This window comes from Halopseudomonas pertucinogena (assembly GCF_014646575.1).
Lineage (GTDB): Bacteria > Pseudomonadota > Gammaproteobacteria > Pseudomonadales > Pseudomonadaceae > Halopseudomonas > Halopseudomonas pertucinogena.
In genome coordinates, this window is record NZ_BMNN01000002.1 from 348,958 (window position 1) to 406,334 (window position 57,377).

Below are 57,377 nucleotides of genomic sequence, written 5' to 3' on the forward strand. Positions count from 1 at the left end.
CTCGCAACTCAGGTCCTGCTCGCCGAGGAACCGGTGCTGCAGGCGATCGTCCGGGCCGAATACTACTGCGGGCGCACGCCGCAAAGCCACCCGGTCCACCCCTTCTGCAAAATACCGTTCGATGAACGCCGGACTGGCCACCGCCAGGTAACGCATGGCACCCAGCGGCAGCGAGCGGGCCCCGGCCACCGGTCGCTCGGTGGCGCACACGCAGCCCACCACTTCTCCCGCACGCATGCGGCGCAGGCCAACGTCCTGATCATCCACCAGCAGCTCCAGCAGCAACGGCTGGCGCTGGCACAGCTCGGCCACTGCGCCGGCCCACCAGGTCGCCAGGCTGTCTGCATTCAGCGCCACCCGCAGGCGGGCCGGGGCCCCATCCTCATCCTGCATCGGTATGTCCTGTCGCAGGTCCTGCTCCAGCAGACGCACCTGCTGTACATGATTGAGCAGCCGCTGGCCGGCCTCCGTGGGTGCCGGAGGCGTCGCCCGCAACAGCACCGGAGCGCCGACCCGCGCTTCCAGCAATTTTATGCGCTGCGACACCGCCGACTGGGACAACCCCAGCACCCGCGCGGCCCGCTCGAAGCCGCCCTGCTCCACCACACTGGCCAGGGCATGCAGCAGCTTGTAGTCCATCATCAGAATATTTCATGTCCCATAAGCCATATCTGTTTCCCTTATACAGTCAGCCCGCTCACACTGCCAGCTTCCGACAGGAGAGAGTCCGTGACCTACTATTCAAGCTACCTCAACGGCCTGCTGGTTTCGCTGGGCCTGATCATGGCGATCGGCGCGCAGAATGCCTTTGTGCTCGCGCAGAGTCTGCGACGTGAACACCACCTTGCCGTCGCGGCACTGTGCATGAGCTGCGATGCCATCCTGATCACCGCCGGGGTATTCGGGCTGGCGACACTGCTTGCCCGGTATCCGCTGGCGATGGAAATCACCCGCTGGGGCGGCGTGCTGTTTCTGGTCGGCTACGCGCTGCTCGCCCTGCGCCGGGCGATTGCCCCGCACGCTCTGGCAGTGGCCGAGACCGAACGTCCACTGCGAGCCCGCGGTACCGTGCTGCTGGCTACGCTGGCGATCACCCTGCTCAATCCCCATGTATATCTCGATACCATGGTGCTGATCGGCTCCGTGGGTGCGCAGCAGACCTGGCCGGCCTGGTTTGTCGCAGGTGCGGCCAGCGCCTCGATGCTGTGGTTCCTCGGGCTGGCCGTCGGCGCCGCGCGACTGGCGCCGCTGCTCAACCGGCCACTGACCTGGCGGCTGATCGATGTGCTGGTGGCCGGCATGATGCTGAGGGTGGCGTGGAGCCTGGCTGCACCGCTGTGGTCGGCCGGCTGAATCCCTCGACGGGCCGCTCAACATGGCCAGTGCCGCGGTAAAATGCTATGATCTTGCGGCTATAGAACAAGGGGCGGCATCGGTATCATAGATCCCCTCGCGGGCTGTTCACGCCCGTCTGTCGAAACGCCCCATAACCTGAAATGGAGAGAGACCATGCCTTTCGAACTACCCCCGCTTCCCTATGCCAAAGACGCTCTTGAGCCGCACATCTCCGCCGAGACCCTGGACTATCACCACGGCAAGCACCACAACACCTATGTGGTCAACCTGAACAACCTGATCGCCGGCACAGACCACGAGAGCAAGAGCCTGGAAGAGATCATCAAGACCTCCAGCGGCGGACTGTTCAACAACGCTGCCCAGGTCTGGAACCACACCTTCTACTGGAACTGCCTGAGCCCCAATGGCGGCGGCGAGCCCACCGGTGAACTGGCAGAAGCGATCAACAAGGCATTCGGCTCCTTCGACGCATTCAAGGAAGAGTTCAGCAAGATTTCCATCGGCACCTTCGGTTCCGGCTGGGGCTGGCTGGTGAAGAAGGCTGACGGCTCGCTGGGCCTGGTAAGCACCATCGGCGCCGGCAATCCGATCACCTCCGGTGACACTCCGCTGCTGACCTGTGACGTGTGGGAGCATGCCTACTACATCGACTACCGCAACGCCCGTCCGAAGTATGTCGAGGCGTTCTGGAACCTGGTGAACTGGGACTTCGTGGCGAAGAACTTCGCTGCCTGAACCGCGCCAGCGTTCTGATAAGACACCCCGCTTCGGCGGGGTGTTTTCGTTTGGGGCGGGTGGTCCGGGTGACATCATTGGCCGCGAGCGGGTTGCCGGGCGCGCGGTGCGCGCCTATCGCCCCGGGGTCGGGGCTCCTACCGTGGGGGGATCGGATTACGGCACGGGGGGGCTGGGGGGATGTTGTGGGAGCGCCGACCCCGGCGCGATGGGCGCTCCGACGCGAGGTGATGACCGCCCGGCACCGCCTGACCGCGGCAGTTGTTGCACGGCGCGGGTTCCGAATGCATGATGGTCGAAACGGAAAAAAGGACAGTCCGAATTGATAGTCGACACCCGGCACAGTCTGTCAGTAAAGCTTCTCCGATTGGTGTTGCTGTGGGCCCTGCTGGCAGGGATGCTGTTGAGCCTGGCCCAGATCATCTTCGACCTGAGGTCGGTACGCGAATCCATCGAACGTGACGCCACCGAGATCCTGGCGATGTTCCATGATCCTGCCACCCAGGCCATCTTCAGCCTTGATCGGGACATGGCGACCCAGGTCATCGAAGGGCTGTTTGCCAACCCCGCCGTCAGCCAGGCGTTGATCGGTCACCCCGCCGAGCCGCCTCTGGCGAGCCGGCAGCGGCCTCTGCTCGACACCTGCTGCCGTATGCTCACCGACCTGCTGTTCGACCCCCGACAGGACTTCAGCATTCAACTGCATGGCCGGGCGCCCTATGACGAATACTACGGCGACCTGCGCCTGTCCCTCGACACGGCGCTCTATGGCAAGCGCTTTCTCAACAATTCCCTGGTCATCCTGCTTACCGGTCTGCTGCGCGCGCTGGCGATGGCCGGTGCCGTCTATCTGGTGTTCCACGTGCTGCTGACCCGTCCGCTGGGCCGCATCATGGAGCATATCGGCTTCATCAACCCCGATCATCCCGGCAGAATGATGATGCCCATGCTGCCCGGACAGGAGAAAAACGAGCTGGGGCTGCTGATCAACCGCATCAATCAGCTGCTCGATGCCATCGAGCGCAACCGCAGTGGCCGTCGCGAAGCCGAGGCCAGCCTGCTGCATCTGTCGCGCCACGATCAGCTGACCGGCCTGCCCAACCGCAGCCTGCTGCTCGAGCAGCTCGGCCGGGTGCTGACCGACGCCCAGCGCCGTCAGCGCAATGTGGCGGTCCTCTGCTGCGGGCTGGATGACTTCAAGGAAATCAACGAACGATTCAGCTACCAGGCTGGCGACCGCCTGCTGATCAGCGTGGCGGAGCGCCTGCAGTCCCACAGCGGGCGGCTGACCAGCGTCGCACGGCTGGGCGGCGACCAGTTCGCGCTCATCGTCGCCGATGTCCAGGAGCCCTACGAGGTGGCCGAGCTGGCCCAGCAGATTCTCAATGACCTGGCGGTGCCGCTGGAGCTGGATCAGGCGTGCGTCACCCTGCAGGCCACCATCGGCATAACCCTGTTCCCCGACGACGGCATGGACCCGAGCAAGCTGCTGCAGAAGGCCGAGCAGACGATGATGCTGGCCAAGACCCGCTCGCGCAACCGCTATCAGTTCTACATCGCCAGTGTCGACAGCGAGATGCGCATGCGCCGTGAGCTGGCATCGAGTCTGCGCGATGCGCTGCTGAACAACGAGCTGCATCTGGTCTACCAGCCACAGATAGCCCTGGACAGCCACAGGGTGGTGGGCGTCGAGGCGCTGCTGCGCTGGAATCACCCGGAGCGGGGGCTGGTACCACCGGACCTGTTCATCCCGCTGGCCGAGCAGAGCGGCATCATCATCGCCATAGGCGAATGGGTGCTGGATCAGGCCTGCCGCCAGTTGCGGGACTGGCAACGTGACGGGCTGCCGGACCTGCGCATGTCCGTGAACCTCTCCACCGTGCAGCTGCACCACCCTGACCTGTGCCAGATGGTCACCCGCACCCTGGACCGTTACGGGCTGGATCGGGGCACACTGGATCTGGAGGTCACCGAAACCGGCCTCATGGAGGATATCGAGGCCGCTGCCCGACACCTCAAGGAGCTCAAGGCCACCGGGGTGCGTATCGCGCTGGATGACTTCGGCACCGGCTATTCCTCGCTGAGCTACCTGCGCGGCCTGCCGCTGGACAAGATCAAGATCGACAAGAGCTTCACCGGCGATCTGCTGGAGGATGCGGATGACCGCAACATCGTGCGCATCATCATTCAGCTCGGACGCAACCTGAACATGCAGGTGATCGCCGAAGGCGTCGAGTGCGCCGAACAGGAAGCCTACCTGCGCACCGAAGGCTGCGATATCGTCCAGGGCTATTTCTACAGCCGCCCGCTGACCGCGCCCGCGCTGAGGGTATGGATGCACAACTACGAGCAGCAGCTGGGATCAGGCGGTCAGTAGTCCCAGCCACAGCCACCCGGCCAGGGTGCCTGCCACCAGCATGCCGAACAGACTCCAGCCGGACTGGCGACGCAGGTGGCGACTCAGATGCTCTTCGTGGTGGTCAGACAGCAGAAACGGCAGGCCACGGTAAGGCGGCTTGCCCAGACTGTGCACTACCGGAGCGCTGGCGGCGGTGCGGACCTGCCGCCGGGCTTCGTTAGCTGCGGCAACACGCACCTGCTGCCACTCCTGCGTATCCAGCTGACCATCCCGGTTGCGATCAAAGCGCGCCAGCAGATCGGGGTAATCCGCCTTCCAGTTGCTTATGATCTGCCTGGCCACGCGCCGGGCATCCACCGGCTCGCCACCCCCGCCGCGGCTTTGGAACCAGCCAAGCGCGTACAGCAGGTCATCCTGCCGCAGGCATTCCTCGGTGTAGCGGTAACGCCGGCCGAACACGGTGGCGAGCATACCGGTCCCGCCAGTTCGGCTCAGCGGCCAGCGGTGGGGGCCTTCCCAGCGCCGGCGCAGGCGCGGATGGATATCCGCCCCCTCGGGCAGGACCCAGCACTCCCCGGTCTCGTCCCGCAACACGAAGGGCCTGTCTGACTGGCCCTGCTCCACGGTTCGCCACTGGCGGTTGCGCCCGCTGCGCTGGTATTCCTCGACCCGGAAGCGATACCACAGACAGGGCTCGCCCCCCAGCGGCGAGATCAACGGTTCATGCCCGCCGGCATCCGCCTCACCGCACAGCTCGACCAGCCCCTGGGCCGCCGAGCGTATGCGCGAGGTCGGCGTATCTTCCACCCAGCGGGCACGGCGCAACCGGCTGAAGGTCCGGTACATCAACCACAGGGCGGCCGCCGAGCTCAGCGCAAGGGCGAGATAGAAGAAGTGGCTGGGGACCACCAGCCCGCCGGGCAACGGAATCATGAAAACAGCTGGCGAAGATCCACGTCAGCCTTTTCCGCTTCGGAGAAGCGCAGCAGCTCCGCCGGCGGAAAGTGGAACAGGCGGGCGATCAGCACATCGGGAAACTGCTCGATCCGCACGTTGTTGATGTTCACCGCCGCGTTGTACAGCTCGCGCCGATCGGCAATGCCGTTTTCCAGCCCGGATATACGCTGCTGCAGATGCTGGAAGGAGCTGTTGGCCTGCAGCTGCGGATAGTTCTCCGCCAGTGCAAACAGTTGGCCAAGGCCGCTGCGCAGCGCCGTCTCGGCCCGCCCCAGCTGCTTCATGTCGGAACTGTCCCGGGCCTGACTCACCGCGTTGCGGGCGCTGATCACCCGCTCCAGTGTGGCCTGTTCGTACTGCATGTACTGACGGCAGGTTTCCACCAGCTTGGGCAACTCCTCGTGTCGCTGGCGCAGCAGCACGTCGATGTTCGACCAGGCCTGGGTGACGCCATGCTTCACCGCGACCAGTTGGTTGTACAGCGTGATGGCGTAGACCACTGCCACCACCAGCCCCGCTCCCACCACCAGCATCACCACGTTGCTCCAGTCCATTGCCAGGCTCCCTGTGATCAAGAATCGCTACATTTCTGCTCTATGTTTACGTCCCGCGACCCGGTAATCTTCGCACATAATTTCAATAGCTGTCGGCAGCCGGATGCTGCCGCAGGCACTGCATCAGGATTGCAATCATGCTGCGTAGACTCGTTCTGCTGATACTCATCTTCTTCGTCGTTGTCGCCGGACTCGGGGCGTGGAAATTCTGGTCGATCCGGCAGCAGATTGCCATTTTTACCGCTCCCAAACCACCGATTCAGATCAGCGCCAGTGAAGCGCAGCAGATCGAGTGGCAGAGCCGGCTGCCAGCCATCGGCACGCTGACGGCACGCCAGGGAGTGGAGCTCACCGCCGAGATCTCCGGCACCGTTGATCAGCTGTCCGCCGTATCCGGACAAGTGGTCGATGCCGGTCAGACCCTGTTGCGCATGCATGATGAAGTGGAGCGCGCCAGTCTGGCCACCGCCGAGGCCCAGGTGGAACTGGCGGAGCTGGATTTCAATCGCCAGCGCAATCTGCTGCAGCGCCAGAGCATTTCCCAGGCGCAGTTCGACCAGGCCAGCTCCACCCTCCGCCAGAGCCGGGCGCGTGCCGCGGAGCTGCAGGCCATCCTGCAGAAGAAGACCATCAAGGCACCCTTCGCCGGTCGGCTGGGCATCATTCATGTCGACCCCGGTGATTATCTGTCGCCGGGAACGCCTATCGCCACCCTGCAGGATCTGTCCAGCCTGCATGTGGATTTCAGCCTGGCAGAACAGCATTATCCTCGGCTGAGCGTCGGCCAGCAGGTCGAACTGACCGTCTCCGCCTTCCCTGGGCAACGCTTTGGCGGGGAGATAACCGCGATCAACCCGCGGGTGGATGCCGCCTCCCGCACCCTTCTGGTACGGGCCAGCATAGATAACCCGGAAGAGCAGCTGCTGCCCGGCATGTTCGCCGAGCTGGATGTGCTGCTGCCCGATACCCAGCCGCGGGTAGTGGTCCCGGAAACGGCAGTCAACTTCAGCCTCTACGGCAACTCGGTGTATGTGGTGGTGCCTGCCGATGACAACCAGGCCGAGGGCGATGGCGGGCAGCTGGAGGCGAAACGCCGCTTTGTCCGCCTCGGTGAGCGCCGCGACGGCCTGGTGGTGATCATCGACGGACTGCAGGCCGGCGAGCAGGTGGTCAGTACCGGTCAGCTGAAACTGGACGATGGCACCGCCGTGGTCATCAACAACAGCAACCCGCTGTAAGGCTGCGGACATGGCATTCACCGATATCTTCATCCGTCGCCCGGTGCTGGCGACGGTCGTCAGCCTGCTGATCATCCTGCTCGGCATGCAGGCACTCAACAGCCTGACCGTACGCCAATATCCGGCGATGGAAAACGCCCTGATTACCGTCACCACGGCCTATCCCGGTGCCAACGCGGAAGTCATCCAGGGCTACATCACCCAGCCGATCCAGCAGAGCCTGGCCAGCGCCGAAGGTGTCGATTACATCAGCTCGGTGAGCCGGCAGAACTTCTCGGTCATCCAGGTCCGGGCCCGGCTCGGGGTCGACACCGACCGGCTGTTCACCGACGTCATGGCCAAGGCCGCCGAAGTGCGCAACCAGCTGCCGGCCGAGGCGGAGGATCCAGTGATCAGCCGCGAGGCGGCCGATGCCACCGCGCTGATGTACATCAGTTTCCACAGCCAGACCCTGAGCAATCCGCAGATCACCGACTACCTGTCGCGCATCGTGCAACCGCGCCTGGCTACCCTGCCCGGCATCGCCGATGCAGCCATACTCGGCCGGCAGAACTTCGCGATGCGCCTGTGGCTCGATCCGGTGCGCATGGCCGCGCTCGGCGTGACTGCCAGCGACGTGAACCAGGCGGTGCGGCAGTACAACTTCCTCGCCGCTGCCGGGGAGACCAAGGGCGAGTACGTGGTCACCAGCGTCAACGCCGATACCGATCTGCAGCGCCCGGAGCAGTTCGCCGCCATCCCGGTACGTACCGAAGGCGATACCCGGGTGCTGATCAGCGACATTGCCCGGGTCGAGATGGGCGCCGAAAGCCTGGACACCATCAGCTTCTTCGATGGCATCCCTGCGGTGTATATCGGCATCGAGGGCACCACCACCGCCAACCCGCTGGATGTTATCGCCGAAGTGCGCAATGTATTGCCGCTGATCGAGGCGCAGCTGCCACCCGAGCTGGAAATGACGGTCGCCTATGACGCGACCCTGTTCATCCAGGAGTCCATCGACGAGGTGATCAAGACCCTGATCGAGGCGGTGATCATCGTCATCGTGGTGGTGGTCCTGTTCCTCGGCTCGCTCCGTTCGGTGATCGTGCCGGTGGTGACCATCCCGCTGTCGATGATCGGCGTGCTGTTCTTCATGCAGCTGATGGGCTATTCCATCAACCTGCTCACCCTGCTGGCGATGGTACTGGCGATCGGCCTGGTGGTGGACGACGCCATCGTGGTGGTGGAGAACATCCACCGCCATATCGAAGCCGGCAAGCGGCCCTACGAAGCGGCACTGGACGGCGCCCGGGAAATTGCCATGCCGGTGGTGGCCATGACCATCACCCTGGCGGCGGTCTATGCGCCGATCGGCTTCCTGCAGGGCATCACCGGCGCACTGTTCAAGGAATTCGCCTTTACCCTGGCCGGAGCGGTCATCATTTCGGGGATCGTCGCCCTGACCCTGTCGCCGATGATGTGCTCCCGGTTGCTCAAGCCGACCGACAACACCCGCGGGCTGGCAGCCCGGCTGGATCGGATATTCCATGCTCTGCAGCTGCGCTATCAGCGGGCGCTGCACAGCAGCATGGACACCCGCGGCGTCACGCTCACCTTTGGCGTGCTGGTACTGTTGCTGATCCCGGTACTGCTGATGTTCACCCGCAGCGAGCTGGCGCCGGAGGAAGACCAGAGCTTCATCTTCATGCTCACCAATGCGCCGCAGACCGCCAATCTGGACTATCTGACCCACTACACCAATGAGGTCAACCGGCGGCTGCAGACGCTGGACGAGTACGAGGCGCACTTCCACATCAACGGCGTGGATGGCGTGCACAGCGGCATGGGCGGGTTGATCCTCAAGCCCTGGGACCAGCGCGAACGCAGCCAGCAGGAGCTGCAGCCGGTAGTGCAGGACATCCTCAACGAAGTGGCCGGCCTGCAGATCTTCGCCGTCAGCGTGCCGGCACTGCCCGGCGCCAGCGAGGGGCTTCCGCTGCAGTTCATCATCTCCAGCCCCGGCGACTATGAAACGCTGCTGCAGGTAACCGAACGGATCGCCGCCCGGGCGCGGGAAACCGGCAAGTTTCCGCTGCTGCGGGTGGATCTGGCCTTCGACAAGCCGGAGCTGGCGGTGGAAATTTCCCGCGAGAAGGCAGCACAGATGAACGTGTCGATGGAGACGATCGGTGTCACCCTGGCATCGCTGCTGGGCGAAGGGGAGATCAACCGCTTTACCATCGAGGGGCGCAGCTACAAGGTCATCGCCCAGGTCGAGCGTGAATACCGGGACAATGCAGGCTGGCTGGAGCAATATCATGTGCGCAACCGCGACGGCGACATGATCCCCCTGGGCTCGCTGATAAGCACCAGCGAGCAGACCCGCCCGCGCCAGCTGAACCAGTTCCAGCAACTCAACTCGGCGCGCATTCAGGGTGTAGCCATAGTCAGCATGGGTGAGGCGCTGTCGCTGCTGGAAGAAATCGCCCGGGAAGAGCTGCCCCAGGGTTTCAGCGTCGACTATGCCGGCGAATCACGCCAGTTCAAGCAGGAGGGCGCGGAGCTGTACATGACCTTCCTCCTGGCCATGGCGGTGATCTATCTGGTCCTGGCGGCGCAGTTCGAGAGCTTCCGTGATCCGCTGGTGATCCTGGTGACCGTACCGCTGTCCATCTGCGGCGCACTGATACCCATGTTTCTGGGCATCTCCAGCATGAACATCTACACCCAGGTGGGCCTTGTGACCCTGATCGGCATCATCAGCAAACACGGCATCCTGATCGTGGAATTCGCCAACCAGCTCCGCCGCCAGCAGGGCATGGACATGCGCGAGGCGGTGGAACAGGCGGCGGCGATCCGCCTGCGCCCGGTGCTGATGACCACCGCAGCCATGGTGTTTGCCATGTTGCCGCTGCTGATCGCCACCGGCGCCGGCGCGGTGAGTCGGTTCGATATGGGCATGGTCATCGCCAGCGGGCTGACAGTAGGCACGCTGTTCACCCTTTTCGTCCTGCCGGCGGTTTACGTGGCGCTTGGCAGCCGGGACAGGCCCGCGCGCTGACGTGCCGCTGACCAGCGAATCCCTAGCTGAAGAGGGATTCGCTGCTCAGACCGTGCTGCTCGAAGATATCGCGCAGCCGCTTCAGCGCTTCCACCTGGATCTGTCTCACCCGCTCGCGGGTTAGGCCGATCTCGCGACCGACTTCTTCCTGCGTGCTGCTCTCATGGCCCCGCAGACCAAAACGACGGGTCACCACCTCGCGCTGCTTCTCGCTGAGTTCGGACAGCCAGCTGTCTATCGTCGCGTTCAGGTTCTCTTCCTGCAACACCTCGACAGGATCGCTGGAGCCCTCGTCGGGCAGGGTGTCCAGCAGGGTCTTGTCGGAGTCGGCGCCCAGCGGCACGTCCACCGAAGCGACCCGCTCGTTGAGCCCGAGCATCCGCTTGACGTCCTCGACGGGCCGATCAAGCAACTGGGCGATTTCTTCAGGGGAGGGTTCGTGATCGAGCTTCTGAGTCAGCTCGCGTGCCGCGCGAAGGTAGATGTTGAGTTCCTTCACCACGTGGATCGGCAGGCGAATGGTGCGGGTCTGGTTCATGATCGCCCGCTCGATGGTCTGGCGGATCCACCAGGTGGCATAGGTGGAAAAGCGGAAGCCCCGCTCCGGGTCGAATTTCTCCACCGCCCGGATCAGGCCCAGATTGCCCTCTTCGATCAGGTCCAGCAGAGCCAGCCCCCGATTCACGTAGCGCCGCGCAATCTTCACCACCAGCCGCAGGTTGCTCTCGATCATCCGCTTGCGACCGGCCGGATCGCCCTTCTGTGCCAGACGCGCGAAATGAACTTCCTCCTCCGGGGTCAGCAGAGGCGAGAAACCGATTTCGTTGAGATACATCTGGGTTGGATCAAGCTGGCGGGTAAACTCGAACGAGTCTTCCCGCTGATGATTGCGAGGTGTAGATACCCGTGACCTGCCGGTGCCTTCGGCACGTTCGGCTGGATCGGGTCTGACCTGGTCCAGAAGCTCTGTTTCTTCGCTGCTGTGCCGATCAGGTGCATTATTATTATTGGTCATGAGCATGCCCCCACCTTCAGTCGTAACACTGGTCGGATCGCGTTGGGCGATCCGCGCTGCGCGTCAGTCTCCGCTGACTACGGGAACACTAACCCCATGCCACATCCCGGTGCCTCCCTGCAGTGTGCCTGCCAACTATGACAATGCTGATACAGTTTTGTTTTGATCAGTTTCACAGTTTTGGCAAATAGCCAAGGGGATCAACAGGCTGGCCCCGCCGACGAATCTCGAAATGCAGCTTCACCCTGTCGCTGCCGGTGCTGCCCATTTCGGCTATCGTCTGGCCGGCCTTTACCTGATCGCCCTCCTTGACCAGCAGCCGGCTGTTGTGGGCATAGGCACTGAGATAGGTCTCGTTGTGCTTGATGATGATCATGTCACCATAACCCAGCAAACCGCGGCCCGCGTAGACTACCGAGCCGTTTGCCGCTGCTTTGACAGGCTGACCCAATTGACCGGCAATATCAATCCCTTTATTCAAACTGCCGTTCGATTGAAACCGTGATATGAGAGGCCCCTGAGCCGGCCACTGCCACCCGGAAACGGCTGCGGTTCCGCTGGTTGCCGGGGTAGTCGAAGGGGCGGTTGCCGGCCGGGTGGCTGGTGCCGGAGTGGCGGCCGGCGCAGTGGAAGCCGGTGCCGTCGCGGCGGGAGATGGAGTGGTTGCCGGCCGGGAGGCGGCAGCCGGGCGAGCAGGCGCCGGCGAGCTGGTAACACGGGTCGGGCTGCGGTCGGCCGGCGCAGCCGCTGCCCTGCCGCCGCTGGCTCTGTTGCCGGTAGCCAGACTCAGCCGCTGTCCGGGATAGATGGTATAAGGCGCGCGCAGGTTGTTATTGGCCGCCAGCGCCTTCCAGTCCCAACCGTAGCGGAAGGCGATGGAGTACAGGGTGTCCCCGCGCTGGACCACATGACTGCCGCTGGTTACCTGCTGGGCGCGATAACCGCCACGGCTGCGGTCGTCCACCGGCGCGGTCCCCGAGGGGCCGGCGCAGCCGACCAGGAGCAGGGTCAGAAGCATCACCCCGGGCAAGCCAGCGCTGCAGATACTCCTTTGCCTCACAGTCTTCCCCCAGTTCAATGAATTCGGTTCCTGCTGCGTATCACTTGTGGCTGACGCGCCGGCCAATCCGTTCCAGCGCAATGACCAGCACGATGGCTGCAATCATCAGCCCCAGCCCGGCCAGCCACCAGGAAGGCTCGCCAGTCAGCGACTCGTAGGTCGCCGGCAGCACATTGTCCTGCAGCAGCGGCTCCAGTTCGCCCTTGCTGTTCTCGCGCCAGCTGACGGTCTGCTTCCACGGCCAGACCTTGTTGAGCGAGCCGATCAGCAGTCCGGTAGCTACCGCCATGGTGGCATTGCGGGCATGGTCCAGCAACCAGGACACCAGCCGCGCGAAGCTCAGCATGCCGACGCCACAGCCGGCGGCGAAGATCAACAGCATGGCAAGATCAAAACTGCGCACGGCGCCGAGGATCGTCGCGTACAGTCCCAGCAGCACCAGCACGAAGCTGCCGGAGATGCCCGGCAGGATCATCGCGCAGATGGCAATGGCACCGGCCAGGAAGATGAACAGCGGAGCCGACGACCACTGGATCGGCGCGGCCACGGTGATCATGTAGGCAAAGGCCGTGCCCAGCGCCACCAGCAGCAGCGTCCAGATGTTCCAGCGGTGGACTTCACGCCCGACGATGTATACCGAGACCAGGATCAGCCCGAAGAAGAACGACCAGGTCAGCTCGCCATGTTCCTCAAGAAGATAGCCCAGCAGATTGGCAAAGGCAGCGATACTGGTGAGCACCCCCGCGATCAGGCAGATCAGGAAGGTACCGTCTATAGCCCGCCAGGTACTGCGCAGCTCCCCCCGCAACAGCCACAGCAGCTTCTCCGGCGTACAGGCACCCAACGCCTTGAGCAGGCGCTCGTACACCCCGACTATCAGTGCGATGGTGCCACCGGAGACCCCCGGTACCACATCGGCGGCACCCATGGCCATGCCCTTGAAATAGATCAGCACATAGTCGAGGAAACGGTGATTCAAGTGTGTATTGCTCCGGACAAGAGGGGGACAAACCGTACCGGTTCGACCTGCTGACGGATGAATTGATCCCCATCACGTGTCACAAGGGTAAGAAATTGCTCCCTGGCGCCTACCGGAATGACCATCCGCCCGCGCTCGGAGAGCTGGGCAAGCAGCTCGGCGGGAATCTCCGCCGGGGCAGCGGTGACCAGGATCGCATCGTAGGGCCCGTACTGGGGCCAGCCCCAGTTGCCGTCGGCGTGACGGTAGACCACATTGCGGATATCGATGTCCCGCAGTACCGCCTTGGCCCGTTCCTGAAGCGGCAGGATGCGCTCAACGGTGAACACGCGCTCCACCACCTGCGCGAGGATCGCCGTCTGATAGCCCGAGCCGGTCCCGACTTCCAGCACCTTGTCCAGCGGCCCGCCACCCAGCAGCAGCTCGGTCATGCGCGCCACTATGTAGGGCTGGGACAGCGTCTGGTTATGGCCGATGGGCAGCGCCGTATCCTCATAGGCACGGTGTGCCAGCGCCTCGTCCACAAACAGGTGGCGGGGAGTACGACGGATCGCCTCCAGCACATTGAGGTCGCGGATGCCCTCCTCGAACAGGCGCTCCAGCAACCTTTCGCGGGTCCGCTGTGAGGTCATGCCTATGCCGCTTTTCATCAGATCTTCACGCACCTTGCGCCACCCTCAAGTCACCCAGCCAGTCATTCAGGTGGTCGAACACCTCGTAGTGGGTCTTGTCGACCCGCAGCGGTGTCACCGAGACGTAGCCTTGCATCACCGCATTGAAATCGGTCCCGTCGCCGCCGTCCTCGGCATCGCCGGCCACCGAAATCCAGTAACCCTCCTTGCCGCGGGGGTCGGTCCATTTCACCGGCCGCGCTGCCCGCTGACGGTGGCCCAGACGGGTAAGCACTGCGCCCTTGATCCGGTCAAGGGGCAGATTGGGTATATTCACATTGAGCACGGTGCGCGGCGGCAGTTCCAGCTCGGCGTGGGCCTGCACCAGGCTGCGGGCAATGGACGCCGCTGCCACCAGGTTGTCGGTCTGGCGACCGACCAGCGAAAATGCCATGGCCGGACGGGACAGGAAGCGCCCCTCCAGCGCAGCGGCCACGGTCCCGGAATAGAGCACGTCATCGCCCAGGTTCGCGCCCAGGTTGATGCCGGATACCACCATATCGACGCTGTCCGGGAACAGCGCGTTGAGACCCAGATGCACACAGTCGGTCGGTGTGCCGTTGAGGCCGACGAAGCCGTTCTCCAGGTAGAAGGGGCGCAGCGGCTTGTCCAGAGTCAGGGCGCTGCTGGCGCCGCTGCGGTCCTCGTGGGGGGCAACCACCACACAATCGGCATAGTCGTCCAGTGCGCCGTGCAGGGCCTTGAGGCCCGGCGCCAGCACACCATCATCATTGGCAATGAGAATACGCATCAGGTTTCGCTTTCCAGTCCGCCGCCCGGCTCGTCGTCGAGCCATACCAGCTCGTGCAGTACTGCAGTGGCAAAACAGCCGGTCGGCAGGGTGAATTCAATTTCAAGGCTGTCCATTGCGGGATAATGCCACGTCAGGCCGGCAATGGGGAGTCGAAGAATCCGCCGCTGCTGCTCCAGACCGGCACTTTCCAGCCATTGGCACAGCTGGGGTTCGGTCTCGGCCAGGCGCCTTTCCAGCGCCAGCACCTCGCCGGAAACCGGCGCGGCGCCGCCGCCCCAGAGCGGACCGGTGACGTGGATATCCAGCTCGTCGAAACGCCGGTCGTCAGCCGCCAGCCGGTCGGCGGCGAAATGGCTGCGGCTGTCGGTGAATGCCAGACAGTCCCCGGGCTGAATGCGGTTCCAGCTGCCTTCGGCCACCCGCTGTGCCAGCAGCCTGTTGAACAGCAGGCTGCGCGCGGTCGACAGCAGCCGGGAACGGGTGCCCCGGGCCGGCGGCAGGCCACCACGCTCGGCCCACTGCCTGGCCTGTGGTACGTTGCCGCCGTCCCGGCCGAAGCGCTGGGGACCGAAATAGTTGGGTACGCCCTGCTCGGCAATGCGTTGCAGACGCTCATCGAGCCGGGCGTGTTCGGCCTGCAATGCGGTCAGGCGGATGACAAAGCGGTTGGCGCGGTGTGCGCCCCGCTGCAGTTTACGACTGTGCCGGCTGCTGGCCAGGCAGCGCAGCTGCTCGGTCCACAGCGGGGTGAAGTCCGGGTCTTCACGGCCCGGCAGTTGCAGGCTGAACCACTGGCTGGTGACTGCCCGACGGTCCTTGATTCCGGAATAGCTGACATCGCGCAACTTCAGGCCGGCGCAGCGGGCCAGTTGTCTGGCGACATCTTCGGTATTCAGGTCACGCTTCTCGATCAGCAGCCAGAGATGCTCCCCTGCTCCGCTGAGTTCGATGTCCAGGATCTCGGTGACCCTGAAATGCTCCGGCTCGGCCTTGAGCACCGCCCGGCCACAGGGTTCGCCATGGGCCCGGGGGCCCAGCCAGTCCTCCCGGTCGGCGCTCACAGGGACAGCAGCAAGGCGACGGCGTGAACCTCTATGCCTTCCTTGCGGCCGACAAAGCCGAGGGATTCGGTAGTGGTCGCCTTGATGTTGACCTGATCGAGTCCAACCTGCAGATCACTGGCCACCCGCTCCCGCATGGCCTCGATATGCGGCGCCAGCTTCGGCGCCTGGGCGGCGATGGTGATATCGGTATTGCCGACCTTCCAGCCCCTGGCATGTACCAGCTGCAGCGCATGGCGCAGCAGTACCCGGCTGTCGGCGCCCTTGAACTGCGGATCGGTGTCGGGGAAGTGCCGGCCGATGTCACCCAGCGCGGCGGCACCCAGAATCGCGTCGGTCAGCGCGTGCAGCACCACGTCACCGTCGGAATGGGCCACCAGGCCGCGGTCATGGGGGATCTGGACCCCGCCCAGAGTGATGTAATCGCCCTCACCAAACCGGTGAACGTCGTAACCGTGACCAATACGCATGGAATACCTGCCGAGCTGAAAAACGAAGGGGGGATATTACCGTGTCCGGGTTACCGGAAGAAGTGGCTGATGGTCCCCGAAAGGCCGGGTTCCACCCCGGCCACGCGGGTTGCAGCCAGTTCGCTGCGTCGAGATGGAACTCGACGCTCCCAAAGACACCCCGCCCGGGAGGGCCGGGTTCCATCCCGGCCACGCGGTTGCAGCCAGCTCGCTGCGTCGAGATGGAACGCGACGCTCCCAAAGACACACCGCCCGGGAGGGCCGGGCTCCAGCCCGGCCATGCGGGTTGCAGCCAGTTCGCTGCGTCGAGATGGAACTCGACGATCCCCAGGGCACACCGCCCGGGAGGGCCGGGCTCCAGCCCGGCCACGCGGGTTGCAGCCAGCTCGCTGCGTCGAGATGGAACGCGACGCTCCCAAAGGCACGCCGCCCGGGAGGGCCGGGTTCCATCCCGGCCACGGGGGCTGCAGTTACCTCCGATCGTCGAGATGGAACTCGACCATCCAGGTTGCGCAGCTCAGCAGTCAGATACAGCCCAGCGCCTGCGCATGATGCCGCAGGTGGTCATCAATGAAGGTGGAGATGAAGAAGTAACTGTGGTCATAGCCCGGCTGACGGCGCAGCGTCAACGGGTGCCCGGCCGCCGCGGCCGCCGCTTCCAGCGCCTCCGGCTTGAGCTGCTCGGCGAGGAAGTTGTCCGCATCACCCTGATCCACCAGCAGCGGCAGACGCTCCTCGGCGTTGGCGATCAGCTCGCAGGTATCCCACTGCTTCCACTGTTCCCGATCGTCACCCAGGTAATTGCCGAAGGCCTTGTGGCCCCAGGGGCAGTTGATCGGGTTGGTGATCGGCGCAAAGGCCGATACCGACTGGTAGCGCCCCGGGTTCTTCAACGCGCAGATCAGCGCCCCATGGCCACCCATGGAGTGACCGCTGATGGCGCGCCTGTCCGAAACCGGGAAGTTGCCTTCGATCAGGCCCGGCAGCTCCTGCACCACGTAGTCGTACATCTGGTAGTGCCGCGCCCAGGGCTGCTGGGTGGCGTTGACGTAGAAGCCCGCCCCCAGACCGAAGTCCCAGGCGCCCTCCGGGTCATCGGCCACGCCCTCGCCCCGCGGGCTGGTATCCGGCGCGACAACGACCATGCCCAGCTCCGCCGCCATGCGCTGGGCGCCGGCCTTCTGCACGAAGTTCTCGTCGTTGCAGGTCAGCCCGGACAGCCAGTACAGCACCGGCAGCGGTTTGCCCTGATCCGCCTGCGGCGGCAGGTAGATGGCGAAGATCATGTCGCAGCCCAGCACCTGGGAGCGGTGCCGGTAACGCTTCTGCCAGCCACCAAAACACTTGTTGGCTGACACCAGTTCAATAGCAGAGTCCATTACAGATTCTCCTGTTCGTGATCCCAGGGGTGATCAGAAGTGGATGACCGAACGAATGCTCTTGCCCTCGTGCATCAGATCGAAGGCCTTGTTGATGTCTTCCAGTCCCATGGTATGGGTGATGAAGGTATCCAGCGGGATCTCGCCCTTCTGCGCCTTCTCCACGTAGCCGGGCAGCTCGGTACGGCCCTTCACGCCGCCGAAGGCACTGCCGCGCCATACCCGGCCGGTCACCAGCTGGAACGGACGGGTACTGATCTCCTGACCGGCACCGGCCACACCGATGATGGTCGACTCGCCCCAGCCCTTGTGGCAGCACTCCAGCGCAGCGCGCATCAGCTCCACGTTACCCACACACTCGAAGGAGTAGTCCACGCCGCCATCGGTCATGTCGACGATCACCTGCTGGATCGGCTGGTCATGGTCCTTCGGGTTGACGAAGTCGGTGGCACCCAGCTCCCGGGCCTTGTCGAACTTGTCCGGGTTGATGTCGATTGCAATGATGCGGCTGGCACCGGCCATTTTCGCGCCGATGATCGCCGCCAGACCGATACCGCCCAGACCGAAGATGGCCACCGTGGAGTCGGCCTCGACCTTGGCGGTGTTCAGCACAGCGCCGATGCCGGTGGTCACACCGCAGCCCAGCAGGCAGACCTCCTCCAGCGGGGCATCCTTCTGGATCTTGGCCAGGGATACTTCCGGCAGCACCGTGTACTCGGAGAAGGTCGAGCAGCCCATGTAGTGGTAGATCGGCTGGCCCTTGTAGGAGAAGCGGGTGGTGCCGTCAGGCATCAGCCCCTTGCCCTGGGTCTCGCGCACGGAGCTGCACAGGTTGGTCTTGCCGGATTTGCAGAACTTGCACTCGCGGCATTCGGCAGTGTAAAGCGGGATCACATGGTCACCCACCGCCAGCGAGGTAACGCCCTCGCCCACCGCTTCCACGATCCCGCCGCCCTCGTGACCGAGAATGGCCGGGAACACACCTTCCGGGTCATCACCGGAGAGGGTGAAGGCGTCGGTATGACAGACACCGGTGGCAACAATGCGCACCAGCACCTCGCCGGCCTTCGGTGGCGCCACATCCACCTCGACGATTTCCAGCGGCTTGCCTGCCTCGAATGCCACAGCGGCGCGGGACTTGATCATGGACTACCTCCATCCTGATGAATACTTGGGGACCCATAGTGTAGTAAACCGTCTCCTCATGGATAATAGCCCCGCAAACAAAACATTATTGCCACATGGGGACAATAGGATGAGTGACTGGAGCGGACTGGATGAGTTTGTCGGCGTGGCTGAGCTGGGCAGCTTCAGCGGAGCGGCGCGACGGCTCGGCGTATCCTCCTCCCATGTCAGCCGCCAGATCGCCCGACTTGAGGAACGCCTGCAGACGCGACTGTTCTACCGTAGCACTCGCAAGGTCACGCTTACCGAGGCCGGGCAGACGTTCCTGCAGCACTGTCAGCGACTGCAGGACGCCCGGGACGAGGCCATGCAGGCGGTCACCGACCTGTCCAGCGAACCGAAGGGTCCGCTGCGCATGACCTGCTCGGTAGCCTACGGCGAGGAGTTCATCATGCCGCTGGTCAACGACTTCCTGGAAAGATACCCCCGGCTGCGCATCGAGATGACCCTCACCAACCAGACGCTGGACCTGCTGCATGGCCAGTTCGACCTGGCCATCCGCCTCGGGCGGCTGCAGGACTCCCGGCTGGTCGCTACCCGTCTGGCACCGCGGCGCATGTATCTGTGCGCCGCTCCAGCTTATCTGGACCACCACGGCGCGCCGCACAGCCTGTCCGAGCTGCCCCGGCACAACTGCCTGATCGGCAGCAGCGACACATGGAGCTTCGCCGAAGCCGGGCGCGAGATAGAAGTACGGGTACAGGGCAACTGGCGCTGCAACAGTGGCCGGACGGTGCTGGACGCGGCACTGCGCGGCATCGGACTCTGTCAGCTGCCCGACTACTACGTGGGAGAGCATCTGCGCAGCGGTGCCCTGCGCTCCCTGCTGAGCCAGCACCAGCCGCCGCACACCGCCGTCTGGGCGCTCTATCCGCAACAGCGCCATCTGTCACCCAAGGTACGCAAGCTGGTGGACCACCTCAGGCGTGAACTGATGCAGCGCCCGGAATATCAGGAAAGCTACTGAGATTGAGTGCAGGCCGTGCTGGGGCGCAGCACCTGGGAGTCTCCGTCGTTGCGCTGGTGCGCCCCTGATACGACCGTTTGATGCCATGGATGGCATCAACGAGCCTACATGGATGTATTCACGGCGCGTCGTAGCAGGGGCGTACCAGCGCAACGGCCTGCACACGCCAAGCAATAGAAGTCACCACTCAGGCACAAAAAAGGGAGCCCTCAGGCTCCCCTTCTCACCGCACCGCGATCAGCGATGGCTTTCGGCACGCTGCTGCAGCTCGGGGTCGGTCTGCATGCGGGTAGCAATCTCGTTATAGGTGGCCACGTCCAGGTCCGCGTCCTGAACCGCTTCGACCATTTTCTCCTGGGCTTCCAGCTGGAGCTTCTGCGCTTCTTCCTGATCTTCGGCCTTGCTCAGCTTCTCGGAGAACTCGTCACGCAGCTCGGCCACTTCCTTGTCCGCCTCGACAAACTTCTTCAGGTTGTCATCGCTGATCGGGGCGGCGGCCGGCTGACCCTGCTGGTACTGCTGCGGAGCACCCTCAGCCTGGGCCATGACAGCGGGAGCACCCAGGCCGAAGGTGGCAAAGGCGATGGCAGCGGTCAGTGTCTTGAGGTTATTCATGGGTCGATCTCCTTCTGTTGAAAGTAACCCAACCCTTCCACGAAGCGTGCCAGTCTGACGAAAACACGAGTAACTCATTGATAACAAACAGTTAGTAAATTATATGCGTACCGCTGGGGAATCCCGCAGCCCGGCCAGGGTCCGAGGATCATGTATACAAAATACACATGAGAAAAAAAGACCCGGTCAAAATGAATACAACTGCCCCTCCCTCCTACCGCTTTGGCATCAGCGGCCTGCAGCGCTCCCTGCTCCTGTTCGTGGTACTGCCCATTGTCCTGCTCACCGCCCTGGGCATCCGCTTCGGACTGGGCCAGGCCAATCAGTTCCAGGAGAAGCGCCTGAAGAATGACCTGGAGCTGATCGGCCGCGCGATCAGCCTGCCGGTGGGCAATGCGCTGAACAAGGGCGACATGCACGCCGTCGAGCTGGCGCTGGGCTCGGTGTTCGTCCTTGGTGAAGTCTATGGCGCCTCGGTATTTGACGCCGCCGGCAATCGCATCGCCTCCGCGGGGATCACCGAGAGCGATCTGACCGGCACCACCATTCCCGACCGCATCCGCAGCACCGGCGAGGGGCAGGAAGCCTTCAGCCGGGTCGGTGGCCGCCATCTGTTCTCGCACTTCCTGCCGCTGTTCGATACCGCCGGGCAGATCCAGGGGCTGATCCAGATTACCCGCCGCGCCAGTGATTTCGGTCATGCGCTGCAGCAGCTGACCATCATCGCCTGGCTGGTATGGGGAGTGTTCAGTCTGGTGATCCTCGCTGGCGTGCTGCTCGGACACTATGGCGGCGTCGGCCGTCACGTCGACAAGCTGCTGGAGCACATGCAGCGGGTAGCGGCCGGTGATCTGTCCCACCGTGCCGCCCTCGACGGGCCCAGCGAGGTAGCCAGCCTGGCACTGGGCCTGAACCGGATGCTGGACAGCATCGAGCAGGCCAACCGGCAGCTGGAGGCCCACCAGGCAGCCGAAACCCAGCTGCTGGCCCAGCTGAAGGACAACGAGAAGATGGCCGCCATCGGCAGCATGGCCAGCGGCATCGCCCATGAGCTGGGCGCACCACTGAGCGTGATTGACGGTCGTGCCCGACGCCTGGAGCGCTCGGCCAATCTGGACGAGCAGCAGCTGCACAACCTGGCCGGCATCCGCAGCCAGGTCAGCCGGCTGACCCGCACCGTCAACCAGTTGCTGGACTATTGCCGTCCCACCGCCATCCGCCTGCGCGACCTCACGCCCGCGGTACTCATCGAGACCGCCGTGGAAGCCATCCGCCCGGAGCTCGAGGCCGCCGGGCGGGCGCTGCACAGCCACATCGAGGCCGACCTGCCGACCTTCCGCGGCGATGGCGGACGGCTGGAGCTGGCCTTGCTGAACCTGCTGCGCAACGCTCTCCAGGCGTCCCGCTCCGCCATCACCATCCATGCCGTCGAGGAACGGCAGCAGCTGTGCATACGCATTACCGACGACGGGCCGGGCCTGCCGGACCACGCGCTGGAGACCCTGCTCGAACCCTTCTTCACCACCAAGTCACCTGGTGAGGGTACCGGCCTGGGGCTGGCCATCGTCCAGGCGGTGGCCGAGGAACACGGCGGAAGCCTGCAGCTGCGCAACCGACCGACCGGGGGATGCGAAGCGTCACTGTGCCTGCCACTGACCAGGGAGGAACCGAACCATGGGTAACAACGAACATATATTGCTGGTGGAAGACGATCGGGGGCTGCGCGAGCTGCTGCAGGAGGAGCTGGAAGCAGAAGGTTATCGGGTCACCCCCTGCGCCGATGCCGAGCATGCCGGCGAGGTACTCGCCAGCGATCTGCCCCAGCTGCTGATCAGCGACCTGCGGCTGCCCGGCGCCGACGGGCTGAGCCTGCTGCCGCTGCTGCGTGACTGCGCGTCGCCTCCCGCAGTGCTGATCATCACTGCCTTCGGTTCGGTCCAGCAGGCGGTCAAGGCCCTGCAGAAAGGCGCCGATGACTTCCTGACCAAGCCGCTGGAGATGGACCATCTGCTGCTCACGGTCAGGCGCCTGCTGGAAAACCGCCGGCTGCGCAGCGAGGTGCAGCATTACCGCAGCCTGCTGGCGGTGGAGCAGTTCAGCGGCATCATCGGCCAGAGCCCGGCAATGCAGCAGCTGTTCCACCAGATCCGCCAGATCGCCACGGCCGACGGCCCGGTGCTCATCCAGGGAGAAAGCGGCACCGGTAAGGAGCTGGTCGCCCGCGCCCTGCATGACCGCAGCAGTCGCAAGGGCCAGCCCTACCTCACGGTCAACTGTGGTGGCATACCCAGCGAGCTGATGGAAAGCGAGTTCTTCGGCCATGCCGCTGGTGCCTTCACCGGTGCTCGCACCCAGCGCGCCGGCCTGTTCCAGCAGGCCGACGGCGGCAGCCTGATGCTCGACGAGCTCGGCGAAATGCCCCTGGCGCTGCAGGCCAAACTGCTCAGGGTACTGCAGGACGGCCGCATGCGGCCGGTGGGCAGTGATCACGAAATCCAGGTGGATGTGCGCATCATCGCCGCGACCAACCGCAATCTGACCGAGGCGGTGGCCGATGGCAGCTTTCGTGAGGACCTGTTCTACCGGCTGGAGACCTTCTCGCTCCAGGTACCACCACTGCGCGCCCGGGGCGATGACGTGCAACGGCTCGCCGAGTTCTTCCTGACCCGTTTCAACAGCCGCCGGCAGCGACAGATCAAGGGGTTCAGCGACGACGCCCTGGCGGTGCTGGCCAGCTACCCCTTCCCCGGCAACGTGCGCGAATTGCAGAACGCGGTGGAGCGGGCCGCCACCTTCTGCGACACGCCGCTGATTGAGGTCCGTCACCTGCCCCAGCGCATCTGCGAGCAACCGGCGGAGCAGGTTGCCCATGCTCAGCATGATGTCGTGCACATGCTGCCGCTCAATGGCGAGCCAGACGGCATGCCTTCGCTGGAAACCGTACAACGCAATTACATTCATCAGGTGCTGCATGCCACCGGCGGCAACAAGCGGCGGGCGGCGGAGATCCTCGGCATCACCCGGCGAACCCTTTACCGCTGGCTGGAATAACCCTTTACAGTTTCTTTACCCGGCAGGTCCCCCGCTTGACAGTCCGGCCCAGTAGACTTGGGCCACTGTATCCCTGGTATCGGAAGGAAACTGCGCATGAGAGTAAACCGGCGCCTGTTATGGACATCCGCCGCCCTGGCGGTCGCCGCCGCGCTGATCTGGCATTTCTGGCTGAACACCGAGCGCAATGGGCCGGAACTGGTCACCACCCCGGTGGAGCGGGCGGACATCGAGGACAGCGTCACCGCACTGGGTACGCTGGAGCCGCTCAATTACGTGGACGTGGGCACCCAGGTTTCGGGGCAGCTCAAGGTGCTGCACGTGGCGGAGGGAGACCAGGTGGAGGAAGGCCAGCTGCTGGCGGAAATCGACCCCACCATTTACCTCGCCAAGGTCGAAGCCACCGAGGCGCAGCTGGAGAACCTGCGGGCCCAGCTCGCCGACCGTGAGGCCAGCCAGGTGCTGGCACGGCTGCAGGCCGAGCGGCAGAACAATCTGATAAAACTGGACGCCACCAGCCGCGAGGCGGTAGAGCAGGCAGACGCCAGCCTGCGCTCGGCCAATGCCCAGATCAAGGCGCTGCAGGCGCAGATCCGCCAGCTCGAATCCCAGCTCAAGGAGGCCCGGGCGGACCTTGGCTATACCCGTATCCACGCACCGATGAGCGGTACCGTGGTGGACCAGCTGGCCAACCAGGGCCAGACCCTGAACGCCAACCAGACCGCACCGATCATCGTGCAGATCGCCGACCTCAGCACCATGACCGTCCGCACCCAGGTCTCCGAGGCCGATATCACCCAGCTGGAAGTCGGCATGCCGGTGTGGTTCACCACCCTCGGCCAGCCCGACGTGCGCCGCGAGGGAGTCCTGCGCCAGATACTGCCGACACCGGAAGTGGTCAACAACGTGGTGCTGTTCAACGCCCTGTTCGACGTGCCCAACCCCGACGGCAAGCTGCTGCCGCAGATGAGTGCCCAGGTGTTCTTTGTCCGTGCTGCGGCCGAGAATGCCCTGAGTATCCCGGTCTCCGCCCTTCAGCCGGCTCCTCGGGCAGGCGACGCCGCCAGCCCCGGCAGGCCGTTCCGCGTTCAGGTGCTGGTCAACGGCCAGCCCCGGGAACGGATCGTCCATATCGGTGTGATGACCCGGGTCAGCGCCGAGGTGCTCGAAGGCCTGGAAGAAGGCGAGGAGGTGGTGATCTCCGGCGGCAGCCCCGCTCCCCGCAGCCAGCCCCAGCGCGGCGCCCCGCGCCCGAGGTTCTGAGATGAGCACACCGCTGATCCGCCTGGAAGGCATAGGCAAGACCTACCGTAACGGCGAGCTGGCCACAACGGTGCTGCGCGATGTCGATCTGGACATCCACGACGGCGACTTCGTCGCCATCATGGGCGCCTCCGGCTCCGGCAAGTCGACACTGATGCACCTGCTGGGCTGCCTTGACCGGCCCAGCACCGGCCGCTACCTGTTCGCCGGGGAGGATATTGCGGGACTGGACAGTGATCAGCTGGCCAGCCTGCGCAGTCGCACCTTCGGCTTCATCTTCCAGAGCTACCATCTGATCTCCTCGGCCAATGCCACCGAGAATGTCGAAGTCCCGGCTATCTACGCCGGCCAGCCCCGGGAGCAGCGTCACGCCCGGGCAGAGGAGCTGCTGACCTCACTGGGTCTGGGCGAGCGCCTGGGCAACCGTCCCAACCAGCTGTCCGGCGGCCAGCAGCAGCGGGTATCCATTGCCCGGGCGCTGATGAATGACGCCCGCGTTCTGCTGGCCGACGAGCCGACCGGCGCACTGGACAGCAAGAGCGGCGAGGACGTGCTGCAGCTGCTCAAGGACCTGCACGCACGGGGCAAGACGGTCATCGTCATCACCCATGACCGGGAGGTGGCCAGCCATGCCGACCGGCTGATAGAAATCCGCGATGGCCGGATCATCCACGACAGTGGCCGCAGACAGCCCGGCGCGGCAGACCCGACGCCAGGCATCAGCAGCCAGGCCACGCGCGGGGAGAGCACGGCGACTTTCGGCGATACCAGCGAAGCCGTCCGCATGGCCCTGCGCGCGCTGCGGGCCAACCTGTTCCGTACCGTGCTCACCCTGCTCGGCATCGTGATAGGTGTGGCATCGGTGGTGGTCATGCTGGCCGTGGGCAACGGCGCCCGGCAGGAAGTGGTCGAGCGCATCAGCGATATGGGCACCCACCTGCTTATCGTGCGTCCGGGTGCGCCCAATACCCGGCGCTCGGCCGATGGCTCCACCAATACCCTGACTGCAGAGGATGCTGCCGTTGCCGCCACCATCGACAACGTGGTGGCAGCGGTACCGGAGGTGCAGACCCGCGCCACGGTCAGAGCCGGCAATACCGACGCCCAGACCAGCATCACCGGCACCACCGCCGAGTTTGTCGCCGCCAAGAGCTGGCCGGTAGCCAACGGGGTATTCATCAACGATGAGGACAACCGCCGTTACGCGGCGGTGGCCGTGATCGGCCGCACCGTTGCCAACAACCTGTACTCCGACCGGGACCCGCTGGGCGAATACATGCTGATCGGCAACGTGCCCTTTCTGATCATCGGCGTGATGCAGGAAAAGGGCGCCACGCCCTGGGGGCAGGATCAGGACGACGTGGTCTTCGTCCCGCTCAACACCGCAACCAACCGGCTCATCGGCTCCCGTCATCTGAGCAATATCAGCGTACTGATAGAGGATCTGCAGCTGTCCGATGCCACCCAGGAGGCGGTGCGCCAGGCGATTCTGGCCAACCACGCCGGGGTGGAGGACTTCCAGATCCGCAACATGGCCTCGCTGCTGGAGAACGTCGCCAGCACCCAGAACACCTTCACCGTGCTGCTCGGCTCAATTGCCGCCATCTCCCTGCTGGTGGGCGGCATCGGCGTGATGAACATCATGCTGGTCAACGTGTCGGAACGGACCCGGGAGATCGGCATCCGCATGGCGACCGGGGCACGCACGCGCAATATCCTGCAGCAGTTCATGGTGGAGGCGGTGGTGGTCTCGGCCATCGGCGGGGCCATCGGCGTGGTCCTCGGGCTGGGTTTTGCCGGCATGCTGCAGTACTTCGGCACCGCCATCCAGTTCACTCCCGGTCCGGTGCTGCTGGCCTTTGGCTGCGCCTTTGCCACCGGCCTCATCTTCGGCTTCATGCCTGCCCACAAGGCAGCGCATCTCGACCCCGTGGTGGCTCTCAGTGCGGACTAGACACTCCCTTTGCCTGGCCTTCGGCCTCAGCCTGCTGGCCGGCTGCAGTCTCAACACCCCCATACCCCAGGGCAGCATCGAGCCGCCCCGGCAATGGAATACCGAGGCCGACTCGCTGGTCTGGCCCCAGGCACGCTGGTGGACCGAGTACCAGCAGCCCCAGCTGTCGCAGCTGGTAGCGCAGGCCCGCAGCGGCAACCTCGATCTGGCCAGCGCCGCGACCCGTCTGCTGCAGGCCGACGCCCAGCTGCGCCAGAGCGGTGCCAGCCTGCTGCCGCAGCTGGACGGCAGTGCCAGTGGCCGCCGCGCAGGCGGCGACGGCCAGAGCAGCGGCAACAGCTTCAATGCCAGCCTCAACGCCAGTTACGAAGTGGACTTCTGGGGCCGCAACCACGCCGCCGTGGAAGCGGCAGCGGCCAACCTGAACGCCACCCGCTACGACCTTGAAGCGGTCGCAATCAGCACCGACGCCGCGGTGGCCAGCACCTGGTTCCAGCTGGTGGAAAACAGCGCCCGCCTGCAACTGGCCCGGGGCAACCTGGCCGCCGCCGAGCAGGTACTGACGATAGTCGAAGCCCGCTATCGCTACGGCGCCGATGACAGCCTGGCGGTCAGCCAGCAACGGGCGCTGGTGGCCCAGCTGCGCGCCAATCTGCCGTCGCTGGAACAGCAGACCCTGCAACTGCGCAACAGCCTGGCGCTGCTGCTCGGCCAGGGGCCCGACTTCCGGCTCGGGGAACTGCCGGACATGGCGGCCATCCGTGTGCCGGAGCCAGGTGCCGGCCTGCCCTCGGAGCTGCTGGCCAGACGTCCTGATATCCGCGCCAGTGAGCAGCGTCTGGTGGCGGCAAACGCCAACCTGACCATCGCCCGTGCGGCGCTCTATCCGAGCATCCAGCTGACCGGCAACTACGGAGCGCAGAGCTCGTCGCTGTCCGATCTGATCAGCAACCCGCTTAATACCTGGGGCTTGGCCGCCGGACTGACCCAGCCGGTCTTCAACGCCGGCCGCATCCGCGCCCAGATCGACATCAGCGAAGCCAGCCAGCAGGAAGCGCTGATCGGTTACCAGCGGGTCATCCTCGACGCCCTGATCGACGCCGACACTGCCCTCGGCGCGCTGCACCAGGCACGGGAGCAGTATCAGCTGCAACAGGCAGCAACAGCCGAAGCCGAACTCGCCTTCGAACTGGCCCAGGCCCGCTACAAGGCCGGCGCCATCACCCTGCAGAATCTGCTCGACACCCAGCGCTCGTATTTCCAGAGCCAGGACAGCCTGGTGCAGCAGCGCGCCGCCTGGTTGCAGGCGACGGTGAGCCTGTACCGGGCGCTGGGGGGCGGGTGGCAGGAGGCGGGTTGAGCCGGGGGAGTTGGGGGGGTGCGGGGTGCGAGGGTAGAAGTATGGAGCGAATTACGAGGATGGGAACGGGCGTGCGTTGCACGCCAATCGCGGCGAGGTCGCCGCTCCTACAGCAGGTAGGGGGCCGATGCAGGCAAGCCAAGCAGGAAAAAGCTCGAGCTGGGTTTTCCGTAGGAGCGGCGACCTCGCCGCGATCGGGCTGCGCAGCAGCCCCGGTTGTGCCGCACCCGCTCCGCACCACCCACTCCGCCTCATCCGTTCGCCCGTTAGCCATCCCCGCCCCGACCAAGTAACATGAATCTCCCCATTCCACCCACCCGACGGAGACCCACCTTGTCCGAACTGCGCCTCGCCACGCTGGATCAGCGCCGCTTCCAGCTGCATGACACCGCCCTGCCGGGTCTGGCCGGTCAGCTGAACGGGCTGGATGCGCTGTGCCGCACCCTGGGCGTTACCCCGCTGAGCCAGTTCGTTGATATCACCGCGCTGGAATTCGCCGAGGCCAGCCGCCTGCTCGCCGAAGACGCCGATACGCCGCCGCGCACCTATCCGGAAACCGGCCTGCCCTGGGGCATTGAGGACATGGACTGGTTCCCGATCAGCACCGGGATGATCACCCTGGAGGCGCTCAGCAGCCATCTGCAACGCAACCGGCCGCGGGAGCTGGCCGGCGCCGACCGTGGCCAGCTGCTGGAGGCGCTGGCCTTCTGCGAGGCCCAGCTGCGACCGCTTGAGACCGAGGGCGGCCAGTTCCACCTTGCCGCCGGCCACTGACCTGCTCCGGCATCACGCCTCGGCCGGCGACCCCCGACGCAGCGTTGCCAGGCAGCCGGCTACGTCCACCTCGTCGATCTGCTCGGGCCGCAGGAATCGCTCGGCATAACGCAGATAGACCCCGGTCGAAAGGAACAACGCAAACAGTTCACCGTCGATGTGCTGCTCCTTCACCATGCGCATCATGATGCCGATGGATTCGGACAGGGTCTTGGCCTTCTTGTAGGGCCGGTCTGCCGCCGTCAGCGCCTCGAAGATATCGGCGATCGACATGATCCGCGCCGGCACACTCAGCTGCTCCGCCGTCAACCTGCGGGGATAGCCGCCGCCGTTGAGCTTCTCGTGATGGTTGGCGGCAATATCGGGCACCTGCTGCAGGTGACGGGGGAATGGCAGGGTGCTGAGCATGACCAGGGTATGCACGATATGCTCGTTGACCTTGAAGCGCTCCTCCGGCGTGAGGGTGCCGCGGCGCACGGTCAGGTTGTGCAGTTCACCGAGGTTGTAGGCGTATTCCGGCAACTGCATGTCAAAGCCCCAGACGTTGGCCGGGTCGCCCTTCTCCACCGGCGGCTTGCGTTCGCCCCAGGGGATCCGGTGCTCGGGCTTGTCATCCAGCAGTCGCTCGGTCACCGGCAGTGGCTGGGGCGGGCGATTCGCCAGGCGTGCGCGTTCCTCTTCCGACAGGCCCAACCGGTCGTCGAAGTGCCGCTGCCAGGTACGCTGCGCGATGCGCTGCAGCTCCGCCACGCGCTCGTCGGACATGGCCTCGCCACCGATATTGGCCGCGGCGACCGTGGCAAAATCCCGCTGCAGCCCGGCCAGCTCACGCTCCAGCCGCTCGGCCAGTTCATCCTCGGCCTCACCCCGCCAGCGTCCCTGCCAGTAGGCCAGCTGGGCATCCCGGTGCAGCACCTCGAAACGGGTGCGCACCTCGTGAATGCGGTTGTACAGGCTCTCCAGCTTGGTCGCCTTGTCCACCACATACTCCGGGCTGGTGATCTTCCCGCAGTCATGTAGCCAGGCGGCGATCTGGAAGGCGTAGCGCTCCTCATCGTCCGGCTGGTAATCGGCCAGCGGCCCGGTCTGCACCGACGCTGCCTGATCCAGCAGCATCTGCGCCAGCTCCGGCACCCGTTCGCAGTGGCTGCCAGTGTAGGGCGACTTGGCATCCACTGCATGGGCCAGCACCTTGATCACCGACTCGAGGAGCGCCTGCTGCTGCTCGAACAGCTGGCGGGTCTCGATTGCCAGGGCCAGCGAGCCGGACAGTTTCTGCAGATAGCGCTGGAGATAGGACGCGGTCCGCTCATCGGTTTCCGCCTGCAGCCGCACCGATACCAGGCCCAGCAGCACGCCCTTGCGGTCATGCAGGGGCAGTATCAGGCTGCGCGGGTAGCGCTTTCTCAGTACTGCCAGCGCGTCGTACAGCTCGCCGTCCAGGGACTCGGACATGACAAAGCTTTCCGGATAGGGAAAGTCGCCGTACACCGCGGCCCGGTCCAGCCGGTCGTTTTCCTCGTCACAGAGATAGACCACCCCACTGGGACCGTCGGCCATTTCCACCAGGTGTTTCAGTACTTCGGGCAGCATCCGGTCCAGTTCCAGCTCCCGGCTCAGCGTGGTGGTGATGGCCTGGAAGTGGCCCAGCGCCGCCACCATCTGGCTTATCGCCTGGCGCAGCTCATTGACCTCGCGGACCCGCGACGGCGCCGGCGCCGGTGCGCTCAACTCGAAGGCCGCCAGCGCATGAACCCAGCCGGACAGTTGCCTGATCGAGCCACCCAGGCGCACCCCCAGAACCCAGCCCAGCAACAATACGAGAATGACCAGCAGAAGGGCCAGCGCCGCCTGATGGGCAAGCACCTCCCGTGCCTCGGCCAACAGTTCCCAGGCCGGTATCGCAATGAGGATCCGGGCATTGCTCTGGCTGAACCCCACCAGTGGCATGTTCAGCCCGTACCAGAGCTGGCCGTCCACCCTGAAGGGCGTCGGCGCGGCGTCGGTGGGCAGTGTCAGCAGCCGAGCCAGCGGCTCCACGCCGAGCTCATCCAGCCGGGCCAGACGAAACCCCGCGCCATCGCTCTTCAGCACGCGGTGGGGTTCGGGGTAGGCGATCACCCCGGCCTGTTCATCATGGATGGCCAGCTCGGTGCCGGAGGTCAGCCGCAGGTCCCGCACCTCCATGGCCAGGTCGTCCAGCGCTGCGTCCATGCCGATCACCGCACCGCCGCCATGGGCGCGAACCGCCAGGCTCACTCCCACCTCGCCGGTGGTGAAGAAGACATAGGGGTCGGTGATATTCAGTTCCCCCGGCTCGATGACGTTCCGATACCAGGGGCGCAGGCGCGGGTCGAACCAGTAGTCCGGCGTACTCCGCTCCAGCTGGAGCTGGAGCTGCCCGTCGAGAAACAGCCAGCGCCCCCGCAGCTGGCCATGGTCGTCCCGGGCGATGCTCTGCAGCAGGTAGGCGGCATCGGCCGGCGCCGAGGGAATGCGCGGGGTCTCCCGCTGCAGGGGCCGCAGCAGCAGGAATTCGCCGTCGTCATAGCCGATGTAGACCGCACTGAGCATGGGGTTGGATCGCAGCACCTCCGCCAGCACCGGCAGGTGCTGGAGCCGGACGTCCATGTCCTCGGCCTCCGCCAGCGGGCTGTGGGCCAGCACCCGGATCACGTTCTCCGCGGGTGAAATGAGGCGCCTGGCCCGCTCGTTGAGCACTGCAGCGAGCTGTCGGGCCGAGTCGTTCGCTGCGGCCACCAGCGCTGCGCTGCCTCCCCGGTAACCCTGCACCAGTACGATCGACAGCATGGCCAGCACACAGAGGATGATGGTGCCGGCGATCAACCACTGAACAGGTAGTCCCTTGACCTTCTTGCGCATGCCAACCCCGCTGAAAATGCATTGTTAATGGCATTGTGCTATCAGCATAGTTCAGATCCGGTATCCGTCAGGTTACAGCTCTGCGACATAAGTCGAAGCGCGCGGCGGGTATTTGGCAGGCCAATGGGCAAGCCAGCTGCCGGCAAATTTGGCATAGTGCAGAAAAATACAAGCGGAGAACCGTCCCATGCTCAACAGCGAACAGCACATGCTGAACGTCAACGACATCCATCTCAGCGTTCACGTCGCCGGACCCGCCGACGGCCAACCGGTGTGGCTGCTGCATGGATTTCCGGAGTGCTGGTATTCCTGGCGCCACCAGATGCAGGCGCTGGCGCAGGCCGGCTACCGCGCCTTCGCTCCGGAGATGCGTGGCTATGGCGCAAGCAGTGCGCCGATGACGGTCGAGGCCTATGACATCCTCACCATCTGCGGCGATATCCAGGCCGCCATGACCCACTTCGGCCATGAACAGGTCGCGATGGTGGGTCATGACTGGGGTGCCAATATCGCCTGGTATCTGGCGTTGCTGGAGCCGGAGCGGGTGAAGGTGGTCAGCGGCATGTCGGTGCCGTTCGGCGGTCGTCCCAAACGCCCGGTCATCGACATGATGCGCGAGCGCTTCAGGGATCGTTTCCTCTACATTCTGTACTTCCAGGAACAGGGTCCGGCGGAAACAGAACTGGAGGCGGATATCCCGCGCACCCTGCGCATCCTCATGCATGGCCGCCCCGCCTCGGGCAACGGGCTGATCGCCGACAAGCCGGCCGACTCCCGCTGGCTCGATGACTATGTGGACCCGCAGGTACCGCCGGAGTGGTGCCCGCCCGAGGCCTTTGCCGTCTACGTGGAGACCTTCATCGACAACGGCTTCCACGGCCCGCTGAACTGGTACCGCAACTACGAGCGCAACTGGGAACGCACCGCGCACCTGGCCGGCAAGCAGGTCGAGCAGCCGGCGCAGTTCATCATCGGCGACCGCGACCCGGTAGCCGCGCTGGAGAGCATCACCATCGAACGCATGCCCAACGTGGTACCGAAGGTTGAGCAGCACGTCATCGAACGCTGCGGCCACTGGGTACAGAGTCAGAAGCCCGAAGAGGTGAATACCCTGCTGCTGGATTTCCTGCGCAGGCATTATTGACGCGCGCAGTCAGCCGCTCCGATCCCGCCTCTGCCCCCTCGTTGTAGGAGCCCCGCCCCCGGGGCGATAGGGCTGCGCCAGCAGCCCCGGCGTTAAACCACCCCCCAGTCGACGCCCCCGCCACAAACCGGTATAGTGCACGCCGTCGCCATTCCGGCGCCATGGGTTCCCTAACCCCATCCATCAAAAAGGTGATACTGATGTCCATTGCTCCCTCACGGCTGCGCAGCGCGCTGGCCTGGCTTGTTGCCTTTCACGTTCTGATCATCATCGCCAGCAACTATCTGGTGCAGTTGCCCTTCACCCTGTTCGGCTTCCATACCACCTGGGGTGCGTTCAGCTTTCCGTTCATCTTTCTCGCCAGCGACCTGACCGTACGCCTGCTCGGCAAGCAGGCGGCCCGCCGCGTCATCGCGCGGGTCATGTTGCCTGCGCTCGCCGTGTCCTATGTGGTGTCGGTGCTGTTTCAGGAAGGGGCGTTCCGCGGCTTCGAGGCGCTGGGTCAGTTCAACACCTTCGTGTTGCGCATCTCGCTGGCGAGTTTCATGGCCTACGTCTGCGGTCAGCTGCTGGACATCCAGGTCTTTGATCGCCTGCGCAAGCTGCCCCAGTGGTGGATCGCGCCCACCGCATCGATGATCTTCGGCAACCTGGTCGACACCTTCGTGTTCTTCTCCGTGGCCTTCTGGCGCAGCGGCAACGAGTTCATGGCGGCAAACTGGGTGGAGATCGGTGCGGTCGACTACGTCATCAAGGTGGTGATCTGCATCATGCTGTTCGTGCCGCTGTACGGAATAATGCTCAACGCCATCCTGCGGACCCTCGCCGGCAGGCAGGCGGCAACGGCCTGAGGCCGGGCACCGGTTCACACTTCTGCAACCCGCTGCTTGCCCGCGGCCGGGCACGTTCTAGACTCGGCTGCGATCAGACAGCAGGGATGCAGCATGAAGCGACTCATGGCAACACTGGCCTGGCTGGCCAGCACCCCACTGCAGGCAGCCTGCCCCGACGCAGCCAGCCTCCGGCAACTGGCCGAGCAGGTCGGGGAATGGGAAAAGGCCTACCACGAGCAGGGCCGCTCGCTGGTCAGCGATGACATCTACGACCAGGCCCTGCTGCGCCTGCAACAATGTACCGGCCAGCCCGCCCCGCCGGGCTATCAACCCCGTCCCGGCGAACTGCCCCATCCCGTTGCCCAGACCGGGCTCGACAAGATCCATACCCCGGCGCAGGCCCGGCAATGGATGGCCCAGCGGCAGGATCTGTGGATCCAACCCAAGGTCGATGGCGTTGCCGTAACGCTTGAATACCGTGACGGGCAACTGCAGCGCGCCATCAGCCGCGGCGATGGGATACAGGGGCAGGACTGGACCGCCACCGCACAGCGGGCGCCCCATGTTCCCCAGCACTGGCCCGATGCCCGGCACGTCGTGCTGCAGGGCGAGCTGTACTGGCGGCTGGGCAGCCACATCCAGTCACGCGATGGCGGTGCCGGGGCCCGCAGCCGGATCGCAGGGGTGATGAATCGCCACCATGTCAGCGACGTCGATCTGCAGCACATCGGTTTATTCGTCTGGGACTGGCCCAACGGGCCGCGGCCCATGCCGGAGCGCCTGCAGCAGCTCAGTGAAGCCGGGTTCGATACGGCAACCTACACGTTGCCGGCTCCCAGCGCCGCAGAAGCCGAAGCCCGGCGCAAGCACTGGTATACGCACCCGCTGCCCTTTGCCACGGACGGTGTAGTGCTGCGCCAGGGCCAGCGTCCCCCGGCCGGCCAGTGGCAGGCGAAGGCCCCGCACTGGGCGGTGGCCTGGAAACATCCGGCGCGCTCGGCACTGACCCGCGTCGAATCGCTGCAGTTCACCATCGGCCGCAGCGGACGTATCACGCCGGTACTGGAGCTGGAACCTGTGCAGCTGGACGACCGCCGTATCACCCGTGCGAGCCTCGGCTCGCTGGCGCGCTGGCGGCGGCTCGACGTGGCCAGCGGGGATCTGGTCGCCATCAAGCTGTCTGGGCAGGCGATTCCACAGCTTGAGCAGGTCATCAGCCGCAGCACCAGCCGTTCGCTGCCGGCACCACCCGACCCGTCGCGTTACCACTCGCTGAGCTGCCTGACCCTGACCCAGGGCTGCCGGGAGCAATTCCTGGCGCGGCTGGACTGGTTGGGCAGTCGCCAGGGGCTGGATCTGGCAGGCGTCGGCCCGGGTAGCTGGCGCTGCCTGGCGGATGCCGGTGTACTGGATGGGCTGCTCGACTGGCTGGCGCTGGACAGCCTGCCGACGCAGTGTGGCGGCCAGCTGGCCGAGCGGCTTCGGCCGGCCCGAGAGCGCGGGTTCGGGCAATGGTTATCGGCGTTGGGAATGCCGCCGGCCGGCGATGCGCAGCTGGCAGGGAGCTGGAGCGAGCTGGCGGGAAAGAGCAGCGCCGACTGGCAGAGGCAGCCCGGGATCGGGCCCGTGCGTGCGCAGCAGCTGGTGGTGTTTTTTGGTGATGAGCAAGTGGTGCGGCTGCGGGAGCAATTGCGTGCCGCAGGGGTGGACGGTTTCTAGGACCGGGCGGGCTTTGCCCGCCATCGCGCCGAGGTCGGCGCTCCCACAGGTAAGGGAGGAGCCCAGGGTTGAAATCATCCCCAACGAGCTCGGGAGAGGGTTTGTGTATGAACCAAGCCCCGCGGCGATGGGCCCGGGAACGGGTTTGTGGAGGAGCCGCGCCCCCCCCCGGCGATGGACTCGGGACGGGTTCTGGTAGGAGCCGCGACCCCGCGGCGATGGGCCCGGGACGAGTTCTGGTAGGAGCCGCGACCCCGCGGCGATGGGCGCGCAACGCGCGCCCCGGGGTGCGCTGGCTATTCCGCATTCAGATAGGACGACCGGGTCAGCCCCAACCTCAGCATGTCCAGATACTTCGCCCTGTCCGCCGCACTCAGCCGTGCCCCGGCCACCTTGTCGCGGTACCGCGATACCAGCTCATCCGGCTCGAAATGCACATAGCGCAGCATGTCCTCGATGGTGTCATGGGTCTCGACACCGCCGTGCACCACCCGCCCGTCATCCAGCTGGTAGACGTTGACCGAGTCGGTATCGCCGAACAGGTTGTGCATGTCGCCGAGAATCTCCTGGTAGGCCCCGACCATGAAGATGCTCAGCAGGTAATCCTCCCCTTCGCGCAGATCATGCACCGGCAGACTGGTTTCAATACTCTGCTCATCGACGTAATGGCGGATCTTGCCGTCGGAATCGCAGGTCAGATCCTGCAGCACTGCCCGGCGCAGCGGCTCCTCGTCCAGCCGGTTGAGCGGCAGGATCGGCAACACCTGGTCGATGGCCCAGGTATCCGGCAGGCTCTGGAATACCGAGAAATTGCAGATGTACTTGTCGGCCAGCTTGTCGTTGAGTTCGTCCAGCACCTGCCGATGGGAACGCTGGCGTGCCTTGAGCAGTGCATGCAGCCGGCTGCACAGGGCGAAGTAGCACTGCTCGGCCAGCGCCTTCTGCGACAGGCTGAGCCTGCCCTCGGCGTACTGCCCCGCCACATCGGTCATGTAGTGGGTGGCACGCCAGTAGGTTTCGGTCACCATCTCGATATCGGTCTGCCCCAGCAGGCCGACCAGTTGCTGAAGTACCTGCGGCAGCTGTTCCACGTCCTCAATCGGCGGCACTTCGGCGTTGTGCCGCTCCACGTCGGTCACCTGGACCACCAGCACGGCGTGGTGCGCGGTCAGGGCGCGGCCGCTCTCGGAAAAGATGTGCGGGTGCGGCAGCCCCTGCTCTTCGCAGAATTCGCGGAGCATCAGCACCACGGTGCGGGCATACTCCTGGACGTCATAGTTGATCGAGCTGGCATTGCGCGAGTGAGTGCCGTCGTAATCCACGCCCAGCCCGCCGCCGACGTCGATATGGTCCACCGGCAGCCCCAGCGCCCGCAGCTCGCCGAAATAGCGGATCGCCTCGCGAAAGCCATGCTGGTAATCCGCCAGGTTGGCGATCTGCGAGCCCATGTGAAAGTGCAGCAGGCGCACACCGGCTTCCAGCCCCGCCCTGCGGAACTGGTCCACCACACGCAACAGTTGCGCAGCGGACAGCCCGAACTTGGATTTTTCCCCACCGGTATCGGCCCACTTGCTCGATGCCAGCGACGACAGCCGCACCCGCAGGCCGACCTGCGGCGTCAACTGCAACACGCTGGCTTCCTCGATGACCAGCGCGACCTCGGATTCTTTCTCGATGACGATGAACACGTTATGGCCGAGCTTCTGCCCCAGCAGCGCCAGGCGGATGAACTCGCGGTCCTTGTAGCCGTTGCAGACGATGGTGCCGCCCTTGGGTGCCAGCGCCAGCACGGCCATCAGCTCCGGCTTGGAGCCGGCCTCCAGGCCGATGGCGACATCCTCGGTGGCGATGATGTTCTTTACCACCGCCTCCTGCTGATTGACCTTGATCGGATAGAGCGCGGTGTAGCTGTTCCGGTAATCCAGTTCGGCAATGCTGCGATCGAAGGCACCGGTGAGCTGGCGCACCCGGTCCTGCAGGATGTCCGGAAAACGCAGCAGCAGTGGCAGGTCCAGCCCGCTGTCACGCAGCTGGCCGACCAGCTGGTGCAGGTCGATGGGCGAGTCCACTTCGGGGCGCGGGCGCACCTCGACATTGCCCTGCTCGTTCATGTTGAAATAGCCGACACCCCAGTGGCGAATACCGTAGACGCTGCGACTGTCCGCCACCGTCCAGGCGGATGCGTCTTCCTTGCGTGAACGTCTTGATCCCACCATGCAACTGACTCCTCGACCCCGTTCTGTTGGCTTTCAGCATAAACCAGTTTGACCACCGCTTTCGGTTTTGGCGCCCGGTCGGAAAAAATATTTTCAGTCGAATGAATCCGCCGTACAGCGGTCACAGATCTACTCGGCGCAAAGCGCGCCGACGCCTTTAAGCATGCGGTTCAGGGCAGGATTAACGGAAAATACATATCAGCTGTAAATAGTTGTTCAGAAAGAGATATGACCCACAAGCCACGCAAACCAGGGGTTGTGATCATTTTCTGGATGTGTTTACCATAAAAATGAATTTACAAGTAAACATTCAAAACATGTCTTCCAAATCTTTTTCGCTACGCGTGCCGCGAGCGACCGATGGATACGCTCTTAACCAACTGGTCAAGCGCTGCCCGCCTCTGGATACCAATTCCGTCTACTGCAACCTGCTCCAATGTACTGACTTTTCGGCCACCTCCATCGCCGCCGAACATACCGATGGCGAACTGGTCGGCTTCATCTCCGGCTACTGCCCACCCTCCCGTCCCGACACGCTGTTCATCTGGCAAGTTGCCGTGGATGACCGCATGCGCGGCCAGGGTCTGGCGATCAGCATGTTGCTGGAGCTGGTCCGCCGCACGGCTGCCGACAACGGCGTGCGCTGGCTGGAAACCACCATCTCCCCCGGCAACACCGCCTCCGAGGCGCTGTTCGCCAAGGCCTTCCGCCAACTGGGGGTGGAGCCGGAGACCAGTGTGTTGTTCAGTCGGCAAACCCATTTTGATGGTCAGCACGATGATGAAGTGCTCTATCGCGCTGGACCCTTCTCCCCCTCCGCACTTTCAGAACTTACCAAGACACATCAGGAGTCTGCATGAACACCTTCGAACAGTTTGAAAAACACGAGTCCGGTATTCGCAGCTACTGCCGTTCCTTCCCGGTCATCTTCAAGCAGGCCCGTGGTGCCGAGCTGATCACCGCCGATGGCAAGTCCTACATCGACTTCCTCGCCGGTGCCGGCACGCTGAACTACGGCCATAACCACCCGGTATTGAAGAAGGCGCTTATCGAGTACCTCGAGAACGACGGCCTGACCCACGGTCTGGACATGTATTCCTCAGCCAAGGAAAGCTTCCTGGAAAGCTTCCACCGCATCGTCCTGGAGCCCCGCGGGCTGGGCGACTACGTGGTGCAGTTCAGCGGCCCGACCGGTGCCAACTCGGTGGAAGCGGCGCTGAAACTGGCCCGCAAGGTCACCGGCCGCAGCAACATCATCAGCTTCACCAACGGCTTCCACGGCTGCACCGTGGGTGCCCTGGCCGCCACCGGCAACCAGCACCACCGCGGCGCCGCCGGCGTACCGCTGACCGACGTCAGCCGCATGCCCTACGCCAACTACTTCGGTGACAAGGTCAATACCATCTCGATGATGGACAAGCTGCTCAGCGACCCGAGCAGCGGTGTGGACAAGCCCGCCGCGGTGATCGTCGAAGTGGTCCAGGGCGAAGGCGGTCTGAACGCGGCCTCCTCCGACTGGATGCGCAAGCTGGAAAAGGTCTGCCGCAAGCACGAAATGCTGCTCATCGTGGACGACATCCAGGCCGGCTGTGGCCGCACCGGCACCTTCTTCAGCTTCGAGGAAATGGGTATCAAGCCGGACATCATCACCCTGTCCAAATCACTGAGCGGCTTCGGCCTGCCCTTCGCGGTGGTCGTCATGCGCCGCGAACTGGACCAGTGGGAGCCGGGTGAGCACAACGGTACCTTCCGCGGCAACAACCACGCCTTCGTCACCGCCACCGCCGCGCTGGAACACTTCTGGACCAGCACCGAGTTCGCCGACAGCGTCAAGGCCAAGGGCGCGCTGATCCGCGAGCGCATGCAGAAGATCGTCCGCCGCCATGGCCCGGACTCCCTGTTCGTCAAGGGTCGCGGCATGATGATCGGCATCAGTTGCCCGGACGGTGAAACCGCCGCCGCCATCTGCGCCGAAGCCTTCGAAAACGGCCTGGTCATCGAGACCAGCGGCAACCACAGCCAGGTGGTCAAGTGCCTCTGCCCGCTGATCATCAGCGAGGAGCAGATCAACAAGGCCATGGACATTCTCGACGCCGCCTTCGCCAAGGTCATGGCAGCCGGCGCACAGCACAAAGCATCCTGAGGAACAGCAACAAATGATCGTACGTACCCTGAAAGACTGTGAAGCATCCGAACGCAAGGTTGTCACCGAGACCTGGGACAGCACCCGGATGATCCTGAAGGAAGACAAGATGGGCTTCTCCTTCAACATCACCACCATTTACGCGGGCACCGAGACCCACATCCACTACCAGAACCACCTGGAGTCGGTGTACTGCATGAGCGGCAACGGCGAGATCGAGACCATCGCCGACGGCAAGATCTACAAGATCGAGCCCGGCACCCTGTACATCCTCGACAAGCACGACGAGCACCTGCTGCGCGGCGGCACCGAGGACATGAAGATGGCCTGCGTATTCAATCCGCCGCTGACCGGCCGTGAAGTCCATGATGAAAACGGCGTATACCCCGCCGACCTGAGCGCCGACCCGGCATAGGAGAAAAAATGTCTATCGTGCAAGCTGACCTTTACCCGTCACGCCAGCACAACCATCCCCGCTGGCAGGAACGACTGGATCCCATCACCTACCGCAAGGATGCCACCAACGCACCATTGAGTGCAGAACAGCTGTCGCGCTTCGAGCGCGACGGCTTCCTCGTCATAGAGAACCTGTTCAGCGCCGAGGAAGTGGCCGTGTTCAAGGCCGAACTCGAGCGCATGAGCAAGGACCCGCAGGTCCTGGAAGCGCCCACCGCCATCCGCGAGCCGGACAGCGGCGCGCTGCGTTCGGTCTTCGCCATCCATCGCAGCAACGAGCTGTTTGCCCGGGTCGCCCGTGACGAGCGCACTGCCGGACTGGTCCGCTATCTGCTCGACGGCGACATCTATGTGCACCAGTCCCGCCTTAACCTCAAGCCCGGCTTCAAGGGCAAGGAGTTCTACTGGCACTCGGACTTCGAGACCTGGCATACCGAGGACGGTCTGCCGCGCATGCGCACCATCAGCTGCTCCATCCTGCTGACCGACAACCACCCGTGGAACGGGCCGCTGATGCTGATCCCCGGCTCGCACCGGCATTACATCAGCTGCGTGGGCCAGACGCCGGAGAACCACTACGAGCAATCCCTGCGCAGGCAGGAGTTCGGCATTCCGGATGAGGACAGCCTGCGCGAGATGGTTGATCTCTACGGCATCGAACAGGCCACCGGCCCGGCGGGCAGCGTTGTGCTGTTCGACTGCAACACCCTGCACGGTTCCGGCAGCAACATCGCCCCGAGCCCGCGCAGCAACCTGTTCTACGTCTACAACCATGTGGACAACAAGCCCACCGCTCCCTTCGACGGCATGCCCCCGCGCCCGGAGTTCGTTGCGGAACGCGGCCCAGTGGAACCCCTGGACATCGGCCCGCAGCACTACGGTGCGCGCCACTGAATTCACCGGATGAAAGAAACGCAACCATGCATACAGTAGAAAAAATCGGCGGCACCTCAATGAGCCGCTTCGACGAAGTACTGAATACCATCTTTACCGGTCAACGCCGTGGCAGTGAGCTGTACAACCGCATCTTCGTGGTGTCCGCCTATGGCGGGATGACCGACCTGCTGCTGGAACACAAGAAGAGCGGCGAGCCGGGCGTGTACGCCCGTTTCGCCGAGGCCGAGAGGGAAGACGCCTGGCTGGACGCGCTGGAACGTGTACGCAGCGCCATGCTGGAAAAGAACGCCGAGTTGTTCCCGGCAGACTACGAGCGTCACGCGGCGGACCGCTTCATCGGCGGTCGCATCGATGATGCAGCCGAATGCATGCGCAACCTGCGCAAACTGTGCTCCTATGGCCACTTCCAGCTGGGCGAGCACCTGCTCAAGGTGCGCGAGATGCTGGCCTCCCTCGGCGAGGCGCACAGTGCCTTCAATACCGTACTGGCACTCAAGCAGGCCGGCGTGAACGCCCGCCTGGTCGACCTCACCGGCTGGGACCTGCAGGAGCCGAAGACCTTCAAGGACATGATCGCCGACAGCTTCGCCGGTATCGACTTCAGCAGCGAGCTGGTGGTCAGCACCGGCTACACCCACTGCAGCGAAGGCCAGATGAAGACCTTCGACCGCGGTTACAGCGAGATCACCTTCGCCCAGATCGCCGCCGCCACCGGCGCCAGCGAAGCGATCATCCACAAGGAATATCACCTCTCCAGCGCGGACCCGAATCAGGTCGGCGTCGACAAGGTGGTCACCATCGGCCGCACCAACTATGACGTGGCCGACCAGCTGTCCAACCTGGGGATGGAAGCAATCCACCCCCGGGCCGCACGCACCCTGCGCCGGGCCGGCATCCAGCTGCGCATCAAGAACGCCTTCGAACCGGATCACGGCGGCACCACCATCAGCCAGGATTACTGCAGCGCAAAGCCCTGCGTGGAGATCATTGCCGGGCGCAAGGATGTCTACGGGCTGGAAGTGTTCGACCAGGAGATGCTCGGCGATGTCGGCTACGACATCGAGATCACCCGCCTGCTCAAGCAGCTCAAGCTGTACGTGGTGAACAAGGACTCCGACGCCAACAGCATCACCTACTACACCGCCGGCTCGCGCAAGGCCATGACCCGCGCCGTGCGGCTGATCAAGGAACGCTACCCGATGGCCGAAGTGAACCTGCACAACATCGCCATCGTTTCGGCGATCGGCTCCGACCTCAAGGTCAAGGGCATCCTGGCACGCACCGTGGCGGCACTGGCCGAGGCGGGCATCAGCATCCAGGCCATCCACCAGTCGATCCGTCAGGTGGAGATGCAATGCATCATCGATGAGGCGGATTACGATGCGGCGGTGGTGGCACTGCACCGGGCGCTGATCGAGCCGGAAAACCACGGGGATGTGATTGCGGTGGCTTCCTGAGGGTTACCGGGTTGTGACTTCCCCCTCTCCCCCGACCCCTCTCCCCTTTGCGGGAGAGGGGCCGGGGGAGCCGCCCCGCCATCACTCCCCCACCAGAAACTCCCGCACCCGCTCCGCCGCCAACCTTGAATTCTCCTGCATGAAACAATGCCCACCCGGCAGCGCCTCGACCTGCACATTCGCATTCAACCGCGCCAGCCGCGCAGCAGACTCCTTCACAAAGGGATAGCTCTCCTCCCCGTGGATCAGCCGCACCGGCGTCTCGATCGCCCGGAGTGATTTCCACAGCCCCTGCGGCATCGACTCGAATATCTCCGCTTCCCGGCTGGGCTGACATTTCAGCGTCACTCCGCCATCCGGATCATCCCGCAGCGCGTGCTCGATATGCGCCCACATCGCCTCCTCCTCCCAGCCACGAAAAATGCCCCGACCATTGAGCCTGGCAAAGGCCTCTTCGCGATCCTGCCAGTGGCTGCGGCGTTTGCGGGCACCATCGGCCATGGGATTTTTGATCGCCCAGCCGAGCAGCCCGCGCAGCAGGATGAGTTTCGGCGGAAACAGGACCGGATCCAGCAGCACGGCCCGCTCGAACAGCACCGGATGGGCCGATACGATCAGGCTGGTGAGCACCCCGCCGAAGCTGTGACCACAGGCAAAACGGGGCACCTTGCCGAAACGGGCAAGGCCGGCGATCAATGCTTCCACTGCCAGTTCGGCGTTATGGTTCCAGCCGCGGAATTCGCCGCCGTGATCACTGTCGCCGTGGCCCTGCATATCGCACAGCCACAGATCGAAATGCACACTGAGGTGCTCGAGCATCGGCTCGTAGGTGCGGGTACAGAAACCGTTACCGTGAATGAAATGCAGCAGCGGCTTGCCGCTGGGCGGTGAATGCCAACCGCGAAGGGTGAATCCGGCCGAACTCTGATGCGACCAGGGTAACAACGTCATGCAAACCTCCCCCGAAACGAGGGCACAGTCTATTACGCCCCCGCGCCCTTGTCAGGGACGGAGCGGCGTTACAAGGCAACGGGATGGGGTCGGATGGCATCCGCCCAAGGGAAGAAGCCAACCCGTGGCGGCGCCACGGGTTGGAAAAGCAGCAGGATCAGTCGGTACTCTGGGTCGGCGAGTCCTTGTCGTCGCACTCCGGCTCACCGCTGCTGTAAGTGGGCCTGCTCGTCGTGCGGGTCGTCGGACATGATCTGCACGCACATCTCCCATTCCGGGTAGTCCCCCCGCTCGATGGCGTCATACAGGTCGCGGGTGGCGTGGCCGACGTCATGCTTCTGGATCTCGGCCGCCTGCTCGGCGGTCAGGTTCTTCACGCCCTGCTTCGGCTCGAAGGAGAACTTGCATAGCACCGCCACGCCCTCATCGTTCACCCGCTTGTAGGTGTTCACGCTGGAGCCCTGCATGTTGCGGTAGCCCGCCGGGATACCCCAGGGACTCTTGACCCAGGTGACCATGTGCAGGGATTCCGGGTGGTGCTGGACGAAATCATAGAAGCGCCAGGCTTCCTGGCGGTTGCTCACCGGGTCCGGCTTGAAGGCGTGGATCATGTCGGGAAACTTGATGCCCCGGTGCCCCGGGCGTGCACGACCCGCTCGGGAATCCGCTCGCGGTCGAAGTGGGTGATCTTCTCAATGAACTGATAGTTTTCAAGGGTAGCGGGGCCCCGCTCGCCCACCGAACGAAGGCTCTGGTTGTCGCGTACCGGATGGCCCTGCCTGGTGGTCAGCGTGGTGGGTTTCTCATTCATGGCGCGCTCCGAATAAACCCGGTGTATGTAGGGTTTTAGTCGCGCGCGCGGCTCAAATGTTCAGGTAAAAGCCCCGCATCGGGTGCGCGCCCTCAGCGCAGGATGTAGTCCACACTGGTCACCACCCGGATCTTCTTGGTTTCCGGTGTGTACTGGTCCACGTCCTCGATGCTGAAATAGCCCTGGGACGCCCGGCGGATGCTGCCTACCTCCGCCCCGGCGTCCCGTGCGAACTGACCGGCAGCGGCGCGGGCTTCACGGGTCGCCTCGGCGATCATCTCCGGTTTGATGGCATTGAGCTGAGTGAACAGGAACTGCGGCTGGTGTTCATAGCTCTGAGTCAGCGCCACGCCGGATTTGACCAGCTCGCCGACACTCTGCATGCCCTGCTTGACCCGCTGTATGTCCCCGGTGCGCACCAGCACGGTCACCTCCGCACGGTAGCGCTCGGGTGGCATGTTCGAGCCGTAGAGGTTGGCATGCTGGTCGGTAATCTTCGGCATCGACAGCTGCAGGCTGGTTTCGGCAAAGCCCTTGAGCAGCAGGTAGGAGCGGATCAGGTCCTGCTGCGCGTCTATCTCGTCCTGCAGGGCATCCAGACTGTTACCGGTAACGGTGAAGTTGATCGGCCACAGCGCCAGATCCGCGTCCACCGTACGCTCGGCCAGGCCCTTGACGCTGACCACCCGGTCCGAATCGCGGAACTGCAGCAGTCCCGTCTTGATGCTGACCGCCATGAAGGCCAACGCGAGAGCGAGCAACGCGGCGGCTATTACTGCAAACAGGGAAATGCGAGAGCTGTCGGTCATGCGAGTGGGTCCTTATTCTGCCAAAGATCTATATAGCTGAAACTGGCGCGGAACTCGACACGCCTTTTTATTCATCGCGCCGCAGATCGTCCGGAATCGGCGGTTCGGGCATGGGCCCCGGGCGCTGACCCTTGCCCTGCTGATACTGGCGGATCTGGTACACGTAGGCCAGCACCTGGGCCACGGCCAGGTAGAGCCCGGCCGGGATGGGGTGCTCCAGTTCGGTGCTGTAATAGACCGCCCGGGCCAGTGGCGGCGATTCGAGGACGATGACGTCATGCTCGGCAGCCACCTCGCGGATCTTCTGTGCGAGGAAGTCCGCGCCCTTGGCGACCACCACAGGCGCCCCGCTGTTCACCGGGTCGTACTTCAGCGCCACGGCGTAGTGCGTCGGGTTGGTGATCACCACGTCGGCCTTGGGTACCTCGCCCATCATGCGCCGCTCGGCCATCTCCCGCTGCAACTGGCGCACCCGGGATTTGACCTCCGGCTTGCCTTCGCTGTCTTTGTATTCATCCCGCACCTCCTGCTTGGTCATGCGGGTCTTCTTCTTGTTGTCCCAGATCTGGAACGGCACATCCACTGCGGCAATCAAAATCAGCGCGCAGGCCAGCAGTACCAGCGAGGTGCCCAGTATCCAGGCGCTCTGGGCGATGGCGCTGGGCAGGGTCTGGTTGCCCAGCGCCAGCAGATCGTCGGTGCGCATGTTCAGTACCACCAGCGCCATCACCAGCACTACCAGGAACTTGGCCACCGCCTTGAGCAGTTCCACCAGCGCCTTGAGCGAGAACATGCGCTTGAGGCCGGCCAGCGGATTGAGCCGTTCGCCCTTGGGCGCCAGCAGTTTGGCGCTGAACAGCCAGCCGCCGAGCAGCACCGGGCCGATCAGCGCAGCGGCGAGCAGCATCAGCAGGAATACCGTCAGCCCGCCGAAGCCATGGCTGATCGATGCAAACAGATGCAACCCCATGCTGTCGGTGTTGTACAGCGCTTCGCGCTCGATGGAGAAGTTGAACACCATCAGATCCATCAGCCGGCGGGCCATCTGTGGCCCCAGCATCAGCAGGCCGAGCGCGGCCACCATCACCACCGCCAAGGTGTTCAGCTCGCGGGACCGGGCGACCTGGCCCTTCTCCTTCGACTCCTTCTGGCGTTTCGCCGTGGGTTCTTCCGTGCGTTCCTGACCGCTGTCTTCCGCCATCAGCGCGCCCCCACCATTTCCCGAAGCCAGATGAGCGCCTCGGAGGCCAGAAGATGGTACTGCCCTGCGGTGTTACCCAGCAGTACCCAGAGAATGAACAGGCCGAACACCAGCGTCAGCGGAAAGCCGACCGAAAAGATGTTCAGCTGTGGCGCGGCGCGCATCATCACGCCGAACGACAGGTTGACGATCAGCAGCGCGGTCACCGCCGGCAGGCCGATCAGCAGGGCCGATGCCATGACCCAGGAGAAGCGCAGCACCAGCGTATGGAAGCCCACCGCCTGCAGGGTCTCGCCGATGGGCAATGTAGTGAAGCTTTCCACCAGCACTTCGATCGCCACCAGATGGCCGTTCAGCGCCAGGAACAGCAGCGTCACCAGCATGGTGAACACCTGCCCTACCACGGCAACCGAGATACCCATGGCCGGATCGTTCATCGAGGCGAAACCCAGACCCATCTGCATCGCAATGATCTGCCCTGCCAGAACGTGGATCTGGAACAGCAGCTGCAACAGAAAGCCCATGGCCGCGCCGATCAGGATCTGCTCGGCAATGACCACCCAGGTGCCCAGCGCCAGCGGATCGAGCTGGGGCACCTCGGCAATCTGCGGCGCCACCAGCGCGGTCAGTGCCAGCGCCAGATACAGGCGGATGCGCATCGGCAGCAGCTGGGTGCCAATCACCGGCATGGTCATCAGCAGCGCGCCGATGCGGAAGAACACCCACAGGTAGCCGGCCAGCCAGCGGCCGATGTCACTGCCCGCCAGCTCGATCATCAGCCGATGAGGCCCGGTATGCTGCGATACAGCTGTTCCGTGAAGTCGATCAGCTGCCGCACCAGCCAGGGCCCGAGAAAGATGATGGTGACGAAGGTGAACAGCAGGCGCGGCAGAAAGCTCAGGGTCTGCTCGTTGATCTGGGTGGCGGCCTGGAACACGGCCACGGTCAGGCCCACCAGCAGGCTGGGCACGACGATTACCGCCACCATCACCGTGGTCAGCCACAGCGCCTGGCGAAACAGATCCACTGCCACTTCGGGTGTCATTGTTCAGTTACCTCCCTAGGTGACCGCAAAACTGGCCGCAAGGGTGCCGATGATCAGCGCCCAGCCATCCACCAGCACGAACAGCATTATCTTGAACGGCAGCGAGATGATCAGCGGCGACAGCATCATCATCCCCATGGCCATCAGCACGCTGGCCACCACCAGGTCGATCACCAGAAACGGGATGAAGATCATGAAGCCGATCTGGAAGGCGGTTTTCAGCTCGGAGGTGACGAACGCCGGCACCAGGATATGGAAAGGCACCTCATCCGGGCCGGCCAGGTCGGTGCGCCGGGCCAGCCGCACGAACAGTTCCAGATCGGTTTCCCGGGTCTGGGCCAGCATGAATTCGCGCATCGGCACGCTGGCCTGCTCCAGCGCCTGCTGGGGGGCCAGCTCCTCGTTGAGGTAGGGCTGCAGCGCATTCTCGTTGATGCGCTCGAATACCGGCGCCATGACAAACAGGGTGAGAAACAGCGCCAGGCCGATGAGGATCTGGCTGGACGGTGTGGACTGCAGCCCCAGCGCCTGGCGCAGGATGGCGAAGACGATGATGATGCGGGTGAAACTGGTCATCATCATGACGAACGCCGGGATGAACGTCAGCGCGCTCATCAGCAGCAGTATCTGCAGGCTCACCGAATAGGTCTGCTGGCCTTCGGCATCGGTGGTCAGGGTGATGGCCGGCAGGCTCAGCGGGTCACCGGCGCTCTGGGCGAGGGCCGCCGGGGCCACCAGCATGAGCAATAACAGGGTCCAGCGGATCAAGGCTTCTGCTCCCTTTTCAGAATCGCCTGGAGTTTGCGGGCAAACTCGCCATTGGGCACTTCCGTGTCGTCCATCACCGGCTCGTCCAGCACGTGCAGCGTGGTGATGCGCCCCGGCGAGATGCCCAGCAGCAGCTGCTGACCGCCCACCTCCACCAGCGCCAGCCGATCACGGGGGCCGAGGGGATAGGTGCTGATCACGCGGATATGCTGCCCGCCCTGGGGCGACAGCGGACCGACCCGCCGCATGAGATAGCCGAGCAGGAAGATCAGCCCGACCACCACCAGCAGACCCAGGCCCAGCTGGACCAGCTGCCCGGCCAGACTTGCCGTGGAATCCATGGGTCAGCTCAGCTTCTTGATACGTTCGGACTGACTTATCACGTCCGTCAGGCGGATGCCGAATTTCTCGTTGACCACCACCACCTCGCCATGGGCGATCAGCGTGCCGTTGACCTTGACGTCAAGCGGCTCGCCGGCCAGGCGATCAAGCTCCACCACCGAGCCCTGGTTGAGCTGCAGCAGGTTGCGGATGGTGATGTCGGTGTTGCCCACCTCCATGGAAATGGTCACCGGAATGTCCAGGATCACGTCCAGATTGGGGCCGTCCGCTCCGCCGAACAGATCATCGCCGCCCTGCTGCCGCGGGGCACCGAACTCCTCCATCGGCGGCCGGGAGACGCCGTCTCCCAGCATGGCGTCGATGTCGTCCTGACTGGCGTTACCTGCCTCGTTCAGCGCAGCGGCCCACTCGTCCGCCAGCGCCTGCTCCTCCGGACTGATCTCGTCCTTTCTGTCCTCAGCCATGTTGCCTGACCCTCATTTACCAGTAGTACAGCATTGATCCAACCGGATAACAGCCAATGCTCAGCGCGGGCGCTGGATCGGCCCCAGAATCTGCAGCGCCAGATTACCTCTGGCCGCGCCCAGGCGTGCCTTGAACGTCGGCACACCGTTGGCGCACAGCACCATGTGCTCGGGCATTTCCACCGGGATCACATCGCCGGCCTGCATGCTGAGCAGATCTCGCAATTTGAGTTCGCGGCGCACCACAGTGGCACTCAGCGGCACCTTGGCGGCAGTGATCTCTTCACGCAGGGCCCGTACCCAGCGCTCGTCATGTTCGTCAACATCCGACTGCACGCCGGAATCCAGCACCTCACGCAGCGGTTCGATCATCGAGTACGGCATGGTCACGTGCATCTCGCCACCGCCGCCATCCAGTTCGATATGGAAGGTCGAGACCACCACCACCTCGCTGGGGCTGACGATGTTCGCCAGCGCCGGGTTGACCTCGGAGTTCACATACTCGAACTGCACATCCTTGACCGCCTGCCAGGCTTCCTTGAGATCGACGAAGGCCTGCTCCAGCACCATGCGCACCACGCGCAGCTCGGTGGGCGTGAATTCGCGCCCCTCGATCTTGGCGTGGCGGCCGTCGCCACCGAAGAAGTTGTCCACCAGCTTGAACACCAGCCGGGCATCGAGGATGAACAGCGCCGTGCCCCGCAGCGGCTTCATCTTCACCAGGTTGAGGCTGGTGGGTACATAGAGGGTGTGTACATATTCGCCGAACTTCATCACCTGCACACCGCCGACCGATACGTCCGCCGAGCGGCGCAGCAGGTTGAACATGCTGATGCGGGTATAGCGGGCGAAACGCTCGTTGATCATTTCCAGCGTGGGCATGCGCCCGCGGACGATTCTGTCCTGACTGGTCAGGTCGTAGCTCTTGACGCCACCCGGCTCAATGTCCTGCTCGTTATCAATGATGCCTTCGTCCACCCCGTGCAGCAGGGCATCGATTTCATCCTGGGACAGCAGATCCTGAACCGCCATATTGTTTTTCCTATTGCAGAACCAGATTGGTAAACAGCACGGACTCGATCGTCGGTCCGCCGATTTCCTGTTCCATCAGGGTCTGTACCGCAAGGGTAGCCTGCTCGCGCAGCTGCTCCTTGCCCTCGGCAGACATCAGTTGCTCGAAGTCCGCACCACTGAACAACATCACCAATTGATTGCGGATCAGCGGTGAATGTTCCGCCGCCGCTGCCATCGCCTTGGGGTCGCGCCCCATCAGTACCACATTGACCTGCATGTAACGCTGGCGACCGCCGTGGGCATAATTGACGGTAAAGGCAGGGTCCAGCGGCTGGTAGAGCGCCGGCAGCCGAGCCGGTTCGCTGGCGGATTCTGCCGGGCTCTCCTTGCCCGAGAGCAGCGCGTAAGCCAGCCCGCCGATCGACAGCAGCAACGCCAGAAGGCCGACACCGATGAGTACCAGCGGCATGCGCTTTTTCTCTGAGACTGCCTGGGGAGCCGGCTGCTGAGCGCCTGCCTGATTTCTAGCCATGACAAATTTCCGTCGTCAAACGCGGATTGACCGCCTACAGGGGATTTTGCTGCATTGATCGTGCCAGAAGCCGCATCGAGCCGTGGCACTTCAATGGCGCAGTGGCAAGGATAATGGGCAGCGGGACAAATGTCTGCCCTGATGTGGCGGGGCGGACTACACGGAGCCCGTGCCAGCGGCCGATCGCCCCGAGGTCGGGGCTCCTACAGCGGCTGAGAAATCCGCGGTTTTTTTGTGGGAGTGCCGACCCCGGCGCGATTGGCGCGCAAAGCGCGCCCGGGGCGTGGCCAATGCAAGGCAGGGCGGACTCCATCGCCCCGAGGTCGGGGCTCCTACAACTGAGGGGGAGCACATTGGGGACGTGCAAGCTGCTATCGCCCCGCGGTCCGGGCCACCACGGGTGGGTTGGGGGTTGGGTATCCTCTTGATTGTAGGAGCCGCGACCTCGCGGCGATGGGCGTGCGCAGCACGCCCGGTCATTACACGTAATAATCAACCAGCCCACGCGGTTGCGTCACCCGCTGAGCCAGCTCTGCAACCACTTCGTGTTCACCGGTACTGCCCCGCCGCCCCTGCCCTGCGCCGACGCCATCATCCCGCCCGGCCAGTTGCTCCTGCTGCTGCCTGGCCTGCTCTCCGGCGGAGCGGTCAGCCACGGTGACGTCGGCCTGCTCCAGCCCCTGGCCGGCGAACATCTCCCGCAAACGGTGCATCTGACCTTCCAGGGCTTCCCGTACGCTGGGGTTCTGACTGACGAACTGGACCTGCATCTCCTGGCCGCGGTTCTGGATATGGATTTCCAATGGCCCCAGTTCTGCCGGATCCAGCTGGATCTCGACACTGCGCAGGTTCTGGCTGGACATCCACATCACCCGCTCGACCATGCTCTCGCCCCAGCTCTGATGACCGAAGGGTACACTCTGTGGCTGCGCGGCACCGGCGACCGGGCGGGCCGTCAGCGCGGTGGCGGCAGCACTCGCGGTAATACCCGCGGCGCGGTCAGCCGCGCCCGGACCTTCGCCCTCCCCGCCCCGGCCGCGACCGGTTTCCATCTGTTCAATCAGTTTGCCAAACAGCGCGGCGGCATTCGGGGATGGTTCGCCCGTGGTGCGCTGCATCAGTGCGCCGAAATCCGGCTGGGCATTCTGCGCGGAGGGCGGGTTGGCGGGCTGTCCGGCCTGCTGGGCCAGGGTCTGACCGCCGGGCTGCACCCGGTCAGAGAGGTTGATCCGCCCCGCCTCCCCCAGCTCCCGGCCGGGCTCCCTGCCGCGCTGCAGCAAACCGCCCTCCAGCTCTTCCATTCCGGCATCACCCGTGAGGACGCCCGGCTGTCCCGCAGCCGCTCCCCCGACGGCCAGCGTCGTTTCGGTGCCAGCTGCAGAAGGAGCGCCACCGCTCGCGGCGGGCGCATCTCTGTGCAGCATCTGCATCCACTGACTGATGACAGCCAGGGCATCCTGGGAGCCGGGCTCGCCCTCGACCGGCAACTGCTGCAGCAGATCCTGCAACTCGGGCGGCAAATCATTGCCGGCGACGGCAAGGCTTGCCTGCTCCAGCAATGCCAACTCTTCCCCGCTCAATTCGTTGATGGCCTCTTCCAGCTCAGCCGGAAGCTCGCCCGCCAGCAGCTCGGCAAAGGCAGCGCCATCATCCCCGGGCCCCACCTGCTGTGAACCAGCGGCGCTGCCGGCGGCACGCAGGTCGTTGCTGAATAACGCCATCAGGGGCGGATTGCTGGTCATCGTCTATCTCCATATACGCGCAGGGGACATATTGCTCAATGGACAGGAGCAAGTTCCGGGCCAGCCACTCAGTCGGCAGAGGAATTACGGTAGGAAAACAGCCGCTGGGTAAGCTCGTCCAGCAGTTTCTGTTCCTGCTTGTCGGCGCGGGCGCGGGCTTCTTCCCGGTAGCGTTCGATCAGCTTGCGCAGGGCTTCCACCCTCTGATAGCGCTGGCGCCAGGTCTCCCGGGCACGCTCCAGGCTGGTCTCGTACCAGCTCACGGTCTGGCGCTGCTGTTCAATGGCGGTCTGCATCTGCGCCATGAAGCGCTGGTAATTGAGCAACCAGTCACGCCCGACGCCCTGGCTGCCGCGCTCGGTCCAGCCCTTGGCGTATTCCCCGGCGTAATGCTCCAGATCACGCAGGCGGTTGCCGGCGTCCTCCAGCTGGCGCTGGCATTCACCCAGCAACCCTGCGGCCTTGCGCTCTTCATCCAGCGCCATCTCCAGCACCGGCGCCATGCGCCGGATCCGCGGGTCACTCATTGATCAATTGCCCCAGCCCGTCACGGCTCTCATCGAGGCTGAAACTCTCCTGCAGCCCCTGGCGCAGGAACCCCTGAATCGCAGGCATGGCGGCAATGGCCTTGTCGGTAAGCGGGTCGGAGCCGGCGGCGTAGGCGCCGACGCTGATCAGGTCGCGGCTCTGCTGGTAACGCGCGTACAGCTGCTTGAGCTGCTGTGCCTGGCGCAGATGATCAGGCGGGACTATCTGCGGCATGGCACGACTGATCGACGCTTCGATATCGATCGCCGGATAGTGCCCCTCCTCGGCCAGACGCCGGGACAGCACCACGTGGCCGTCGAGAATCGCCCGGGAGGCGTCGGCGATCGGGTCCTGCTGATCGTCCCCCTCGGACAGCACGGTATAGAAGGCAGTAATGGAGCCGCCGCCCTGTTCGGCGTTGCCGGCGCGCTCGACCAGTGCCGGCAATTTGGCGAACACCGATGGCGGATAGCCCTTGGTCGCCGGCGGCTCGCCGATCGCCAGGGCAATTTCCCGCTGGGCCTGGGCGTAGCGGGTCAGCGAGTCCATCAGCAGCAGCACGTTGCGGCCCTTGTCGCGGAAGTATTCCGCCACCCGGGTGCAGTACATCGCCGCGCGCAGGCGCATCAGCGGCGCATCGTCCGCCGGTGAGGCCACCACCACCGAGCGGGCCATACCCTCCTCGCCGAGAATGTCCTCGATGAATTCCTTTACCTCGCGGCCCCGCTCGCCGACCAGCCCGACCACGATGATTTCCGCTTCGGTGAAGCGGGTCATCATGCCCAGCAGCACACTCTTGCCCACGCCGCTGCCGGCGAACAGACCCAGCCGCTGGCCACGGCCGACCGTCAGCAGGCTGTTGATCGTGCGGATACCGACGTCGAGCGTCTCGTCAATGGGATGGCGCTTGAGCGGATTGATGGGCGGGCCGTTGAGATCGACCCAGTCCTCGCAGGCGAACGGGCCCTTGCCGTCCAGCGGCCTGCCGATGCCATCCAGCACCCGGCCGAGCATGTCGCTGCCCATGGGCAGTTTTCCGCCACCGGCAGCGGGCACGACACGGGCACCGGGCTGCATGCCCTCCATCCGATCGACCGGCATAAGGTAGATCTTGCTGCCGGCGAAGCCGACCACCTCGGCCTCTACTCGATTCTCACCCTGGGGTGTTTCGTTGATGACCACGCAGCGGCTGCCGACCTGGGCCTGCTGGCCCTCGGCCTCCAGCGTCAGGCCGACCATGCGGATCAGCCGGCCTTCCACCACCGGTGCGGCGGGCAGGTCCACGGCAGCGCTGTAGCCTGCCAGGCGGCGGGCGAAGCTGATGCGCTCAGGCATGCTCGCCGGCGTCCTCTGCGCTGATCACGAGGTCCGGCGCCGGGGGATTGGCGCGCTGTTGCAGACGCTTCTCACGGAGCTGCTCGATCACCTGCTCAAGGCGGGTTTCCCGGCTGGCGTCCACCAGACTGTGTTCAGCCTCGACCCGGCAACCGCCGGGCAGCAGCTGGTCATCCTCCAGCAGGCGCCAGCTTTCCTCATGGCGCTCGCGGATGGCCTTGACGGTGTCGAAGTCGGCGGGGTTGAGGTAGATGCGGATCTGCTCGGCGCCCATCGGCAACGCCTTGAGCGCGCCCCGCAGGACCTGGCGGATATGGCTGGAATCGGTGGTGAGCTCGCGCTGCACGACCTGCCGCACCATGGTTTCGACCAGCTCCAGCAGCATGTCCTCGATCTGTTCGTCCTGCTCGCGGATGGGCTCCATCAGATGGGAGAGTACCGACTCCAGCTCGGCTACCCGCTCTTCGAGGCGGGCCCTGGCCTCCTGCTGGGCCTTGAGCTGGCCGGAATGAAAACCGTCGCGCTCGCCGGTGGCGAAGCCGTCGTTGTAGGCCTCCTCGCGGATCTGCTCCAGCTCCTCGATGGTGAAGGGCTTGACCTCGGGCTCCTCGGGCGGCTCCTCGACCGGTGCCGGCTCGGGTTCGGGCTCGGGCTCCTGGCGGGGCACATGGTGGCCCTCCGCATCGAAGCTGGGCAGGTCCCAGAGGTCGAAGGCGGACACCTGGTCGGCGCGGATCAGCTCACTGTCTTTGTTATCGCTCATGCTGTCTTCCATCCGTTCAGTACGGGCATCGGAGGGGCGGCCAATCGCCCCGGGGTCGGGGCTCCTACAGGTCGGGGGCCGGAACTTGCGACCTCTGCGCTCCATCGGTTCGGTACGGGCGTCGAGGGGCGGCCAATCGCCCCGAGGTCGGGGCTCCTACGGGTCGGGGGCCGGAACTTGTGCCGACCTCTGCCTTCCAGCGGTTCGGTACTGGCGTCGAGGAGCGGCCGATCGCCCCGGGGTCGGGGCTCCTACAGCGGAGTTTGCGGCGCGGCTTTCAGCTGTAGGAGCCGCGACCCCGCGGCGATTGGCGTGCAAAGCACGCCCCAGCCAAGCCACCACACCACCGCCCAGCCTCAGATCATCTCCTCCGACCCCTTGCCGCCAAGCACGATCTCACCGGCATCGGCCATGCGCCGGGCGATGGTGAGAATTTCCTTCTGCGCCGCTTCCACTTCGCTGATGCGCACCGGCCCCTTGGCTTCCAGGTCGTCCTGCAACAGTTCCGAGGCACGCTTGGACATGTTGCGGAAAATCTTCTCCTTGACCGCTTCGTCGGCGCCCTTGAGCGCTACCACCAGCACTTCGGTGGAGACCTCGCGCAACAGCGACTGAATGCCCCGATCGTCCACTTCCGCGAGGTTGTCGAAGACGAACATGAGGTCTTCAATCTTGTTCGACAGGTCTTCGTCCAGCTCGCGTATCGATTCTATCAGCTGCGCCTCGGTGGAACTCTCCAGATAGTTCATGATGTCCGCCGTGCGCTTCACGCCGCCCATGTTGGCGCGGGTGGTATTGGAGTTGCCGGCGAACTGCTTCTCCAGCACCTCGTTGAGCTCCTTCAGCGCCGAGGGCTGCACGGTGTTCAGCGCCGACACGCGCAGCAGCACGTCCAGACGAACCTTGTGGTCGAAATAGCCGAGTACCTCGGCGGCCATGTCCGGGTCGAGATAGGCCACCACAATGGCCTGGATCTGCGGATGCTCGTAGCGGATCACGTCCGCCACTGCCCGCGGCTCCATCCACTTCAGGCTGTCCAGCCCCGAGGTGCTGCCGCCCATGAGGATGCGGTCGACCAGGCTGTTGGCCTTGTCCTCGCCCAGCGCCTGGGTAAGCATGGTGCGGATGTAACCATCGGAACCGACGCCCAGCCCTGTCTGATCGCTGGCCACCTCGATGAAGTCGCCCATCACCTGCTGCACCTGGTCACGGTTCACCGCGCGCAGGCTGGCCATGGCGCTGCCGACCCGCTGCACTTCCTTCGGCCCCATGTGCCGGAGTACTGCGGCGGCATCCGATTCGCCGAGGCTGAGCAGGAAGATCGCCGCCTTGTCGAGCTTGGTCAGCTTCTGTGTACGCTTTTCATCACTCATCGGAATTGATCCACTCCTTGACTACCTGGGCAACCCGGCCCGGGTCCTCGGCCAGCAAGCCCTTGATCGCATTGAGCTGCTGCTCGTAACCGGCACCCGGTGGCGGCAGCAGTACGGTGCTGCTCGCCGGGCCGGACAGGCTCACGGTATCGTCACGCAGGTCATCGGCCAGCAGCGGGTCTTCGCTCAGCGCCGGGTAGTTCTCGCTGTCCGTACTCTGGCGGCTGCCGCCGCCGATGCTCTTGAGCACCGGCCGCAGCACCCCGAAGACCAGCACCAGCACGAACAGGATACCCAGTATCTGCTTGGCGATATCCCAGAACCAGGGCTGGGTCCAGAAGGGTATCTCCGGTACCTCCATCTGCATGCCGTCGGCCGGCACGAAGGCACTGTTGACGACACTGACGCTGTCACCCCGGGCCTGATCATACCCCACCGCGTCCCGTACCAGCTGAGTCAGATTGGCCAGCTCGGCCTCGCTCAGCGGCACGCGGGTGACCTCGCCGGTCTCCGGGTTCACTTCCTGGCGGTTATCCACCACCACCGCCACCGACAGCCTGGCCAGACGACCCTGCTGCTGGCGGGTGTAGCTGATCTTGCGGTCCAGTTCGAAGTTGCGGGTAGCCTGCTCGCGGGAATCCCGCGGCGGAGCAGCCACCACCGGCTCACCGGTCTCGGGGTCGATGACCTGCTCCGGCACCTGGGTCGTGCCCGGTGGCTGGTTGCTCAGGGCGCCGGGAATGCCGACCGGACCCTGCCCCGCGACGCGCTGCTCGGTCAGCACCTGCTCGCTGCGCAGGGCCGCTTCCGGGTTGAAGCTCTCAGCGGTGGACTCCATGGTGCTGAAGTCCACATCGGCGGACACTTCCGCCTTGTAGTTGCCGCTGCCCAGAACCGGCTGCAGGATGCTGTGCACGCGGCGGGCATAGGTATCTTCGAGGCGGCGGGTATGGTCGAACTGACGCCCGGCGATGGTCAGCTCGTTGAGTTCGTCCTGATCGGACAGCAGGTTGCCGTGCTGGTCCACCACGGTGACCTGATCCTTGCTCAGCTCGGGCACGCTGGTCGCCACCAGATTGACGATGGCCATGACCTGCGCCGGCTCCAGGGTGCGACCGGCATACAGTTCGAGCAGAACCGAGGCGCTGGGC

The 57,377-nt window shown here is 64.5% G+C and carries 51 protein-coding genes and 2 pseudogenes (2 of these 53 only partly in view); 20 read left to right on the forward strand and 33 right to left on the reverse strand.

Annotated elements, in window-relative coordinates; genetic code table 11:
* On the reverse strand, positions 1–642 hold the 5' portion of the coding sequence (locus IEW63_RS06795; protein WP_188635852.1) for a LysR family transcriptional regulator ArgP. It extends 252 nt beyond the left edge of the window; only the first 642 of its 894 coding nucleotides appear in the window; it begins with the start codon at positions 640–642; the stop codon falls past the left edge of the window.
* Positions 643–783: 141 nt separating this feature from the next.
* On the opposite strand from IEW63_RS06795, the gene IEW63_RS06800 reads away from it, so the two are divergent.
* From IEW63_RS06800 to IEW63_RS06810, 3 genes are all read left to right on the forward strand, one after another.
* Positions 784–1,353, forward strand: a complete 570-nt coding sequence (locus tag IEW63_RS06800) for a LysE/ArgO family amino acid transporter (RefSeq protein ID WP_229710391.1) — start codon at positions 784–786, stop codon at positions 1,351–1,353.
* Positions 1,354–1,509: 156 nt separating this feature from the next.
* Positions 1,510–2,091: a superoxide dismutase [Fe] gene (gene sodB, locus IEW63_RS06805; protein WP_188635854.1), complete on the forward strand. Its 582-nt coding sequence runs from the start codon at positions 1,510–1,512 to the stop codon at positions 2,089–2,091.
* Positions 2,092–2,413: 322 nt separating this feature from the next.
* Positions 2,414–4,468, forward strand: coding sequence for a putative bifunctional diguanylate cyclase/phosphodiesterase (locus tag IEW63_RS06810; RefSeq protein WP_188635855.1), 2,055 nt, complete (start codon positions 2,414–2,416; stop codon positions 4,466–4,468).
* Here IEW63_RS06810 and IEW63_RS06815 read toward each other — a convergent pair.
* Together IEW63_RS06815 and IEW63_RS06820 are read right to left on the reverse strand one after the other, a co-directional pair.
* Positions 4,454–5,383, reverse strand: coding sequence for a GIDE domain-containing protein (locus IEW63_RS06815; protein ID WP_188635856.1), 930 nt, complete (start codon positions 5,381–5,383; stop codon positions 4,454–4,456). The two genes, IEW63_RS06810 and IEW63_RS06815, sit on opposite strands and share 15 nt — an antisense overlap.
* Entirely contained in the window at positions 5,380–5,961 is a 582-nt protein-coding gene (locus IEW63_RS06820) for a LemA family protein (RefSeq protein ID WP_188635857.1), read from the reverse strand. Before IEW63_RS06820 ends, IEW63_RS06815 begins: the two co-directional genes overlap by 4 nt.
* A 134-nt stretch (positions 5,962–6,095) precedes the next feature.
* On the opposite strand from IEW63_RS06820, the gene IEW63_RS06825 reads away from it, so the two are divergent.
* Together IEW63_RS06825 and IEW63_RS06830 are read left to right on the forward strand one after the other, a co-directional pair.
* On the forward strand, positions 6,096–7,199 hold the full coding sequence (locus IEW63_RS06825; protein ID WP_188636067.1) for an efflux RND transporter periplasmic adaptor subunit: 1,104 nt from the start codon (positions 6,096–6,098) through the stop codon (positions 7,197–7,199).
* A 10-nt stretch (positions 7,200–7,209) separates the two neighbouring features.
* Positions 7,210–10,242, forward strand: a complete 3,033-nt coding sequence (locus IEW63_RS06830) for a multidrug efflux RND transporter permease subunit (protein WP_188635858.1) — start codon at positions 7,210–7,212, stop codon at positions 10,240–10,242.
* Between the two features lie 22 nt (positions 10,243–10,264).
* Here the strand turns inward: IEW63_RS06830 and rpoS are convergent.
* From rpoS to IEW63_RS06875, 9 genes and pseudogenes are all read right to left on the reverse strand, one after another.
* A pseudogene (gene rpoS / locus IEW63_RS06835) lies at positions 10,265–11,101 on the reverse strand (RNA polymerase sigma factor RpoS); the annotation flags it as partial.
* Positions 11,102–11,429: 328 nt separating this feature from the next.
* Entirely contained in the window at positions 11,430–12,275 is an 846-nt protein-coding gene (locus IEW63_RS06840; protein WP_188636068.1) for a peptidoglycan DD-metalloendopeptidase family protein, read from the reverse strand.
* 82 nt (positions 12,276–12,357) lie between these two features.
* Positions 12,358–13,296, reverse strand: a complete 939-nt coding sequence (locus tag IEW63_RS06845) for a polyprenyl-phosphate transporter (RefSeq protein WP_496357442.1) — start codon at positions 13,294–13,296, stop codon at positions 12,358–12,360.
* Positions 13,293–13,946: a protein-L-isoaspartate(D-aspartate) O-methyltransferase gene (locus IEW63_RS06850; protein WP_188635860.1), complete on the reverse strand. Its 654-nt coding sequence runs from the start codon at positions 13,944–13,946 to the stop codon at positions 13,293–13,295. Before IEW63_RS06850 ends, IEW63_RS06845 begins: the two co-directional genes overlap by 4 nt.
* A gap of 7 nt (positions 13,947–13,953) precedes the next feature.
* Positions 13,954–14,718, reverse strand: a complete 765-nt coding sequence (gene surE, locus IEW63_RS06855; RefSeq protein ID WP_188635861.1) for a 5'/3'-nucleotidase SurE — start codon at positions 14,716–14,718, stop codon at positions 13,954–13,956.
* The gene (gene truD, locus IEW63_RS06860; protein WP_188635862.1) at positions 14,718–15,782 is read right to left on the reverse strand and encodes a tRNA pseudouridine(13) synthase TruD; all 1,065 of its coding nucleotides are present in this window, start codon (positions 15,780–15,782) and stop codon (positions 14,718–14,720) included. The genes surE and truD overlap by 1 nt, the downstream gene beginning before the upstream one ends.
* Positions 15,779–16,252 (reverse strand): 2-C-methyl-D-erythritol 2,4-cyclodiphosphate synthase, encoded by a 474-nt coding sequence (ispF, locus tag IEW63_RS06865; RefSeq protein ID WP_188635863.1) that lies wholly within the window; start codon positions 16,250–16,252, stop codon positions 15,779–15,781. Before ispF ends, truD begins: the two co-directional genes overlap by 4 nt.
* A 524-nt stretch (positions 16,253–16,776) precedes the next feature.
* Positions 16,777–17,631: an S-formylglutathione hydrolase gene (fghA, locus tag IEW63_RS06870; RefSeq protein WP_272872579.1), complete on the reverse strand. Its 855-nt coding sequence runs from the start codon at positions 17,629–17,631 to the stop codon at positions 16,777–16,779.
* A gap of 33 nt (positions 17,632–17,664) precedes the next feature.
* The gene (locus IEW63_RS06875; RefSeq protein ID WP_188635864.1) at positions 17,665–18,777 is read right to left on the reverse strand and encodes an S-(hydroxymethyl)glutathione dehydrogenase/class III alcohol dehydrogenase; all 1,113 of its coding nucleotides are present in this window, start codon (positions 18,775–18,777) and stop codon (positions 17,665–17,667) included.
* 109 nt (positions 18,778–18,886) lie between these two features.
* Here IEW63_RS06875 and IEW63_RS06880 point away from each other — a divergent pair, with 109 nt between their 5' ends.
* Positions 18,887–19,783: a LysR substrate-binding domain-containing protein gene (locus IEW63_RS06880; protein ID WP_188635865.1), complete on the forward strand. Its 897-nt coding sequence runs from the start codon at positions 18,887–18,889 to the stop codon at positions 19,781–19,783.
* 237 nt (positions 19,784–20,020) lie between these two features.
* Here IEW63_RS06880 and IEW63_RS06885 read toward each other — a convergent pair whose 3' ends face one another.
* On the reverse strand, positions 20,021–20,398 hold the full coding sequence (locus IEW63_RS06885; RefSeq protein ID WP_188635866.1) for a DUF4168 domain-containing protein: 378 nt from the start codon (positions 20,396–20,398) through the stop codon (positions 20,021–20,023).
* A gap of 191 nt (positions 20,399–20,589) precedes the next feature.
* Here IEW63_RS06885 and IEW63_RS06890 point away from each other — a divergent pair, with 191 nt between their 5' ends.
* From IEW63_RS06890 to IEW63_RS06915, 6 genes are all read left to right on the forward strand, one after another.
* Positions 20,590–22,080, forward strand: coding sequence for a sensor histidine kinase (locus tag IEW63_RS06890; RefSeq protein ID WP_188635867.1), 1,491 nt, complete (start codon positions 20,590–20,592; stop codon positions 22,078–22,080).
* Positions 22,073–23,449, forward strand: a complete 1,377-nt coding sequence (locus tag IEW63_RS06895) for a sigma-54-dependent transcriptional regulator (protein ID WP_188635868.1) — start codon at positions 22,073–22,075, stop codon at positions 23,447–23,449. The genes IEW63_RS06890 and IEW63_RS06895 overlap by 8 nt, the downstream gene beginning before the upstream one ends.
* A 96-nt stretch (positions 23,450–23,545) precedes the next feature.
* Positions 23,546–24,712, forward strand: coding sequence for an efflux RND transporter periplasmic adaptor subunit (locus tag IEW63_RS06900; RefSeq protein ID WP_188635869.1), 1,167 nt, complete (start codon positions 23,546–23,548; stop codon positions 24,710–24,712).
* Position 24,713: 1 nt separating this feature from the next.
* Positions 24,714–26,666, forward strand: a complete 1,953-nt coding sequence (locus IEW63_RS06905) for a MacB family efflux pump subunit (RefSeq protein WP_188635870.1) — start codon at positions 24,714–24,716, stop codon at positions 26,664–26,666.
* Entirely contained in the window at positions 26,656–28,026 is a 1,371-nt protein-coding gene (locus tag IEW63_RS06910; RefSeq protein ID WP_188635871.1) for an efflux transporter outer membrane subunit, read from the forward strand. Before IEW63_RS06905 ends, IEW63_RS06910 begins: the two co-directional genes overlap by 11 nt.
* Positions 28,027–28,359: 333 nt before the next feature.
* A complete protein-coding gene (locus IEW63_RS06915; RefSeq protein WP_188635872.1) occupies positions 28,360–28,800 on the forward strand; it encodes a hypothetical protein in 441 nt (146 codons plus the stop codon).
* 12 nt (positions 28,801–28,812) lie between these two features.
* On the opposite strand, the gene IEW63_RS06920 is transcribed toward IEW63_RS06915, so the two are convergent.
* Positions 28,813–31,683 (reverse strand): HD domain-containing phosphohydrolase, encoded by a 2,871-nt coding sequence (locus IEW63_RS06920; protein ID WP_188635873.1) that lies wholly within the window; start codon positions 31,681–31,683, stop codon positions 28,813–28,815.
* Positions 31,684–31,870: 187 nt separating this feature from the next.
* On the opposite strand from IEW63_RS06920, the gene IEW63_RS06925 reads away from it, so the two are divergent.
* The 3 genes from IEW63_RS06925 (at position 31,871) to ligB (ending at position 35,379) form a co-directional block, all read left to right on the forward strand.
* Positions 31,871–32,827, forward strand: a complete 957-nt coding sequence (locus tag IEW63_RS06925; RefSeq protein WP_188635874.1) for an alpha/beta fold hydrolase — start codon at positions 31,871–31,873, stop codon at positions 32,825–32,827.
* A 200-nt stretch (positions 32,828–33,027) separates the two neighbouring features.
* Positions 33,028–33,678 (forward strand): 7-cyano-7-deazaguanine/7-aminomethyl-7-deazaguanine transporter, encoded by a 651-nt coding sequence (locus tag IEW63_RS06930; RefSeq protein WP_188635875.1) that lies wholly within the window; start codon positions 33,028–33,030, stop codon positions 33,676–33,678.
* Positions 33,679–33,771: 93 nt separating this feature from the next.
* Entirely contained in the window at positions 33,772–35,379 is a 1,608-nt protein-coding gene (gene ligB / locus IEW63_RS06935) for an NAD-dependent DNA ligase LigB (protein WP_188635876.1), read from the forward strand.
* A 296-nt stretch (positions 35,380–35,675) separates the two neighbouring features.
* Here the strand turns inward: ligB and speA are convergent, their stop codons facing one another.
* The gene (speA, locus tag IEW63_RS06940) at positions 35,676–37,592 is read right to left on the reverse strand and encodes an arginine decarboxylase (RefSeq protein ID WP_188636071.1); all 1,917 of its coding nucleotides are present in this window, start codon (positions 37,590–37,592) and stop codon (positions 35,676–35,678) included.
* A 320-nt stretch (positions 37,593–37,912) separates the two neighbouring features.
* Here speA and ectA point away from each other — a divergent pair, with 320 nt between their 5' ends.
* The 5 genes from ectA to IEW63_RS06965 are packed head-to-tail and all read left to right on the forward strand — an operon-like array spanning position 37,913 to position 42,548.
* Positions 37,913–38,455 (forward strand): diaminobutyrate acetyltransferase, encoded by a 543-nt coding sequence (gene ectA, locus IEW63_RS06945; RefSeq protein ID WP_188636072.1) that lies wholly within the window; start codon positions 37,913–37,915, stop codon positions 38,453–38,455.
* The gene (gene ectB / locus IEW63_RS06950) at positions 38,452–39,738 is read left to right on the forward strand and encodes a diaminobutyrate--2-oxoglutarate transaminase (protein ID WP_188635877.1); all 1,287 of its coding nucleotides are present in this window, start codon (positions 38,452–38,454) and stop codon (positions 39,736–39,738) included. Before ectA ends, ectB begins: the two co-directional genes overlap by 4 nt.
* Before the next feature lie 13 nt (positions 39,739–39,751).
* Entirely contained in the window at positions 39,752–40,153 is a 402-nt protein-coding gene (locus IEW63_RS06955; protein ID WP_188635878.1) for an ectoine synthase, read from the forward strand.
* 8 nt (positions 40,154–40,161) lie between these two features.
* Positions 40,162–41,088: an ectoine hydroxylase gene (thpD, locus tag IEW63_RS06960; RefSeq protein ID WP_188635879.1), complete on the forward strand. Its 927-nt coding sequence runs from the start codon at positions 40,162–40,164 to the stop codon at positions 41,086–41,088.
* Between the two features lie 26 nt (positions 41,089–41,114).
* Positions 41,115–42,548, forward strand: coding sequence for an aspartate kinase (locus IEW63_RS06965; RefSeq protein ID WP_188635880.1), 1,434 nt, complete (start codon positions 41,115–41,117; stop codon positions 42,546–42,548).
* 81 nt (positions 42,549–42,629) lie between these two features.
* Here IEW63_RS06965 and IEW63_RS06970 read toward each other — a convergent pair whose 3' ends face one another.
* From IEW63_RS06970 to fliF, 18 genes and pseudogenes are all read right to left on the reverse strand, one after another.
* Positions 42,630–43,499, reverse strand: a complete 870-nt coding sequence (locus tag IEW63_RS06970; RefSeq protein WP_188635881.1) for an alpha/beta fold hydrolase — start codon at positions 43,497–43,499, stop codon at positions 42,630–42,632.
* Positions 43,500–43,702: 203 nt separating this feature from the next.
* Complete coding sequence (locus IEW63_RS14705; RefSeq protein ID WP_272872580.1) at positions 43,703–44,110, reverse strand: catalase; 408 nt, start codon at positions 44,108–44,110, stop codon at positions 43,703–43,705.
* Between the two features lie 5 nt (positions 44,111–44,115).
* A pseudogene (locus IEW63_RS14710) lies at positions 44,116–44,289 on the reverse strand (catalase); the annotation flags it as partial.
* 113 nt (positions 44,290–44,402) lie between these two features.
* Positions 44,403–45,119 carry an SIMPL domain-containing protein gene (locus tag IEW63_RS06980; RefSeq protein ID WP_188635882.1) on the reverse strand — a complete coding sequence of 239 codons (717 nt, stop codon included), beginning with the start codon at positions 45,117–45,119 and terminating at the stop codon, positions 44,403–44,405.
* A gap of 67 nt (positions 45,120–45,186) precedes the next feature.
* Positions 45,187–46,320: a flagellar biosynthesis protein FlhB gene (gene flhB / locus IEW63_RS06985; RefSeq protein WP_188635883.1), complete on the reverse strand. Its 1,134-nt coding sequence runs from the start codon at positions 46,318–46,320 to the stop codon at positions 45,187–45,189.
* Complete coding sequence (gene fliR / locus IEW63_RS06990) at positions 46,320–47,096, reverse strand: flagellar biosynthetic protein FliR (protein ID WP_188635884.1); 777 nt, start codon at positions 47,094–47,096, stop codon at positions 46,320–46,322. The genes flhB and fliR overlap by 1 nt, the downstream gene beginning before the upstream one ends.
* The gene (fliQ, locus tag IEW63_RS06995) at positions 47,096–47,365 is read right to left on the reverse strand and encodes a flagellar biosynthesis protein FliQ (RefSeq protein WP_188635885.1); all 270 of its coding nucleotides are present in this window, start codon (positions 47,363–47,365) and stop codon (positions 47,096–47,098) included. The genes fliR and fliQ overlap by 1 nt, the downstream gene beginning before the upstream one ends.
* Positions 47,366–47,380: 15 nt before the next feature.
* Positions 47,381–48,106: a flagellar type III secretion system pore protein FliP gene (gene fliP, locus IEW63_RS07000; RefSeq protein ID WP_188636073.1), complete on the reverse strand. Its 726-nt coding sequence runs from the start codon at positions 48,104–48,106 to the stop codon at positions 47,381–47,383.
* Positions 48,107–48,129: 23 nt separating this feature from the next.
* Positions 48,130–48,474, reverse strand: coding sequence for a flagellar biosynthetic protein FliO (fliO, locus tag IEW63_RS07005; RefSeq protein ID WP_188635886.1), 345 nt, complete (start codon positions 48,472–48,474; stop codon positions 48,130–48,132).
* Between the two features lie 3 nt (positions 48,475–48,477).
* The gene (gene fliN / locus IEW63_RS07010) at positions 48,478–48,939 is read right to left on the reverse strand and encodes a flagellar motor switch protein FliN (RefSeq protein WP_188635887.1); all 462 of its coding nucleotides are present in this window, start codon (positions 48,937–48,939) and stop codon (positions 48,478–48,480) included.
* A gap of 60 nt (positions 48,940–48,999) precedes the next feature.
* Positions 49,000–49,971: a flagellar motor switch protein FliM gene (fliM, locus tag IEW63_RS07015; protein ID WP_188635888.1), complete on the reverse strand. Its 972-nt coding sequence runs from the start codon at positions 49,969–49,971 to the stop codon at positions 49,000–49,002.
* A gap of 10 nt (positions 49,972–49,981) precedes the next feature.
* On the reverse strand, positions 49,982–50,485 hold the full coding sequence (locus tag IEW63_RS07020) for a flagellar basal body-associated FliL family protein (protein ID WP_188635889.1): 504 nt from the start codon (positions 50,483–50,485) through the stop codon (positions 49,982–49,984).
* A 479-nt stretch (positions 50,486–50,964) separates the two neighbouring features.
* Complete coding sequence (locus IEW63_RS07025; protein WP_188635890.1) at positions 50,965–52,227, reverse strand: flagellar hook-length control protein FliK; 1,263 nt, start codon at positions 52,225–52,227, stop codon at positions 50,965–50,967.
* A 68-nt stretch (positions 52,228–52,295) separates the two neighbouring features.
* Positions 52,296–52,754, reverse strand: coding sequence for a flagellar export protein FliJ (gene fliJ, locus IEW63_RS07030; protein WP_188635891.1), 459 nt, complete (start codon positions 52,752–52,754; stop codon positions 52,296–52,298).
* Entirely contained in the window at positions 52,747–54,090 is a 1,344-nt protein-coding gene (gene fliI, locus IEW63_RS07035; protein WP_188635892.1) for a flagellar protein export ATPase FliI, read from the reverse strand. The genes fliJ and fliI overlap by 8 nt, the downstream gene beginning before the upstream one ends.
* Complete coding sequence (fliH, locus tag IEW63_RS07040; RefSeq protein WP_188635893.1) at positions 54,083–54,853, reverse strand: flagellar assembly protein FliH; 771 nt, start codon at positions 54,851–54,853, stop codon at positions 54,083–54,085. Before fliH ends, fliI begins: the two co-directional genes overlap by 8 nt.
* Before the next feature lie 356 nt (positions 54,854–55,209).
* Complete coding sequence (gene fliG / locus IEW63_RS07045; RefSeq protein ID WP_188635894.1) at positions 55,210–56,226, reverse strand: flagellar motor switch protein FliG; 1,017 nt, start codon at positions 56,224–56,226, stop codon at positions 55,210–55,212.
* On the reverse strand, positions 56,219–57,377 hold the 3' portion of the coding sequence (gene fliF, locus IEW63_RS07050; protein WP_373288217.1) for a flagellar basal-body MS-ring/collar protein FliF. It continues 572 nt past the right edge of the window; 1,159 of the gene's 1,731 nt are visible here — the last part of the coding sequence; its start codon lies off the right edge, out of view; the stop codon is at positions 56,219–56,221. Before fliF ends, fliG begins: the two co-directional genes overlap by 8 nt.

Bases quoted from the DNA above. Each gene is read 5' to 3' on its own strand.
- IEW63_RS06820 (WP_188635857.1), bottom strand. From the start codon at position 5,961: ATGGACTGGAGCAACGTGGTGATGCTGGTGGTGGGAGCGGGGCTGGTG.
- IEW63_RS06875 (WP_188635864.1), bottom strand. From the start codon at position 18,777: ATGATCAAGTCCCGCGCCGCTGTGGCATTCGAGGCAGGCAAGCCGCTG.
- ectB (WP_188635877.1), top strand. From the start codon at position 38,452: ATGAACACCTTCGAACAGTTTGAAAAACACGAGTCCGGTATTCGCAGC.
- IEW63_RS07025 (WP_188635890.1), bottom strand. From the start codon at position 52,227: ATGACCAGCAATCCGCCCCTGATGGCGTTATTCAGCAACGACCTGCGT.
- IEW63_RS14705 (WP_272872580.1), bottom strand. From the start codon at position 44,110: ATGATCCACGCCTTCAAGCCGGACCCGGTGAGCAACCGCCAGGAAGCC.
- fliI (WP_188635892.1), bottom strand. From the start codon at position 54,090: ATGCCTGAGCGCATCAGCTTCGCCCGCCGCCTGGCAGGCTACAGCGCT.
- fliG (WP_188635894.1), bottom strand. From the start codon at position 56,226: ATGAGTGATGAAAAGCGTACACAGAAGCTGACCAAGCTCGACAAGGCG.
- IEW63_RS06965 (WP_188635880.1), top strand. From the start codon at position 41,115: ATGCATACAGTAGAAAAAATCGGCGGCACCTCAATGAGCCGCTTCGAC.
- IEW63_RS06840 (WP_188636068.1), bottom strand. From the start codon at position 12,275: ATGCTTCTGACCCTGCTCCTGGTCGGCTGCGCCGGCCCCTCGGGGACC.
- IEW63_RS06905 (WP_188635870.1), top strand. From the start codon at position 24,714: ATGAGCACACCGCTGATCCGCCTGGAAGGCATAGGCAAGACCTACCGT.
- IEW63_RS06850 (WP_188635860.1), bottom strand. From the start codon at position 13,946: ATGAAAAGCGGCATAGGCATGACCTCACAGCGGACCCGCGAAAGGTTG.
- IEW63_RS07020 (WP_188635889.1), bottom strand. From the start codon at position 50,485: ATGGCTAGAAATCAGGCAGGCGCTCAGCAGCCGGCTCCCCAGGCAGTC.
- IEW63_RS06925 (WP_188635874.1), top strand. From the start codon at position 31,871: ATGCTCAACAGCGAACAGCACATGCTGAACGTCAACGACATCCATCTC.
- sodB (WP_188635854.1), top strand. From the start codon at position 1,510: ATGCCTTTCGAACTACCCCCGCTTCCCTATGCCAAAGACGCTCTTGAG.
- IEW63_RS06920 (WP_188635873.1), bottom strand. From the start codon at position 31,683: ATGCGCAAGAAGGTCAAGGGACTACCTGTTCAGTGGTTGATCGCCGGC.
- IEW63_RS06900 (WP_188635869.1), top strand. From the start codon at position 23,546: ATGAGAGTAAACCGGCGCCTGTTATGGACATCCGCCGCCCTGGCGGTC.
- IEW63_RS06970 (WP_188635881.1), bottom strand. From the start codon at position 43,499: ATGACGTTGTTACCCTGGTCGCATCAGAGTTCGGCCGGATTCACCCTT.
- fliQ (WP_188635885.1), bottom strand. From the start codon at position 47,365: ATGACACCCGAAGTGGCAGTGGATCTGTTTCGCCAGGCGCTGTGGCTG.
- fliR (WP_188635884.1), bottom strand. From the start codon at position 47,096: ATGATCGAGCTGGCGGGCAGTGACATCGGCCGCTGGCTGGCCGGCTAC.
- IEW63_RS06830 (WP_188635858.1), top strand. From the start codon at position 7,210: ATGGCATTCACCGATATCTTCATCCGTCGCCCGGTGCTGGCGACGGTC.
- IEW63_RS06955 (WP_188635878.1), top strand. From the start codon at position 39,752: ATGATCGTACGTACCCTGAAAGACTGTGAAGCATCCGAACGCAAGGTT.
- IEW63_RS06800 (WP_229710391.1), top strand. From the start codon at position 784: ATGGCGATCGGCGCGCAGAATGCCTTTGTGCTCGCGCAGAGTCTGCGA.
- ispF (WP_188635863.1), bottom strand. From the start codon at position 16,252: ATGCGTATTGGTCACGGTTACGACGTTCACCGGTTTGGTGAGGGCGAT.
- ectA (WP_188636072.1), top strand. From the start codon at position 37,913: ATGTCTTCCAAATCTTTTTCGCTACGCGTGCCGCGAGCGACCGATGGA.
- IEW63_RS06880 (WP_188635865.1), top strand. From the start codon at position 18,887: ATGAGTGACTGGAGCGGACTGGATGAGTTTGTCGGCGTGGCTGAGCTG.
- IEW63_RS06980 (WP_188635882.1), bottom strand. From the start codon at position 45,119: ATGACCGACAGCTCTCGCATTTCCCTGTTTGCAGTAATAGCCGCCGCG.
- ligB (WP_188635876.1), top strand. From the start codon at position 33,772: ATGAAGCGACTCATGGCAACACTGGCCTGGCTGGCCAGCACCCCACTG.
- IEW63_RS06895 (WP_188635868.1), top strand. From the start codon at position 22,073: ATGGGTAACAACGAACATATATTGCTGGTGGAAGACGATCGGGGGCTG.
- fliJ (WP_188635891.1), bottom strand. From the start codon at position 52,754: ATGAGTGACCCGCGGATCCGGCGCATGGCGCCGGTGCTGGAGATGGCG.
- IEW63_RS06890 (WP_188635867.1), top strand. From the start codon at position 20,590: ATGAATACAACTGCCCCTCCCTCCTACCGCTTTGGCATCAGCGGCCTG.
- IEW63_RS06885 (WP_188635866.1), bottom strand. From the start codon at position 20,398: ATGAATAACCTCAAGACACTGACCGCTGCCATCGCCTTTGCCACCTTC.
- fliO (WP_188635886.1), bottom strand. From the start codon at position 48,474: ATGGATTCCACGGCAAGTCTGGCCGGGCAGCTGGTCCAGCTGGGCCTG.
- flhB (WP_188635883.1), bottom strand. From the start codon at position 46,320: ATGGCGGAAGACAGCGGTCAGGAACGCACGGAAGAACCCACGGCGAAA.
- fliP (WP_188636073.1), bottom strand. From the start codon at position 48,106: ATGCTGGTGGCCCCGGCGGCCCTCGCCCAGAGCGCCGGTGACCCGCTG.
- IEW63_RS06815 (WP_188635856.1), bottom strand. From the start codon at position 5,383: ATGATTCCGTTGCCCGGCGGGCTGGTGGTCCCCAGCCACTTCTTCTAT.
- thpD (WP_188635879.1), top strand. From the start codon at position 40,162: ATGTCTATCGTGCAAGCTGACCTTTACCCGTCACGCCAGCACAACCAT.
- fliH (WP_188635893.1), bottom strand. From the start codon at position 54,853: ATGAGCGATAACAAAGACAGTGAGCTGATCCGCGCCGACCAGGTGTCC.
- fghA (WP_272872579.1), bottom strand. From the start codon at position 17,631: ATGGACTCTGCTATTGAACTGGTGTCAGCCAACAAGTGTTTTGGTGGC.
- fliM (WP_188635888.1), bottom strand. From the start codon at position 49,971: ATGGCGGTTCAGGATCTGCTGTCCCAGGATGAAATCGATGCCCTGCTG.
- fliN (WP_188635887.1), bottom strand. From the start codon at position 48,939: ATGGCTGAGGACAGAAAGGACGAGATCAGTCCGGAGGAGCAGGCGCTG.
- IEW63_RS06930 (WP_188635875.1), top strand. From the start codon at position 33,028: ATGTCCATTGCTCCCTCACGGCTGCGCAGCGCGCTGGCCTGGCTTGTT.
- surE (WP_188635861.1), bottom strand. From the start codon at position 14,718: ATGCGTATTCTCATTGCCAATGATGATGGTGTGCTGGCGCCGGGCCTC.